The following is a 57,671-nucleotide window of genomic DNA, read 5'->3' as shown; positions in this document are numbered from 1 at the left end:
TAACATTTGCTATTCTTGCTAAAAACCAATCCCACTTACTAATTTTCTCAAAGTCTTCTTCTGAAAATCTTTTTGATTTATGAAAGTCTTCTTTTAATCGGTTCCATACGTCAGCAACAACTGTTGTATCATATATGATACAGTTAGATTCACAATTTAAATAAAAACTTCTATTATCAAAATTCGCTGTACCTATATCAACAATTTCTCCATCAATGATTGTTACTTTCCCGTGAAAAAAACCATTCCGATATTGATAAATCTCCGCTCCAGCATGGTTCATCTCTCTCAAATACGGATAGGCAGCTTGTTTTAACAATACTGCGTCGCTTTTAAATGGTACGAGAATTTTCACATTGACACCTCGGTTTAATGCACCTTTTAACTCTTTCATCATTTCTTTACTTGGTACAAAATATGGCGTAGCAATAATTAAAGACTTTTTAGCCTGCTTTAAAAGCGCTCCATATTTTTCCCATAACCCTTTTCCATCTGAAAATAAATATTGATATTTTACATGCCCAATTGCAGGTAGACTTTTATGTATAAGCATTTTTTCTCCCGTATCTTCTTTCCAGTCAGCAGCAAACTTTCTTTCCATATCCGTGGCGCCATTCCCCTTAACTCGTACATGATAATCACGCCACGGGCCAAATTTCGAATCTTGTCCAAGGTACTCCTTTCCAATGTTAAAGCCGCCGATATATGATACTTTTCCGTCAATCGTAACAATGCGTCTATGGTTTCGTTGATGCAACGAATAGAATAAATGTTTCAATTTAGGTTTTTTACTAAACGTAAACTGGACACCATTGCTTTTTAGTTGACGAATTATCTTTTTCTTCAGCTTATATCCACCTATTCGATCAACTGACAATTTTACTTCTACTCCACTCGATGCCTTTTTCTCAAGCAACTGCAAAAATTCTTTGCTTATTTCATCTTTACCTACAATATAAAAATGGATATATATGTACTTTTCTGCATTGCGTATATCCTCAAACAATTTCGTATATAACTCTTCACCGTTCGTATATAGTTGAAATTCACCTAATTGAACTTGTCCTAATTCATATTCACTAGCCATTTTTTTCCCCATTTCCACATCGATGTTCATCCAAATGAATACACATATTAAACAAAGGATCACAACGAAAAAGTGTTTCATGGATATTTTCCTTCCTCCACTTACTGTTATTTCTATATCTTCCCTTTTTTAATACAATATCATTCAAGAAAATATGTCATTACATGATATATGTCCATATCAAACGATAGCTCATTTGCATATTGTATGTTGTATCTTAAAATAAAAGGAGGAAATAACAATGGGCTTCGCACATGGTAATGGATTCGCGCTATTAGTCGTATTATTTATCCTCTTAATCATCGTCGGTGCTGCTTGCTTCTGCTAAGTAGTTATCGTCATATGATATGTGGATGAAAAAACTATAAAAGCGGACACCTATTTTTAGGTGTCCGCTTTTCATATGAAAAACATTTCCGTTTGTTATTGTACCTTTAACGACTACATATTCAACTCAAAAAGTTAATAATGTAGCTACTTTCTTACTCTCCGCCTTACGTATATGACGTTGTTCTGCACGTAACACTGCAATGCGATGTAATTCTTTCTCTTCTTCTGTTTCAGGGATAACTCGCGGCACAGGAACCGGATTATTTTCCTTACTAAGCGCAACAAAAGTAACAAATGACGTTGCTGCTATACGTTTCTCACCTGAAATTAAATCTTCTGCTACTACCTTCACAAATACTTCCATAGAAGTTCTACCCGTCCAAATTACAAAAGATTCATAACTAACACAATCTGAAGAGCGAACAGGATGTAAGAAGTCTACCCAATCCATAGATGCTGTGACACATTCTTTTCTTGCGTGCCTTGTTGCCGAAATAGAAGCAACCATATCCATCTCGGCTAATATCTTCCCACCAAATAGCGTATTATGATCGTTTAAATCTGTTGGAAATACTCGGCTCGTTTTAAACACTCTAGACTCATTAGCTGTTTTCCCTTTTACTTCAGTCATTGTTATCACCTCTTTGATTATTTAACCCGCTATTTGCAGACATTAAGACTCCCACCACAAAATTCGGCTGGAGCAAAGAAGTTCGGTAAGAGTTCCATTTCCCATTAACACTAGAACGGTATGAGCTTACTATCACTACACGTTTAATATTAACAACATTCAGAACTCTTAGTCCACAAAAAAGAACCGATGTTATCAATCGGCTCCTCTAAATACATATTGTTCTTTTGGCGGTTCAACCTTATTCCATTTCGTTACTTCTAATACAGGGATATTCGCATGGAATGGCTGATAAAATTCCGTTGATATTTCTCCTTCAACTTGAATCCAATCATCATTTTTCCATTCTATCCCTTCTGGTTTTTTCACTAACATACCATATACACCAGAATCCGCTACACAATGTATAATCCCGAAACGGAATAAGAAATATTGTTCTTTTTGAGAAGAGTCATCTTTGAAAACAAACCCTTTAAAAGATAATTTTTTCCCAGTAAACTCGCCAGGATAATTATAAATTGTTTCCATTCCTTTAAGAAAATTTTCATCGTTTAAAGTAATATTATCTTTCGTAACAAACTCTTTCTTCCCTTTTTCCATTACACCACGGTATCCTTCTTTTCCGTAATAAATACTTGTGTCTGGTCTTAGGAATTGCCTTGTCATAAACGGATCTTTACTTTCTGCTTGCGCAACTGGAAAGTGAAATCCTTTCGCTTTAACGATATCTGAATCTAACGTTGCAATTGGGAAAAATAATCCTGAGACTATCGGAAAACAAAACAATAAGTACGAAAATGCTTTTTTCCACCATGTATTCTCATCTTTTGAATGATCATGCCCGCAATGGCTATGATCACAACTACAATCTTGTTTTTCTTGTTCTTTCTGATGTTCTTTTTGGAATACGATAATAATTTGAACGACCGTTAAAAACCCTAAAATAATAGCTGCTGTTGTTGATAAATAAGCATACTTCATATTGATATACTTCGTAATATTACCGGAAATATGAAGCTGCGCGATTAAGATTGTAAAACCTAATAATATATATGCTCGAAACATAACCTACCACCCCATCGCATAAATGAGTAGTGAGCTTGCATAAACAACAAGTGTAACTGTAACAGTAACGACAATTACAAATTTTGTTTTAAATGTCGCAAGCATCATAAACATATTTTTAATATCCACCATCGGTCCATATACGAGGAACGCGACAAGTGATGCTGTTGAAAATGTACTTTGGAATGACGAAGCAATAAATGCATCCGCTTCTGAACAAAGTGATAAAATGTAAGCTAGTCCCATCATAACAGCTGGTGAAGAAAACGGTCCTTGTCCTATAGCAAGAAGTGTTGAAGTTTGTACGAACGTTTGAACTGCAGCTGCAATTAACGCACCTAACACTAAATATTTTCCCATCGAGAAAAATTCCTCAACAGCATGCGTACATACATCCCACATTTTTTTACGTAATGGGCGCTTATGATTTACTTCTGGGAAGTGATCATCTCTTAATTGATGTTCTTTAAACATAAATGATAATATAATTCCAACGATAATTGCTACGATAATCGCTACAATAGAACGATACCATACCATGTGCATACTACTTCCAAAGGCAACGTATGTTGCAAATAATACGACTGGATTAATGATTGGTCCAGTTAACATAAATGCAATCCCGGCATATGGCGGAACCCCTTTTCCGATTAATCGCCTTACAATCGGAACGATTCCACATTCACAGCCCGGAAACATCATCCCTAAAAAAGTAGCCATTAAAACAGACAGAAATCGATTTTTCGGCATCCATTTCGCTACCATATCTTCTGTTACAAACATTTGAATGAATCCTGAAATAAATACACCAATGAGCACAAAAGGAAGTGCTTCGATCAATATGGAGATAAAAATTGTATTCATTTGCAGGAATGCTTTCGGTAATTGAAACAATTCCATGATGTATTTCCTCCAACTTTTCATTAACAATATGTAATTTTAACCTCATTTTATGAATTGGACAAGACTTATACGGAATTCACCCCTTTCATATACATTACATTTTACAAGTTATATTCTATTCAAAATTTAGGATTTCATAGCAAAAAAGCTGCTCTAGCGCAGTTACACAACTATGCTAGAGCAGCTTTCTTCTCGTTAAAAGTAACGTTTCTTCCAAAAAACAAATGCTAATGTGAAAGATAGTGTTACACATATTATGAGTACAATTACAAAACCATGTGCTTCCCCTTCAAACGGAACCTTTACGTTCATTCCAAAGAAACTAGAAACCATCGTTGGTAACGATAAAATGATTGTGATAGACGTTAACAGTTTCATAACACTATTTAAATTATTTGATATAACGGAGCTAAAAGTATTCATCATTCCACTTAAAATGTGACTATATATTTCCGCCATTTCAATAGCCTGTTTATTTTCAATTAATACATCTTCTAATAAATCTTGATCGTCTTCATACATTTTTAAAAATGTACTGTTACGCATTAATTTTTGAATTACAATTTTATTCGCCTTTAATGATGTTGTAAAGTAAACTAAACTTTTTTCAAGGCCTAGCAATGTGAAAATCTCTTTATTTTTCATCGACTTATTTAATTGATGCTCTAAATCGATTGTTTTTCTATTAATTTGCTTTAAGTATCTTAAATAATAAGTAGAAATCGTATATAAGAGCTGCAGTGCAAAGCGTGTCTTTTTAAACGTATAAAATTCTTTAATACGTTGATTAATAAAACGTTCAAAAATTGGGTTTTCTTCTAAACAAATTGTCACAAAGCAATCTGGCATTACAATCATACCTATTGGAATCGTGTCATAAATCGAATTTCCTTCTTCATCATGTCTAACTGTTGGAATATCCACGATTATTAAAGTATTATTGTCTTCCTTTTCAATACGAGAGCGTTCTTCATCATCTAAAGGGTCTTTAATGAAATCTAAGTCTACATTTAAAGTTTGTACTAGATATTGAATTTCTTCTTCCGTTGGATGAAGTACATTAATCCAGCAACCCTTTTGCATTTCCTCAACCTCTTGTAGTTTTCCGTTTCGGTCTGTTAAATAAATATTTAACATACTATCACCCCGATTCTTTTTACATGTAGGAATCTACCTCTCTTACATAACAGTTTTTGAACCGCCATTCTCAGCATATGAAACATACGTTTAAATTTCAATAGAAAAATTATTTTGAAAACGTTTTTATAAGAAAAATATTCTAAACAAAGAAAAAGACAGAGTGCTCTCTGCCTTAAAAAGCTTATGTTGCCTTTATAACATATTTAGAAAGCATCCACAAGTTAAAGCCAACTGAAATCGTATAACCAGCGTATGTTGAAATAATAAAACTTACATAATCGAAATACGGAAGCAATACGATATTTAAAACTATCTTTACAATAATGCCAATTACTAATCCTAGCACTGTTTTCTGTTGCTGATTAATTCCTTGTAACATCGCAGCTGTTACTGTAAAAAGCGAAAATAGTATACAGGCAGGAGCATAATACTGTAAAATAACTCTCCCCATCTCCGGATCATTTCCGGCACCAAATAAAAGAGTATATACTGGTTTTGCTAACAACATCATTCCAATCGCCGCTGGTACCGTAATACCTACTACTAATACATTCGTTCTCGTAAAATGTTTGTACAGTAACTTCACATTCCCTGCTGTATAGGCTTTTGTCATCTCAGGTACGAGAGACATACTAAAAGCAGTCGCAACGGAAACTGGGATGAGTACAACCATCTGAACAAGACCAATTATTGCATTTATCTTCTCCGCTTCTCCTTGCATATACCCTATTTGTATAAGTAGTTTATTAATTGTAAATGTATCAATCGTCTGATACAACGGAATTGCTAAACCAACCACAACAAACGGTATTGAATATGTAAAGAGCTCCTTATACAGTGAGAAGAAAGATTTCGTTGTTTGTGGAATACTTGCCATTTCTTTTTTCTTTAAGTGCTTTCTCCTTCTTATGTAATACGCACTTAAAACAGTTAATCCACCTATCGCTCCCATAAAAGCACCGAACGTTGAAATACCAACAGCTAGCGAGACAGAAGCTTTTAAAATATATAAAACGACAAAGCTTCCTATTAAAATGGTTAAGACCCGAAAAAACTGCTCAACAACTACACTTAAAGCAGAAGGCCCCATCGATTGAAACCCTTGAAAGAATCCCCTTAATAAACTCATTACCGGTACAAGTATTAACGCAAAACTTACAATTTGGATATTAGTAGTGACCGCTGCTACACTATTCCCTGTTTGATCATTTCCATCGATTACAAGTTTAGCTAAATGTGGAGCCAATATATATAGCGTAAAACATGAGATTACTCCCATTATTAACATAAAAAAGATACCGCTCTTTAGCACTCTCTTAACCGTATGATAATCATTCAGTTGATCATATTTTGATACCATTTTTGAAACGGCAAGTGGTAGTCCCATCGTCGCAATGCTGAGCATAATCGTATATGGGCGATAAGCATACGTGTATAAAACGTACCCACTCGTACCGACCATTGCTGTAAACGGTATAACATATATAAATCCTAACATTTTAGATATCATCGTTGCCATCGTTAAAAATATCGTTCCACGTATAAACGGTGACCCTTTCATCACATTCCTCCGCTACGCTTTATTATTACACATTATGGACAACTCCTTTTTTTTAGAACCGAAACAAATAAAAAAGCCAATGAAAAATCATTGACTTTAACGCGCTGCTTTTTTCTTTTTTAAATACTTTAAACCGAAGTATAGAGCAACAAAGAGAACAGCTCCTATAATTATGTAATGTGTGTAATCAGATGCATACTCTTTAATGTGTCGCCAATTTCCACCAAGCTTTTCACCTAAGTATATAAATAGTATTGACCATGGAATAATCGCAACTACTGTATACAGTGTAAATAGTTTTAACGGCATTTTAGCTAATCCAGCTGGAATAGAGATTGCATGACGTACGACTGGGATAAAGCGTGCAGAAAAGATCACTCCTGCCCCGTAACGCTTAAACCAACCTTCTGCTATGTCTAAATGGTGTTTATTAATAAGTAGGTATTTCCCATATTTCTCTACAACCGGACGCCCTCCGTAATATCCAAGCCAGTATAAAAAGATTTGGGCTAAAGTACCACCAATAGTTCCGGCGATAACTGCACCAACAAAACTAATTTTACCATCCGCTACTAAAAATCCAGCATACGAAAGTACAATTTCACTCGGGATAATTTCAATCATTAAAGCTAGCGCTACTCCAAAGTAACCTAAGCTTGCAAAAAATTGTAATAACTGATCTATTATGCTTGCTAACATTTTATTTTCTATCTCCTTTTTTCTTCACATACCATCTCATTATTACATAAAGGTCGCATTATGCCAATATCTTCATTTCAACAATATTATCGGCATAAGCATAATTAATCTATTAATGTTTCTTTTTGAGGTTCTTTCATGTAGGCAAACATTTCTTTAATTTGCTCTTCTGTATTTCTAGCAATCGATAAATTAGGCAATTCATTCTCACCAAAAAACTCCACATCTTCTGTTTCAATACTAGTTTTCTTTTCGCCACCAATAATCTTGCAGCTAATAAAAATTTTATATACGTGTGTTGCTGAAGGTGATGGTTGATGTTTTTCTTTATCAAATATAGCGAGTAGCTTAAAATCATCTACTTCATAACCCGTCTCCTCTAAAACTTCTTTTGCTGCTACTTCTGTTGGCGTATAACCGATATCGGCCCATCCACCTGGCAATGCCCATTTCCCATCACTTTTTTCTTTCACAAATAATAGTTTTTCATTTTGAAAAATGACTGCTCTTATATCAACTTTGGGTGTTTGATAGCCTGTCTCACTTGCAAATAACTTCTCTACTATTTCCCAATCTGTCTTTGTGTAATGTGACATCATTGAAATGGAAATGTCCCGTAATTGTTGGAAACGCTCTATATCATACACATCTTTAGAATACGTTAAACCCGCTTGAGCTATAGCTTGTATTTGTTTTACCCAATCAATCCATTTTACCGTCATGTTTCCACATCCCCCATACTCTTTTAAATGAATAGTAAATCAGTTTTGTTGATACATCTTTATTATACAAAAAAAGAGATTGATAATGTTCCAATCTCTTTCAAAATTAATCCAATTCATGTAAGTTGTCTTGTATATACTTTCTTCTTTTATTTATATATTCATCGATCATATCAGCTTCTTGATCAAATGTTTCTAATTTTTCTTTCATATATGGATCTTGTATTAAATATGGACGAATCGATTCACACAAACTTTCAACTTTCGGCATCATAAACGAAACGGTAAATTGTTCTTCTAATATTTCTTCCAAAATACTTCGGTATTGCTTTCTAAATACAGGTATATCTAACAATCTTGCACTTAACGTGTTATAGCCTTGAATGCGAATATACTCATGATTAAGTGGTCTCCCTTGTACATCTCGCCCCCAAGTTGCATCATAATCCCACGGTATCACTTCAAATAAATTTGTTTCATCGTTATGATATAGTGCATAGTTATGAACGAAACCATCAAAGTTTTGTGTAAAAATAACGCCAGCTAACCATCGTAAATATTTATCAACATGCAAAAACTTTCCAATTTCTTTTTCATAAGCTTCCCTCGACAAAGCATTCGCTTGAAATACAAATTCACTCAGCTGTTCTTCACTATTTTTATTCGAATATTTAAATTCATAACCCGCAAAGAGCTCAGTCTTAACATCTTTATCTCTCTCACTCATTAAAGAAAAATTCGCATCATCATCTATCGCATAATAAATAGAACCACTCGGTAATCCTCTATTTTTCAAAAAGTTTTCATCAACTGATTCTAACTGTAAATATACACCTTGAATTTGACCATTAATTTTTATAAATACATGTTGTGATTTTGGTGAAAGTACACCAATATCATGAAAAAAATCTAAAGATAATTTATTTCGTATGAGAGACGGATCCATAAACTCAGAATTTAAATGAATCTCTTTCGCACCTTGAAATTTTTTCGGTTTATAAAACATAACATGATAAGACTTTTTCTCAAATTCACGAATATGAGCCCCCCGGTATACGATATCAATATCATACTTCTTTTTTCCATAAGTTAATTTTGCCGGCACTGGACTATCTGACCAAATGTCTTTTTTTAATTCCACTAAGTACATTGGATGAATAAAAAAATCATATGAAGGTAGCATATTTTCTCATCCCTTCTCAGTTCTCTTCATTCAATGTATGCACCTTGTCTTGTCCATACATCCGCTATCATCCATTTATATAAAATTACACTCTTGTCCTGTTCAGAAAGACGTCATATCTCATATCATGTTAAGGAAAAAGAATACCTTTTCAACTTAATACATGATAAGGAGGATTTCTATGAAACGTGATATTAGAAAAGCGGTTGAAGAAATCAAAAGTGCTGGGATGGAGGATTTCTTACATCAAGATCCAAGTACTTTTGAATGCGATGATGATAAATTCTCTCATCATAAATGTACAACTGGATGTAAATGTACAACTGGGGGTAAATGTCCAAGAACAAGATGTACTCGCGTAAAACATTGTACGTTCGTTACAAAATGTACGCACGTAAAAAAATGGACATTTGTTACGAAATGTACTCGTGTACGCGTTCAAAAATGGACGTTCGTTACGAAAGTAACACGTAGAAAAGAATGCGTTTTAGTTACAAAACGTACTCGCAGAAAGCATTGTACTTTCGTTACAAAATGCATACGCTTTGAAAAGAAATTTTTCTGGACAAAACGCAGTTTCTGTAAAAAATGCGAATTCTTCCCTCACGGACACGGTAGATCTTGCGATGATGATTGTGATCATGGTAAAGACTGTCACGATGACGGGCACAAATGGAATGATTGCAAAGGCGGACATAAATTCCCATCTTGCAAAAACAAGAAATTCGATCACTTCTGGTATAAAAAACGTAATTGCTAGTTTTTATGCCTACAAAAAAGGCCGTTTTGCGGCCTTTTTTACGTTCATTGAAAATGACTTATATCTGCAAATTGCTTCACTTCACCTTTATCTCCTTCAAATTCTATTATACTTAGACTAGCACTATGCATAAATGGATCATTCCACACATTTTCTATTTCAATACCCGCAAAATATCCTACAAGTAGTTTTGCCGCTGCCGCATGGGAAACAATTAATATACTTTCTCCTTTATGCTTTTCTAAAAGAAGTTGTATCCCATCCATTACCCTTTTATGAACAGCCTCAAAATTTTCTCCCGATGTTGACTGGAAAAGATGTGGCTCATACCAAAACAATTGTATTTCGTCTGGGTATTGCCTTTCTATATCATCGATTGTCAGTCCTTCCCATTCACCCATGTTAATTTCATAAAAATGTTCATCCGCTATTATCGGTATATCACGTTCGCCCTTTATTAACTCTGCAGTATGTAGGGTTCTTTCACTTGGACTACTATAGATCGTATGGATAGATAAATCTTTCATTCGCTCTCCTAATTGCTTAGCTTGTAACATACCATTTTCAGTTAAAGCAGAATTTTTCCGCCCTTGCATTCGTTTCGCTACATTCCATTCCGTCTCACCGTGCCTTGTTACATATACAGTTGTTTTCATTTCACATTCCCCCTTACCATGTTGGCCGCAATTCCCACGGTTCTACTCGTCCTACAATCCATTCATCACATTTACTCTCAATTCCTTTTATTACCCCATCCGATATTTCTTCATGGGTAAGCCATCTCCCGTATGTATCTTCTAAAATAAAACCTAATATTATTCTATGGTAGCTACATCGCGTACCACCTATTTTTTGTGCGGGTATACGCGACGCTTTACTACCTAAAATATGAAAAACGTTGTATGTTTCAGACGACACATCCACTTCTCTACAAATGAATGACAACGTATCCTTCGCACTTGCGTGTACCCATGCGACAACTAATGTTATTGGGCCATTCTGCACAATTGTGCTTTTAATAGCTAGCTTTACATCGTCGTCATTATGATAATCTAACGGAAGACATGTGATATTTTCTGGTATAGCACTCTCTCGCTTAACATTTTCTAATTTCACTTTATCTCGTCCAATAATAGAAACATGAAATCCTTGCTCACAAAGCCACATAGAAACTCTCTTTAGCATTCCTGTTCCACCAATTACTAGCGCATGCAACTTCTTATCCCCTTAGTAAAATGTCATATGAGGTTTATCTTCCCTATAATAATTAAGTCGGTCTTGCAATGTCCCTGAATGAAATTCAAACTTATGGCCGTCTGGATCAACAAAATATATAGACTCACAATCCCTTACATCTCGTTCTCTTCCTTGTAAAATATGAACATCGTTTTCTTCTAATCTCTGCAGTAGACGTTCAAAATCTTTCTGTTCAACTGAAAACGCAATATGCGTATAAGATTGATGAATCTCATTTCTCGGAATATGTGTTTCTTCATTAAGTGCTACCCATACCCCACATATATTAAAATATGCAAGTTTTTTCCCTTTAACTAATAATTCTCCTTCTAGTACTTTTTCGTAAAATGTAATAGATTTTTCTAAATTAGACACTGAAAAACAAAGATGATTGATTCCCTTTACCAACTCTAATTCCTCCTATACAAATAAAAGATGAGCGAAAATTCACTCATCTTTTATTATACTATTTCTTTGTAACATATGCCCATTTATAACTGAAGTCCCCACCAAACGTATGATTCGCAATACCTTTTACGTATGGTTTCTCTAAGTAAGCCGTACTTTGTTGGTACGTAGGAGAAATGGCAGCATCTTGACCAATTAAGATTTTTTCAGCTTCTGCAAGTGCATTCCAGCGTGCTTTATCATCTTTTAATAGCTCTCCTTTTGATTTCGCTACTAAATCATCATACTTCGGGTTAGAATACTCCATTTCATTAAATGAACTTCCAGTAACAAACATATCAATATAAGTCATTGGATCTGGATAGTCCGGACTCCATGCTGATAATGAGAATTCATATTCAAATTTCTTTTCTAACTCTAACTTCTGCTTATATGGTTGTTGTTTCAAATTCACTTTAATACCAGGTAAATTCTTCTCTAACTCTTCTTTAATAAAGTCGCCCACTTTTTTACGGCTACCGTTATCATCATTTAGAAATTCTACTGTAATTGTATCTTGGCCAAGTTCTTTCTTCGCTTCTTCCCATAATTTTTTTGCTTTTTCTGCATTGTCTTTACTATCACGGAAATTTTTATTTACAGAACGGAAATCTTTTCCATCTGGTCCTGTCGTAAATTTTTCAGGTACTAGGAAATATGCTGGTAATGATCCGTCATTTAAAATAACATTTGCAATTCCTTTTTTATCATATGCCAGATCAATCGCTTCACGAACTTTTTGGTTTTTAAACGTTGCATTTTTCTGGTTAAAGCGCAAGAAATACATACGTGGATCTAACTTCGTTTTAAATTCATCCGGCTTATTCTTTTTATACTTATCAACAAATTCAGAACTTAAAATAACACGATCCGCTTGATCACTATCATATAAGTTTACTCCCGTGCTCGTTTCCTTCACAATATTTACATTAATTTCTTCTAACTTCACAGTATCTTTATCCCAATAATTAGGGTTTTTCTTTAACTGATAACTTCGTTCATGTTTCCATTCACTCATCGTAAATGGTCCATTGTATAATAGTTTATCTGCTTCTAATGCATATTTATCCCCTTGTTCTTTCACATATTTTTCATTTAAAGGGAAAAATGTAGGGAATGAAGTAAGCTCAAGGAAATATGGTGCTGGCTGTTCTAATTCTACTACTAACGTTTTATCATCCTTCGCTTTCACTCCTAATTGATCTAGCGGTAATTCTCCTTTATTTACTTTCTGTGCATTTTTCACATCAAATAAAATAAATGCATACTCTGCAGCCGTTGCTTTATCTAATGCGCGTTGCCATGCATAAACAAAGTCTTGCGCTCGAACTGGATCACCATTAGACCACTTTGCGTCTCGTAATTCAAATGTATATGTCTTTTTATCCTCACTAACCTTCACATCTTTTGCCATACCTGGAGTTGGTTTATTATCCTTATCTAAACGATATAACCCTTCCATTGCATTTACAAAAGCACGGAATGATACAGAGTCTGTTGATTTTGACGTATCCATTGAAGGAATTTCTGCTGTTTCTAGTAAGTTTAATACTTGCTTCTCTGCTGCTCCCTTACCTGCTTCTTTCTTCGTTGTAGATGCCTTCTCCCCATTTCCGCAACCTGCAACTAATACACTAGTCGATAATGCAACTGCAGCAATCATTGTTCCTTTTCTCTTCATTCTTCCTTCCCCCAATCTATATGTATAAATGAAAGCCAGTATAATATATATTATTATACAAAAGATTCAGATTATTTCAAATATTTTTTTGTACAGTAAAAAAAGAAGCTGATAGAACACTCTTCTATCCACTTCTTTTTCTATTTCTTTTACTTGTAATCCATCCTCTATATCAAATGGGTTTTGAACTTTAAATATTTCGTCCATTATCTTCAAAAATTCTTCCTCATTTTTAGATTCGCCGTTAATCGTAAGTGAGTACGGCTCAATCTCACCCAATTTATAATCAACAACAAATTGGATTTTCACCTTCTTCCTTGGCATATCAGGACTAACCCCTTGGAATTCTACTAATTCTAACCCTTCCGTTCCACGATAATATATCCAACCTGGATTTCTAAAGTAACTTTCAAACGATTCACCAATGGAAAAGAACGGATATTCATAAAGCGAGCTTGTACGAACTTTTTGAATAATATCTCGATCTGTCGGGAAAAAGAAATGGCTGAAAAAGATACTAGCAACCGCTAAAATCGTAACGATCGTTGCTCCCATTTTACTCGTTCCACCACTATCACGGATAAGATAATTTTCAACCGATTCATCTTGAATTTCTCGTGCTTTTATTCGATATATACGCCTTTCTGCAAATTGATAATATAATCCATTCGCAAAAATCGCCATTCCAAATAAAATAAAAATGAGTAATAGAAACGTAAGAGGCACCATATTAATGATTGGTAATGCTACGTTGAAGCCCATATAATAAGAAAACGCATCACATGCTACTAATAACAGTAAAAATAATGCTGCAGGTACATAATACTTACGATATCCAAGCCAACCCACATTGAAAATAGCAGCCCAACCATTCCAGCTCCACCTAGCAATCCGCTTATCCTCAAGTTCCCATTTCCTTTTGTAATACCGATATTGTCTACCTACATATACTTCTAATTCCTTGTCTATTAGCGAGCATCCTTCACCTTGTTCAGTATGCAAAATCCGCTGGCAACTTTCACAATTCAACTGATCTCCCTCGCAAATTTGCCCACAATTTATACATTTCAAAACAATCCCTCTTCCCATCCATACGTCATTTCAAAATACCTTCGTGATTTAATAACCACTCTTTCCTCCATAAACCGCCCGCATACCCAACAAGCTTCCCGCTCTTTCCTATTACACGATGACACGGAACGATAATTGAAATTGGATTACGACTATTTGCTCCTCCTATCGCTCGTACAGCTTTCGTATTTCCGACCTTCTCTGCAATATCTAAATATGAAGCACTTACGCCATAAGGGATAGTATAGAGCGCATCCCATACATTTTTTTGAAATGCTGTTCCCTCAGCAGACAGTGGGACCGTAAACTCTCTTCTTTTCCCCTTAAAATATTCATCTAGCTCATTTATACATTGATCTATCATTTCATTTTTATGTTCTTCTTGTCTCTCATCAACAAATATAACAGACGTAATTCCTTTATCGTTCGCTGTAATTTCCAGCAAGCCTAATTCACTTTCATAATAAGCCTGGTACATATGTCATCCTCCAATTCAATTCATATTAATTATTGTAACACGAATAGACAAAATTTTTCGTATAAGCGTTTTATTAGGGAAACAAAAACAAGAATGATAAAATGTAAGAAAATTAAATCTAGGAGGCTATTGGATGAATTCTGAACTTTTTTCACCTTATACAATTAAGGACGTTACATTAAAAAACCGTATCGTTATGTCACCTATGTGCATGTATTCATCAGAAAACGAGGATGGCCAAGTAACTAATTTCCATCACGTTCATTACGGAACAAGAGCTGCTGGTCAAGTTGGTTTAGTTATGATCGAAGCAACAGCCGTGTTACCTGAAGGAAGAATTTCTAATAAGGACCTAGGTATATGGGATGATAGCCTAATTGAAGGCTTACATAAAACGACAACTTTTATACATGATAACGGCGCAAAAGCCGCCATTCAACTTGCTCACGCTGGAAGAAAAGCTGAATTAGAAACGGATGCTCTCGCTCCATCCGCAATTCCGTTTAATGAAACTATGAAAATCCCAGTAGAAATGAGTATACAGCAAATAAAAAAGACCATATTAGCTTTTCAAGAGGCTGCAATACGATCCAAACAAGCTGGATTTGACGTTATTGAAATACACGGCGCTCACGGTTATCTTATTAATGAATTTCTTTCTCCACTTTCTAATAAACGGACTGATGAATATGGAGGTTCACCTGAAAATCGCTATCGTTTCTTACGTGAAATCATTGACTCAATAAATGAAGTTTGGAACGGACCGTTATTTGTTCGTATTTCAGCAAACGATTATCATCCTGACGGTTTAACGGTTCAAGATTACGTTCCATATACAAACTGGATGAAAGAACAAGGAGTAGATTTAATTGATTGTAGTTCTGGAGCTGTTGTTCCGGCACACATCGATGTATATCCCGGGTATCAAGTGCAATATGCTAAACATATTAAAGAACATGCTAACATTGCAACTGGGGCTGTTGGTTTGATTACGACTGGAGTACAGGCAGAACAAATTTTAAATAATAACGAAGCAGATTTAATTTTTATCGGACGTGAGTTACTTCGCAATCCTTACTTCCCAAGAATAGCCGCCAATGAACTTAGCTTTGAGTTAGAAGAACCGTATCAATACAAACGAGCACCGGGGAAAATCCATACGAATAAATAAAACTGAGAATAATATGTACTACTGAATCTAGAGGAATAAAAAGTATACTATAAGATAACGTATGTTATTTCATAATATTGTTTTAAGGTGGATCAACATTTTGCTTGATACACCTATTTTTTTATGTATTTATCTCCCGTTCTGAATATGTGACAGGGTTAAAAATCGAATTCCACAATCGTGATTACGAAAAAAAACAATTTCTCAGATTAAGTGAGAAATTGTTTTTTGATATAGTAGTATTCTACATATTAATTCGTTTGTTTAGTTTGAAACTCCAACAATTTTAAGTATCATTTACAAATAAGAACGATGCGCTGGCCATGAACCTTGAAGCTTGCGAAGTTGTACAATTTGTCCTGTATGATAAGCATCGTGCAAAAGGATGTTCATATATTGTTGCCAAATTGGTAGAGAAGGAGTTAATTGATTTAGTTCTGCTTCTTGGAGGGATATTAATGCAGATTGTAAGACATCATGCACTTGAATTGTTCGCAACACTGTTTGTTGCCAAGCCCCCTCATCATTACGTCCACCTTGGACAAACGTTTCATCATTATTTTGTGGCGCCACAAATGTTTCATCTTGATGCAAGCGGGCAAGTAAGCGTTCTTTAAAGATAAGTAAATGGTTTACATTTTCCCAAATCGTATTACTAGCCTCTCCTTCTGGTTGCCAACATGCTTGCGCAGCAGTAAGGTCCTTTAACGCGTCTGATAAAGGTGGATACCATTCTTCTTCGTAAAACACTTGCTTAATTCCATTTTGCAACATTTCTTTTTTACTCACTCGTATATCCTCCTTTTGCAAATCCCCCAAAAATACGGAGTAGTACATATAGGACTTTTATATCTTCGGAACCCAATTCCCTTCAGATTTTACTCAAACAGATATAAAAACAGATTGTTTCCAAATAGAAAGTATATTCTATTTGATTTATTGGTATTACAAACAATGGATATATGATAGTAGTATATTTTCAAATGAAGTGAAACATTCTTATAAGACGAAATGATCCGTTAGTATAATACGACTCTAAAAATAGCATTGCAATAAACGAGGTCACTTGTCGTACAAGATCAAGAGTGTTGGAGACGTATAAAGTGAAACTTTAAACCACGGGGGTTTTGCTGTCCACAAATAGCGGGATAAAAATGCGATTTGCATAATAAATTATCGTAAAAAAGGAGTGGGCTCCCCACTCCTTTTTTACTTTCTTATAATTGCTAAACTACATGTATTTACTATTCATTCAAGATTCAAACTTGATTTGTAATACATGCCATTTTTCTCGTTTTTTATTCTATCGTTGTAATTTCATTTGAGTTATAAATATAAATACCCGTTTCTTCTCTCAATGCAGTGATATACATCCCTTTCGCCACATCTTTCGCTGAAATTGGTTTATACTTTTTGAAAGCCCCTTTAAATATAAAAGGAATGATACGAGATAACTTTTCAGCCATTCGTTCACCGAAACGAAATTCTTGTCGATTTCCTACTAATAAAGATGGCCTAAAAATATGAATACCACCAATGACTAACTTTTGTAATTCCTCTTCCATTCTCCCTTTAACTTGCGAATAAAAGAAAAACGATTTAGGTTTTGCTCCCATTGAAGACACAACAAGGAAATTTTGTACCCCTTGTTTTTCAGCTAAACAAGCAGCTCGTAACGTATATTCATAATCTACCTTTTTGAAATTTGCCTTTGTTTTTGCTTTTTTGATTGTTGTTCCTAGACAACTAAATACATCATCTACAGCAAAAAACTCTTTATATTCCTCTAACACCGAAAAATCTATTTGTTTTTGCTGTAACTTTTCATGTTGCCATTGCATTGGTTCCCTTACAAAAATAGTAACCGAATCGTAGTAATCTGATTCAAGTAATAGACGCGTTATCTCTTGTCCAACTAAACCACTTGCACCAAGTACTAACGCTGTTCGCTTATTCATATATGCATATACCTCTTATTTTACTTTTCTCTCCTTCAGTAAAATACAACTTTTAGGAGTTTCCTTCTCTCATTTTACCACAAGTAAAGCACTATGCGTACGCATAGTGCTTTACTCACTCTTTTTTCTCATCTTTCTCTCGCAATTTTGTTACTGTTGATGCATCTCCTAAATTACTTATTAATCTTCTTAAAAAAATTAAGACTAATGCTAATGGTAATACTACCGCTAATATCAATAAAATAGCTTCCATTAAGTAACCCAAACACTCATCCCCCTCTGCACCCTCCTTTCAAATATATGAACGTAGCGTTGTCACATATGCATGCATTCCTAAAAATAATACATCCAAATTTGACAACTTTATAACAAAAACAAATCGGAATGATTATTATTTATTGCAACTTTATAAAAGATGTATTATACTAAGTTCGCAAACTAAAACGTAATTATTCCGTTTTGTATTAAAATGATATTTTTCTTCTATAATTGGGGAAAATATATCCGTAAAAAAAGAAAAGAGGAGAACTTCATGCCTAAAAGATTGACTATATTTTCATTCTTACTTATTTTCACTTTAATTTTTACTGGCTGCTCAAATAAAAAAGAAGGTAATGCCAAGAAAGACGGAAAGCTAACTGTTTATACTACTATTTTTCCTCTTGCAGATTTTGCAAAAAAAATTGGTGGCGACTATGTAACTGTTGAAGCGATTTACCCACCTGGTGCAGATTCACATACATTTGAACCAAGTCAAAAACAAACAGTACAAGTTGCAAAAGCGGATTTATTCGTTTATAACGGTGCTGAATTAGAACCATTTGCTGAAAAAATGGAAAAAGCATTACAAAAAGAAAATGTTAAAATTGTAAATGCATCAAAAGGTATTGAACTGCGTACTTCTACTGAAGAAGAGCATCATGATCACGGAGACAGTCATAAAGAGGATGAACATCATCACGATAAAGACCCACACATTTGGTTAGACCCTACTCTAGCAATGAAACAGGCAGAAAAAATTAAAAATGCACTTGTAGAATTACAACCTGATCATAAACAAGAGTTCGAAAAAAACTTCGCAGCACTTCAAACAAAATTTACTGATTTAGATGATCAATTTAAAGCAGCTGTTGCGAATGCAAAAACGAAAGACATTTTAGTTTCTCATGCGGCTTATGGATACTGGGAACAACGCTATGGCCTGAAACAAATTGCTATCGCTGGTATTTCAGCTTCTGATGAACCATCTCAAAAACAGCTTGCTGACATTACAAAAACAGTAAAAGAACATAATCTACAATATATTTTATTTGAAACATTCTCTACACCAAAGGTAGCGTCCGTAATTCAAAAAGAGACGGGTACAAAAATTTTACGCTTAAATCATCTTGCTACTATTTCTGAAGATGATGCGAAGAGCAATAAAGATTATTTCACTTTAATGGAAGAAAACGTAAATACATTAAAAGAAGCTACTAACTAATCAAATTTTTAAAAGAAGCTGAATATGTCATTCAGCTTCTTTTTTATTTGTACTTACTTGACTTGACCAAAATAACAAGTAAAATTATCCATATTAGCTTTTAAGCTATATTAATTTAGAAGGTGAGTTGGAATTATGACTCTTCACATTTGTGAAGTAACAGCAAAAAATTGGCGTTCGGTAGCTGCTTTAAACGTCGCAAAAGACCAGCAGCAATTTATTGAAAGCAATGCGTTTTCTCTAGCAGAATCATTATATGAGGGAAACGGAACGTCAGTAGGTTTATATGATGGAGAAACACTTGTAGGGTACGCAATGTATGGATGGTATTGGGAAAAACGTAAAAGTGTGTGGTTAGATCGCTTTATGATTGACGAGCAATATCAAGGAAAAGGATATGCAAAACGTTTCCTTCGCATACTCATTCAATTCTTACAAGATAAATTTAAATGTAAAATAATTTATTTAAGTTTACATCCAGACAACAAACTCGCAATGGGATTATACGAGTCATTTGGTTTCCGTTTAAATGGTGATATTGATGACGAAGGTCCAGTTGTAGGTGTTGTAATGGAGTTACTATTAGATGAACATACAAGCCTGTGAAAACAGGCTTTTTATTATCCTTCGTTTTTTGTCTTAACTAAGCATTTTTCTACAAAATACTTAGTTAAGACAAAAAAATAAGCCTGCACTATATGCAGACTTATTTCACACACTCCCCGAAATGTTCTTGGAACCATTCTTTATTAATATCTTTTCCGATAAACACAACTTCACTTACTCGTTCTTCGCCCTCTTGCCACTCTCTATCATATGATGCAGCAAACAGTGTATGCACACCTTGGAAAACGATACGTTTATCTACTCCATCAATCGATAAAATTCCTTTGTAGCGATATAAATACTCCCCTAGCTCTTGAACGACAGCTGACATCCACTCATTTAGTTTTTGTAAATCTAACGGTCGCTCTTCGCGTAGTACAAACGACTTTACGCCTTCTAGATGATTATGCTCTTTATGAGGATAAATTTGTAACGTATCTTTCGTTTTAAACGTTTGAATTTGTAGTAACGATGGAATATCTACATCACAGTTAGTCGCCTCGATTAACTTTGCAGTAGGGTTAATACCTTGCAGTTCCTGCAATAGATTTTCCTTTTCACTTTCATCCACTAAATCTAATTTATTTACTAAAACGACATCAGCAAATGCAATTTGTTCCTTTGCTTCTAGTCCTTTTTCAAAATGTTTATGTATATGATAACTATCTACTACTGTTACAACGCCGTTAATTTGGTATGCAGATTGAATCACAGGATCTAAAAAGAATGTTTGAATAATCGGACCTGGATTTGCAAGACCAGTCGTTTCAATTACTAATCCATCAAATTCCATTTTACCTTCTGCTTTTACGTCCAGTAATTGTTTTAAAGCGACTAGTAAATCTTCACGTACAGTACAACATAAACATCCATTCGTCATCTCCATAATCTCTTCTTCGACATTCATAATCAGCTGATTATCAATACCAATTTGCCCTATTTCATTTACAATCACTGCTAATTTATGACCGTGATTTTCTGATAAAATGCGATTTAATAATGTCGTTTTCCCTGATCCAAGAAAACCAGTTAATATTGTTACTGGAATCATTTCGTACATCTCCTTATAGCTATATGTTTTTACATTATAGCATATAGAGAAAATCGTTTTTGTAGCAAAACATATTTATTGTATGTACGATACTGTAACTATATAATAATATGTAGCAAGAAAGCCTTTTCAAAAAATGATTCATTCATCAAGGAGGTACTTATAATGGAACGAGTTCAAATGGCCGAAACACTAGAATTTTCTCGTATTATTCAAGGTTTTTGGCGTTTAGCAGAATGGAATATGACAAAGCATGAGTTGCTTTCTTTTATGGAAGCTTGTATGGATATGGGAATTACTACTTTCGATCATGCTGATATTTATGGCGGCTATACGTGTGAAGGATTATTTGGAGAAGCGTTACAACTCAAGCCTTCCATACGCGAAGACATGCAAATTATCACAAAATGTGGAATCGCTCCCCCATCAGCAAAATTTCCAGAGCGATATGTTGCGCACTACAATACGAGTGCTGAACATATAATAAAAAGCGCGGAAGACTCATTACAAAACTTACATACAGATTATATTGATGTACTGCTCATTCATCGCCCTGATCCATTTATGGATCCAAATGAAGTAGCAGAAGCGTTCTCACGCTTAAAGCAAGAAGGAAAAGTCCGTCACTTCGGTGTATCTAACTTTTTACCTTCACAGTTTAATATGTTAAGTTCTTATTTAGATTTCCCGCTCATTACAAATCAAATTGAAGTATCTGCGATGCAGCTTGAACATTTCGAAAAAGGGACAATTGATTTATGCCAAGAAAAGCGAATCAATCCTATGATTTGGTCGCCTCTTGCTGGCGGAGAAATCTTTACTGGTCAATCAGAACGTGCCGTACGTGTACGTGAAACGTTACAAAAGGTTGCCACTGAACTAGATGTTACTAGCATCGATACAGTTATGTATGCATGGCTGCTTGCTCATCCAGCTAACATGATGCCAATCGTTGGATCTGGTAAACTAGATCGTGTTAAAACAGCCGCTCTTGCTACAAAAGTTAATTTAGATCGTCAACAATGGTTTACAATTTTCGAAAGCTCTAATGGACATCCTGTACCATAATACACAAAAAGAAGAGCTGTTTCTTTACAGCTCTTCTTTTTCATATGTATTTCTAGTCATGGCAAATACACACATATCCCTTAATCCCTTTCCATCTACCGCTATACTCGCACTTTCCAATGTACCTTCTAACTTAAATCCTAATTTCTCAGGTATCGCTCTACTCTTCTTATTTAAAGAATCACATCGAATTTCTACGCGGTTTGCTTTCAGCTCAGAAAAAGCATAATCCGTTATACCCTTTGCAGCCTCTACCATATAACCCTTTCCACTAAACCTTGAATCAATCCAATACCCAATTTCAAATTGAGGTATATCCCAATTAATACGATGCAATCCAGCTGATGCAATAAATTCACCTGTTTCTTTCGAAAAAACTAGTAATCTTAAATCCTCACGCTGCAAAAATTGAATATGCGATTTTCTAATGCTCACTTCTACTTCTTCCTCTGTTTGCTCTTTTTGTGCAAAAACCATCCAAGGTTTTAATTCTTTCATAGAAGCTTGAATTGCATCGTATACAGCTTTACCGTCACCCGGTTTCGGCATTCGAATAAATAGCCTATCAGTATAAAATTCAGAAGGAAAATCGAATAATAACGGATTCACTTTCAACACTCCTTTTAATTCTTTTATATATAATAATATCCATCTCAAACCATACAGTAAAGAAATTTCTGAATTTTACACATTTTAATCATTTACCTCTACCGCTACACGAACTCCAGATTCAATTGCACCTTGTATCCATCCGTGATATAACGTTGTATGATCACCTGCAAAGTATAATCTCCCCTCTGGTTTTATAATCGTTGGTTGTAGCTCAGATTCTTGCCCTGCCTGAAATAGCGCAAACCCTCCAAGTGCATATGGATCCAATGTCCAACTTTTTGATATGCCAGACATGAACTCATCATATACTTGACCGCCTAATATTGTCGCTAAATTTTGTAGTGTGTAATAAATACGATCACCTTTTGATAACCCATCCCATAACAACGCATCATAAGACCATGTATAGCTGCCTAACATCATAGCAGGTCCTTTTTCTCCAATTCCGTGACTTGGATAATAGGCGTAACGAATTGGTAAATCCGTTATAATCCTGCCACCTAACTGTCCTTGTTCTTCCCAAAATCGACTTTTAAATTGAATTCCTATTTTTGTCGCTGGCATATAATGCAATTCACGAATTGCTTTCCATTTTTCATGAGATATAGAATCAAATGGATCTACTTCCACAAAGCGCATTGTCGAAAATGGAATTGTAATAATAACTAAATCCCCTGTAATACTACTATATTCAAAAGTTTCCTCGTTTCGATAAAAAGCTGTCACACCATTATCGTGTTGATGTAGCTTCATTAATTTTTGATTATATATAATATTTTCTTCTAATTGTGGTAAGAAAGACTTTGGTAATCTATCATTTCCGCCTACTATTTCACAAAATCCACTCTCCTCCTGCATAATGTATAAAAAGCGTAGTGTCTCAACAAATGACCTTTCCAAAAAACCTTCCAAATCTAATAGAACACCGATCATCTCAATTGTTACTGGCGAGAAATACGTATTATATTGATAAGGATGATACTTTAAAAATTGTCCTGTAGAGTACCTCCCAAAATCCTTTACTACAACATCCCAGTTTTTCTCTGGGTTCTTTTTTATAAAATTTATAATGGGCTGTACCGCTAACAATAATAGCTCCTCAGACGTTTTTCCGACTTCATTCATTTCTACAGGATACTTTAATATATTTGGATCTTTTTCGTATTGTTTTAATGTCGTTTTCCGGCCATTTACGAAAATGATATCAGTCTCATTCCTATTAATAAACGGGCTCACCTGTAGCCCAAATTTTCTTATATATGCCATCGTTAATGTGTGCGAATATGGAATTCTCATTGCCCCAACATCTAAATATAATCCGGTATCTTCCATTCTAACCGTCTCTATGCGGCCACCTACCCGGTTGTTTGCTTCAAAAATCTTCACATCATGTCCTGCAGCCTTTAATAATGATGCCGAAACCAACCCAGCCATACCAGCCCCTACTACGATAATTTGCTTCGGGTTCGTCGTCTTCTTTAATCCTTTATTTATAACTTTTAACGTTTCATCCATGTCAGTGTTATACATTATATCTTTCTGCACAATTCCACCCCTTACTTCATAAAATGGGCATTAGTGGTTTAGTACATTTTATTCATAAATTCCTATAAACATAACAACATAGCAAGTGGAATATTCACTAAAAGTACATAAGAGTTAGCTTTCACACCTCATCACGCTTCGTATAATATAGCAACGGCAAAGAAGGAGTGGTTGAAAATGAAACAAACTTACGACTACAACGCTACAAAGAAGTATTTAGAAGGAAAGAAACAACAACTATGCAACAAACTTAGTAGTAAACAACTATCTAAAAAAGAGCGTGAACAACTAAAACTTGAGATCGATAACTACGAATATATATTAAATTTAGTTGAAATGAATCATTATGAACGAGGCTTTCCTCGTTAAAAGTGGATAGGTGGTTTATCCACTTTTTATTTTGAGCATTTTATTACGCATTTTTCGTAAGTAAATATATAATAGGATGTACATTAAGATTGCGAGGTATATTCTATGATCAAATTAAGTGTGTTAGACCAATCCCCTATTTCAGATGGTAGTACAGCAGCCCAAGCTTTTTCACATACAGTTACACTTGCACAAGAAGTTGAAAAATTAGGATTCACACGTTTTTGGGTATCTGAGCATCATAATTCCATCAGCCTTGCTGGTTCAAGCCCTGAAATACTTATTTCTCATATTGCAGCAAAAACGGATCGTATGAGAGTTGGTTCAGGTGGTGTTATGTTACCGCACTATAGCCCTTATAAAGTTGCTGAGAATTTCCGCGTTTTAGAAGCGCTTTATCCAAATCGTATTGATCTTGGTGTCGGTAGAGCACCTGGTGGTATGCCAATTGCAACTCGCGCACTTCAAGAAGGCAAAATGGTCTCACTTGATCAATACCCAGAACAAATTGCAGATGTTGCAATGTACTTACATGATCAAGTACCAGAAAACCATCATTATGCAAATTTAAAGGCTACTCCTGTCATTCCAACATCTCCCGAGATGTGGATGCTTGGTTCTAGCGGAGAGAGTGCAATGATTGCCGCAAAACAAGGTGCTTCTTTTGCATTCGCACAGTTCATTAACGGATACGGTGGCCCTGAAGTAATGAATGCTTATCAAGAACAGTTCCAACCTTCTTATTTAGGAGATAAACCAAAATCAATCGTCTCTATTTTTGTTATTTGCGGAGAAACGAATGAAGAGGCGGAAAAAATTGCTTCTAGTTTAGATTTATCAATCTTATTACTAGAACAAGGAAAGCGTACAACTGGTACTCCTTCTATCGAAACTGCACAAAATTATTCATACAGCGCTTATGATTTATTCCGTATAAAAGAAAACCGTCAACGTATGATCGTCGGTGATCCATCTTCTGTGAAAGAACAAATCGTAAACTTAAGCAAAGCGTACAATACTGATGAATTTATGATTGTCACAATTACTCATCGATTTGAAGATAAATTGAATTCTTATCGCTTACTAGCAAATGCTTTTCATTTATAATGACAAAAGGGAGATACATCAATTATGATGCATCTCCCTTTTTTACTACTTATTATTTTTTTCGTCTATATATTCAATAGCTTCTTTTAATAGTTCATCAAAATCCTTAGGATAATCATGATTTAAATTGGGTACAACTTTAAACTCATGTTCTATATTCTTATCTCTTAATAATTGTACAAATTGCTGCGTACATTCGAAACAATCTTCATCTTGATCCCCACACACTATATACCCCTTTATATTTTTATCTTGTAGCACTCCCAATAACTCATCCCATTCTTCAATCTCTGGAAGCCACGGCGCCACAAAAATAAAACCATCTACCTCTATATCTTTTTGTAAAATTGTATACAAAGCTACTCTTGCGCCAGCAGAAAAACCACCAATTATTACACTTTCTACTGTATGATTTTCTATAAACGTAACATAATGCTCTTTTAATTCTTCTTTCCCTTTATGTATATCATCCCAAACAAATCCATCTGAAAACTGAATTTGCGAAGATTGTGGTAAAGCTAACGTATAATCTTGTGTCAAAACAGATTTCCAATATGGTTCTATTATTTCTATATTTTCTTGATCCCCGTGCATTGCAATAAATAGTTTTCCTTCTTTATTGCTGTCTAAATATTTCACGTCTGCTCGTTCTGTTTTCTTTGCTAAATCTTCTCTTTCTTTACATAATTGAACCATTTTATGAAACTCTTCAAATTTATGTAGTGGTGTTAAATCATCGTCCGAAATTAAATACTCATTTCCGTACCAAAATCCATTGTCTATAATAGCTTCCTTCATTATCTGTAACGCTTCTTCTTCAAGCCCCGCTGCACTCGCTAGCGCATATTTAAAATTATATATTTGCGCTTTATTCCCCACTACACCTTTAGCATGCTCCATTATATAAGTGTACGCTTCAAAACTCCCTTTATTTGCGTAACAATGTAACGTTTCATTTAATAATTGAATGTAAGTCATACTATTTTTCATACACCCATTCCCCCGTAATCTTTTATAATATTTATTTCTCAAACCTTCATACCATTCTGTAATCACTGTATATAACTTACGCTAACAATACTTAATCATTACTTCTCTTCGTCCAATAAGTTTATTGTAAAGTTTAATAAACAGAAAAATCAATATTTTCAAAACCAAAAAAAGACAACAATATATTTATTGTTGTTCTCAATACATCTACCCACTCTTTTGTTTTTTTCTGTCCGGTTTACTTGAAACTAAATAATGTTTTTCTGAAATATATAGGTCTCTTTTTAATATACGCTTCAAATATGGTCCTAATTTTATCCCGCATATAAGACGCTCTTCACTACCTTCAACAAGTGGAAACATTTCTTTTTCTGTTACGTACTGATCTACTGCTTTTTGTACGATATCAATTTCTTTAACTAGGTTTAGATTTTCTTCTGTATGTTCAAATACCTCAAGCGTTTCCTTCGTAATAAGAAAACTATTTGTTGGAAATGCAAGTAAATACGGCTTTAACAAATCATAATTTACTGTATAATCATCATTTACTAATACTGTATAAACGATATTAGCATTCGTTTCTAGAAACTTAGCCATCGCTTGTTCTAATTCATCTTTCGTAATTTCACGCTCTTCTTTTCCAGTTCTGAAAAAGCGAAACATTGCATCGCCTCCTTTTTACTATATTATAGCATAAAAGAAAACTGAAAAATGACAAAAAAGCCATTGAACGAATTTTTCAACGACTTTTTTCTTAATATACTTATATTTATTTTAAGAACGCACTTAGCATCCATACATGTTGTTCTAATGTTGTATGAATCGCTAACAACATGTCTGCTGATGTTTCATCGCCAGCCTCGCCAGCAACTTCCATACCTTCTTTTAATTCTTGAATAAGTGCAGAGTAATCATTCACTAATGTTTGCACCATTTCTTCTGCAGATTCCTTGCTTGTCCCTTCATTCACACTAGATGTTGCAAGATATTCTTTCATTGTCGCTAGCGGTTTACCTTCCAACGCTAAAATACGTTCTGCTAATTCATCAATATTTGTTCCAGCTTCATTGTAAAACTCTTCAAATTTCTCATGTAACGTAAAGAAGTGTGGTCCTGTCACATACCAGTGATAATTATGTAGTTTCACATATAACACATTCCAGTTTGCTACCTGCTTGTTTAATACTTCAACAACATTTGTTTTCGTACTCATACAATCCACTCCTCTTATCATTTCATAATGTTTATCTTTTAATAACATAGTTACATGTTACCATACATTTCCTATTCTTTCGAATGCTTAGCTCATATGTAACAAAGTTTTAACACCTTTAATACTTCCCTAATATCTTTTAATTCATGTATGTTTTCAAACACTTCATAAGTCTAATTGTCCAAGCTCATACATATGCATAATAGTAAATCAAGCTCATCGTAGTAGAAAGAGGGATAACATGGACAATCAACAATGGCAAGTAGCAAAGAAAGTCGCTGCTACTTATATTGGAACAGTCGTTGGAGCTGGATTTGCTACTGGACGAGAAATTGTTGAATTTTTTACAGTGAACGGATTATATGGAACAATTGGCATATGTGTAAGTGGATTTTTTTTTATTTGGCTTGGCACAAAGATGATGTTACTTTCATCACAAATTGGTGCATTTTCAGCGCAAGAATTTAACAAATATTTATTTGGAGATGTAGTTGGCAATGTTGTAAATACACTATTATTACTCGTATTATTTGGTGTAACGAGCGTTATGTTATCAGGAGCTGGGGCGGTATTTGAAGAGCAACTTCGTTTACCAAGACAACTTGGTATTTTCATTATATTGATCGCCTGTCTCATTATAGGTAGTCGCGGGTTACAAGGGGTTTTTGAAGTTAATACACTTGTCGTACCTATTATGATGATTTTTATTATCGGACTTGCTATTACAACTTTTTTTCACGGTACAACTCCTATTAGTGACACTATTCCTGCAGAAAGCTGGAATATGAAGTGGATTACTAGTCCTATTACATATGTCGCCTTAAATCTTTCTCTCGCCCAAAGCGTTCTCGTCCCGTTAGCCAGTGAAGTAAAGGATCGAAAGGCCATTTTATGGGGCGGTATTTTAGGCGGTGCAGGACTTTCTTTAATTTTATTATGTAGCCATTTAGCTATCTTATCAGTCGATCAATTTTATCAATATAATATCCCAATGGCTGAAGTCATAAGAAAATTCAATGCAACTTTTCACTTTTTCTTTGTTCTTATCATTTTCGGTGAAGTGTTCACAACTTTAGTTGGTAATGTGTTCGGAATGACAAAACAAATGCAATCCATGACCGGATGGAAAAGTAACAATATTATTTTCTTCATTTTACTAATTAGTTATTGCTTTAGTTACATTGGTTACAGTGAATTACTCCACATTCTATATCCTATAATTGGATGGATCAGCATCATTTTACTGCCAATTATTGCTTTTAAACAACTTCAAAAAACATAAAAGAAGCATCCATTTTATTGGATGCTTCTTTTATGTTCATTCACAATCATCGCATACTTCCCAGTACGGCCCCATTTCGAGTGCTAAATATGGCTTTAATTGTAAGCGAATCATCCGACTAGGCATGCGTTCTAAAACGAATTGAATCCCTTCTTCCTCTTCGTCTAATTCAACTTTTGAAATCGCAATTCTTTGCATAGTAGAAATAGGCATTCCATCTTTATATAAAGTGATTTTCACCTCATCATATTCATTAAAATACAATTCAACACTCATTTGATTTTTCAATATTTCATCAACAATTTCATATTTATCATTTCGTTCCTGGATTATATATTTCCAGCCGCCTCTACCTTCTTCTTTCGGAGCTGCTTGAAATAATGTCATCAAATCCTCGTATAGCATAAGATAACCCCTCTCTTACTAAAAAACGATGAGTATTTTATATACCCTTTATCTCTATCACTATCCATATGTATTGTACCATATATCACCGTTCTTACCGTATTCATTTGCTCCATAACTGCATATAAAATAACTGATTTTCTTCATTACTATATGAATTGTCTCTCATTATATTTCTTAATATGCTTCTAACGCTTTCCAATCATATCAAACATAAGTAAATGCACTCTTTGTCCATCCTCCGCTTAGTATTTCCTTACAATAACAAAAAAGAAGAGTGACTTTTATCACTCCCCTTAAAAGAATTTCCCCGTAGCTACTAACGCTAATACTAGTATTAAAATTGTAAATAATAATGATACAATGAAACTAAAAATAGGTAATGCTTTCTTTTCATTCTTCTTAAAGAGTAACTTTAAACTAAGAAAGATGTTTACTGGTACAAGTATAAAATAAAAATATTTAACAATTTGCACCGAACTATTCGAAAGTGTTTTTAAAATAAACACTTCAATTAGAAAGACAATAAAAAATGAAATACTTAACCAAAATGAGACATAACTAAGCCAAGAATGTCTTTTGGGTACCCCAATAAACTCCCATAGTAATCTCCTTTATTTGCATTTTATACGATTATAATTATACACAAAGCAAACAAATACCTCTATTTTTCGACAAATATCATACAAAATATACCTTTAAATATTATAAAGATACTCTCAATCTCATTTCATTTTACATAATAAAAACAGACTACTCCAATAGCATACTGCTATTTTGGAGATAGTCTGTCCTCTGTTAAACTTTAAATCTTTCAATTAACCCTTGTAACTCTTCAGCCATTTGAGATAATGTACCAGCCGCCGAACTAATCTCCTCAATGGACGCTAATTGTTCTTCTGCTGATGCTGCAACGTTTTGAGTACTCGTCGCATTGTTCTGTGCTGTCATTGCAATTTGACCTACTGAAATAGACACTTCATTTGCACCTTTTGACATCCCATTGGCCGTTTCAACCATCGTTTTAATTTGATCTGCAATTTCATTTGTAGATAGTAAAATCTCAGTAAAGTTTTGCTTTGTTTCATTCGCAATAACAAGTCCAGATTGAACTTCTTCATTTACATGCCCCATAGATTTTACCGTCTTACTCATGTCATCTTGTATTTCACATATTAATTTACTAATTTCACTAGAAGATACACTAGACTTCTCCGCCAATTTACGTACTTCATCTGCAACAATTGCAAATCCTCTTCCGTGCTCTCCTGCTCTTGCAGCTTCAATTGCCGCATTCAAAGCTAGAAGATTCGTTTGATCTGCAATATTTTGAATGACTTCTAGTATGTCACCAATTTGTTTTGATTTATTATTTAGCAACTGTATAACTTCATCTGATTGTGAAACAGATTCTGCAATAGACTGCATTTGATTTACTGTTTTTCCGACTAGTTTCCCGCCATCTTCTGCTTTTTCACGAGTATGAGCAGAAGCCGTATTAATTGATGATGAACTTTTTGCTACATGCTGAATTCCTTCTGTTACATCAAATAATAACATTGCACCATTTTCTACGCTTGTTGTTTGCGTTGTTGCTCCGCTTGATATTTCATCCATTGCCATTGTAATTTGCTCAGTCGCTTCACTCGCTTGTCTTACACTTGCCGTTAGTTCTTCTGATGCTGCTGCAACATGTCCAGCCGAAGTATTAATTCTTCCAATTAACGTTCGCAATGCATCTGTCATCTCATTGAATCCTTTTGCAAGTTGGCCAATTTCATCATTAGAATGAATCTCGATTGTTTGCGTTAAATCTCCCTCACTTATTTCTTTAGAAGTGGCAACTAATCTTTTTAATGGCTTCGTTATAGAAAGTGTCACAAAATAAATAAGTGCTCCGCCTATAACTAATGAAATGAACATAACAATTAACATATTATAAAATACAGGCTGCGCAGCTTCAATTATTTCATTTGAGTACATCGTTCCACCGATTTTCCAACCTGTTTTTACATTTGTAGCAAATACCATTTGTTTTTCGCTGCCATCATACATATATGAAAAAGCACCGTGATTATCTTCATAAATTTTCTTGGCCCAAGAATCAGCTGCTTTTTCTCCTGATTTTTCTTGAGGATGTGCAATTATTTTTTGTTTTCCATCTAAAATGAAAGCATATCCTTTTTTACCGATATTGATTAACTTTGTTGTTTTTAATAAATTATCTAAACTTAAATCTATTGCTACAACACCGTTTTTATCTTCTGTTTGTTTTGCAATCGTTACGACAATATGTCCATTTCCTTTCGCCTTATACGGCTCAGTAATGACAATACCACCTTGTTTTGCCACTGCATCTTTATACCAAGAACGTTCTGTTGGATCATAGTCTGCTGCCATTTGTATATTTGGTTCTTGTACAAATTTCTTATCATTCCCGGCAACATAAACTTGTTCAACATCTTTATTCAAATTGATATATTGAGATAACATTTTTCTTAATTCATCTTGATTATCCCCTTGATACATATTACCTTGAATCACCCGTGCAAAATTATTTACATCATTAAATTTCGCCTCAATCATTTGATTGATTAAATTATCTAATATTTTTATATTGTCGTGAGCACTGCTCGTAATTTGTGATTCAAAATTCTTTTTAGCTGTTTGATAAGACATACCTCCAATAATAGAGACAGCCGCAATTAAAATGACAAAAAACGAAATTAGTAGTTTTTTTGCTACTTTCATATCACGAAACCAATTTAATAGTCTACCCATTACAAACCTCCTGCTTTTCAATTTCAATAGTTAAATCTAGCGAGTTGTAAACATTTCCCATCCCTAAATTATTATTTTCATAAGCTCTTACAATGAATACTTTGTAAAGTTTAAACAATTAAATTCCCTTTGTCTATATATTTGAATAATATTATTATAAAATTTACAATTGCAAAAAAAGCCAAAGGGAACCACCCTTTGGCTTTTCATATTTTTTTATGCTGTTTAGAAATCTTTTTCCACTTATCACGCTCTGCTCTCGCAAGAATAGCATCTTGTTTTCTCATAAAATACGCCAGTTCTCTTTGTAATTTTTTATAGCTTTGCAAACGATTTATCGTAATAATTCCGTTATCAATTGCATTATGCACTGCGCACCCTGGCTCATTTTCATGTTTACAATCCCTAAAACGGCACGTTTTTGCTAATTCTTCAATATCAGAAAATGTTGTTTGAATTGCATCGCTTCCTTCCCAAAGCTGTAGCTCCCTCATACCCGGAGTATCAATAACTAAACCACCACTCGGTAATCGGAACAATTCACGATGAGTTGTCGTATGCCTTCCTTTACTATCTTCCTCACGAATATCTCCCGTTTTTGCTACTTCAAGTCCTATGAGTGCATTTAACAAAGTGGATTTTCCAACCCCCGATGACCCGACTAAAGCAATTGTTTTTCCTGAAGAAACAAATTGCTGCAACGATTCAATACCAGTATGCTCTAAACTATCAACGACGAAGATCGGAACACCAATTGCCACAGCCTCCGTTTCAACAATTTTCTGTTCCACGTCTTCACATAAGCTACTCTTTGTTAAAACAATAACAGGCATTGCACCACTTTCATACGCTAATAGTAAATAACGTTCTATTCTTCTTACTTTAAAATCATGGTTAAGTGCATTTACTAAAAATAGATAATCTACATTTGCTGCTATTACTTGTTCTTCCGTTCGATTACCAGCCTCTTGTCTAGAAAAAGAGCTTCTTCTTTGAAAAATACGATGAATAATTGCTTTCTTTTCATTCTCTATTTTCTTTATATACACCCAATCACCAACCGCTGGATAATCTCCCTTCGTTACTGCTTCATACCGAAACTTTCCAGACAGCTCTGCCATATATTCACCATCATTACAAATAATTCGATATATATGTTTATGCTCTAGTAAAATACGCCCCACTTCAAAGTTCTCTACAGCTTGTTCTTTAAAATAAGAATCCCAGCCGAATGATTCTAAAATATTTTGATTCAAATTGATATCCTCCCTAGTTTAAGCTAAGCGGAAGGATCGTGCGCTCACTTATACAGTCGCGCCCTTTCCATCCACCTTTGTATTTGGTTTATTATTCATATACGTTATTTTCACCATAATACATCACCCCGTTCTCATTTTAATTACTCTCATTATATGGAATATTCATTTAAAAAGCTACCTTATTTAACGGAATTTTCAAACATTTTATTTTTCATCATTCTAATTTGTCCACGGTGACTAACCTCATCTTCTAGCACATGAAACCACAGATAGTGTTGGTTATACACTACACCGTTAGGCCACTTTCTTTCTGACATAAGCCATTGATCATTTTGTTCACTCAAATACTTCAGAGATTCTTCTCGAACACTTTGTAGAAGTTGTACATAATACTGTATGTCATTATCACGGATTGTTCTCCCCGCTTCCCCTAAATACAGTGCGTTTTCCCATACTTCTAATTCTTCTTTTGTAAAGTCGCGCTCTTGAAATGACATAAGTTGATGGGCTTTTTCTATAGCTGCTATATGCTTTAGTAACGCTCCGATTGAATTCCCTCCACTCGGCATAATTAAATCTACTTGCTCAACTGATAGATCTTTTATTTCCTGTAATGTTACAGCCCTCGTATGCTCCAGCATGCTTACTAATTACCCAATATTTTTTGTATAACCATCTACACTTCTTATTCGATAATCTACATTCATATTAAGGAATAATCGCTTCATATAATAGACTAAAAGATATCAGATTTTTCCGTTATAATTAAATTGAATACGTAATAAACCCAAACAAACTTTCTCAATATGCTTCTATGAAATATTAAAAGGAATCAATATAAAAGAATCGAATCTTATTCACTAAAAGGAGTGGATTCGATGGAAATGTATCAATGGCTAACTGCAGTTCTCGTTGGTGGCATTACTGGCTTCGTTTCCCATCTAATCAATAACCAAGGTAAGTTATTGCTTCCACGCCGTTTGAAAACTTTTTTTCACTTTGGGTTTTTGACTGATATTTTTACTGGTAGTCTAGCTGCACTTCTTGGACTCGTTTTATTCGATGTCACCTTAATAAAAGAAATTATTAAAGTATCCATTGTGACTGCTATTTCCGGTCAGACTTTCTTACTGCACCAAGCGCTTGGTGGTGAGCAGGCTAAAAATACACAAATTGGGAAAGCTGATGAGAAGATTCAAGAAATTGACAAATTATTACGACGTTAGTCTATACTTTTTTTAAAAATTATTGCTATAATAAACAATAAATATTTTCTATTGCGTCGTTTGTCAGAAGAAAGGGTGTTTCGTATGACAAAAAAGAAAATAGAAGATTTCTTAACAAACACTGAAAAAGAGGAACTGCTAGAAAACTATAAATGTTTACGAGAAGCCCGCACAAAAAGCGAAGCTAATTATTTTGGTGAAGCAGTAGACCATCTATTAAATAAAGCAAAACAACGAATTATTAAAGATGCAGGCATACATGATGAAAATGCAGCAACAGTTCAATCAAAAAGAAAAGCACTGTTTTAGTTACATTAGCTAAAACAGTGCTTTTTATTTAGAATTTTTTCTTCTTGCCATGCTATATTCTCTCTGTCTTTATTCTTCCCATTTTTACAGTTTCAAAAGTCATATAGGCCTAGAGATCAACTTAATAATATTAGCCCGTGCAAACCATTTTAATAATAGGTTTATTAAATCGCTTCTTTTAAATCTGAATGCGGATTTGGTCCGTATTGATTGTCATTTTCTTCACTTTCAATGATAAAAAATACAAGTAAAACAACGCTACCAAACGGTACGAAATTTAATAGTTGCCACCATCCTGTTTTCCCAATATCATGCAATCGTCGTGCACCAACCGAAAAACTTGGTATAATCATTACTAACATAAATAGCAACGCAATAATAGCAACTAACACCTCTGAAAATGATGATAAAAATAACAGTAACCAAAAAATTACGATATTCGATAAACTAAAAGTCCAGTACTCTTTTCGCGTAGCTCTACCACTAAAATTCCCATAATTCTTTAGAGCTTTCAAATACCATTGCATTTAAATCTCTCCCTTTTATCCCCAATAAAATTAAAACATGTAATTATTAACAGATAAGTAGAAATATAACACAGTATTTATGTAAAATCCATATCCTAATCTAAATTATCCTCTATTTAAATAGTTTTTTCTTTCAGCATTTTTCACATTACTTTCACATCTATTTCACAAATATAGGTAGTCCTATATGTTAAACTACATATATCCTTTTCCAAGGAACTATATGCCGATATATAAATCCCTATCTTTGTAGGGATTTTTTATTTTTGAATTCCTCATAAATTTGTTACAATACCTTTCTTCTACTATTTCTATACTTTTAGTAACCACTGTAATTAAAAGCACATTCATGTATTCACACTCTTATTAATTCTGATTTGCGAAATATTTATACAGGCTTTATGATGCAATTCCTGTTTCACTATCTTCATTAAGCTTTTCACTTTTTCTAAACAAAAATAAAGCTCCTATATATAGTAACGCAGTAAAACTACCTATAAGTATAAAATTGTGAGATGCTGCAAATAGCAGTCCTGCTATTGCCGCTCCAATCATTTGACCAATATACATAGAAGCATTAGCAAGCGCGGCTCCTGTTCCTCTTGCTACACTAGACATGTTTTGTAAGTGCCTCATCATTAATACAAACAAAATTCCTGTCACAAAAAACAAAACAAAGAACAATAACTCCACCAATATAATGTTCTTTACATGAGGAAGTAATACATATAGCACTGATGTAAATATAATTCCACCATAGAAAGAAAGGTTATAACCAATTTTATTTACGATTCTAGGGCCAAAAATATTACCAGTTAAATTCCCTAATCCTAATATAAGCATAGCTGTACCTGCTTCATGAACTTGTAAGCCAAATTGAATGGAAAGCCATACACCAAAAAATGAAAATGCAGCAAAATTACCAGTTTGAAAAACAAAATATGCAAAATAAGAAATTGAAACCTTTGAATCTGTAAGTAATTGTTTATAGCGCTTTAAGATGTTTGTTTTACTTCCACCTATATGAACCGGTTGTATTTCTGGTAATACTACATAGATAAGAATTACAAGTAGTGTTGATAATATACCAATGACGAAGAATGGTGTTGTATAGTGTATCATCGCCAAATACGATCCAACTGGCAACCCTAAAATTTGAGAGATTGCTAACCCTGCTGTTGCAATTCCAATTGCCTTTACAATTTGCTCCTTCTCTATAAGGAGCGGAATAGATGCCCACACTTGTGGAGATACAAAGGCTGCACTTACACCTGCTAAAAATCTAAATGCTAGCATCCATAGAAAACTCGGTGCCATTCCACATAAAAACGTACTTAACGCAAAAAAACTCATTCCTATTACCATCACTTTTTTTCTGTTTAAGCCATCTGATATAGGACCAGCAATAAGCGCAAATCCAGCGTATCCTAAAGCATATGAACTCACCATCCACCCTGACAGCTCAGTTGAAACATGATACACCTGTTGTAATGTCGGTAAAAGTGGTGAAATTAAGAAAGTATCTGTACCTATCATAAACATTATCGTAAAGAATACAGCTAGTACTCTTTTCATTTAAACCTTCTCCTTTTATATAAAAAGAGGGAAGTACCCCTCTTCTCAACTAATCTTCTAAAATGGATTCAATCTCTTTCATCACCTTCTGATTCAATGAAACTTCCACCGCTCTTACACTTTCTCTTATTTGCTCCGCTCGTTTCCCACCAGGAATAACAGTATCAATTCCTTTTTTGTTTAATAGCCATGCTAAAGCTAAATGCGATACTTCAAGATTCATTTCTTTAGCTAAGCCTTTTAACTTCTCAACTTTTTTAAAGTTACTCTTATATGTATTTTCTTCAAATAGATTTACACTTTGACGCCAATCACCTTCGTTTAATTTAAAATCTTCTGTATATTTTCCACCTAGTATCCCAAAAGCAAGAGGCCCATATGGTATAAATGAAATACCTGATTCTATACAATACGGCAAAAGTTCTTCCCCAGCAGCACGATCTAACATATTATACGGTGATTGTACAACATCTATTTGTCTGTGCTGATTCGCTTCTTTTAATTGCTCTATATTTACGTTAGATATTCCAATTGAACGAATTTTCCCTTCTTCTTTTAGGCGAGTAAGCTCACCAATTGAATCTATGTAACTTGTTTCTGGATTTGTAAAATGTAAATAATATAAATCAATATAATCAGTTTGTAATCTTCTTAAGCTATTTTCCACAGCATTTCTTAAATAGCTTCGTTCATTATTAATATAAACCTCTCCATTTAATAACGGTTGTATTCCACCTTTTGTAGCAAGTACAACTTCGTGGCGTTTTCCTTTCAATACTTCTCCTACCAATTCCTCTGATCTACCGAAACCGTATGAATCTGCTGTATCAAAAAATGTAATCCCTTGCTGGATAGCTTCTTCTATTAATCGTTTTCCTTCCTCCTCATTCACATCAGCATATAAATTATGTCCCCCTACAGCATTTGTTCCTAGCCCTAACTTTGAAATATTTAGTCCTGCCTTTTGCAATTTGGTATATTTCATTTTTTCTCCCCCTATATTTCTATTGTTCGATTATAATCGAACAATAGAAATATACCACTTTATATGTTATAGTGCAAACTATATTAACTTATACAAGCAGGTGAAAAAATGCGTACTCTCTATCATCCAAATCGAGAAGAAATTCAATTCTCTTCTGTTTTATACGCACTTAGCGATCAAATTCGTTTACAAATTGTAACGATGCTACTAGAGAAACATGAACAATCTTGTGGTGCGTTAAACATTCCAATTGCGAAATCAACTTTATCTCACCATTTCAAGGTTTTACGTGAATCCGGTGTTATGTATACACGCCTTGAAGGAACACAGCGTTTCATTTCAATTCGTGAAGATGACTTACATGCTAGATTTCCCGGTTTATTAGACGTCGTATTACATGCGACAGAACCATACTAAAAAACATCTCATATTCATATGAGATGTTTTTTAGTATGGTTCTATTCTTTTAATAAAATGCAACTTTAATCAGAAGGAACTTTGTTCATCACACACTAGAAATATATACGCTTCATTCTTTTTCACTTTATTTTTGTACTGGATCCTTTGGACACTTTAATTATTTGATTACATTTTATACACATCATTAATATAGGGCCGCCTATCTGTTTCAATTCCTGTAGTTGCTTATGCTCACACTCCTCCATATTATTACCTCCCTTATCATATAATTAGGTCATTTTATAATTACTATAACTACTAAGTCCATTCCTAATTTAAGGTCTGAATAAAACGTTTAAATGCCGATATCCCTTCGTCATCTCGTTTAAAAACACCAGCATCTTCAAGCGCCTGTATAAATTTCCGTCCCACTTCTTCTCTTATAATCTCCTGTACATTGTGTTCATGTATCTGATTGTCATATTTGATTTTTAATTGTTCTGCCCATCGTATATGAGGCGGTGGAATATCACTTGGAATGTTAAGTAAGAATTTTTCCACTTCCTGAAGTTCTGTTTTTAAACGCGCCGGAAGTACAGCTAACCCCATTACTTCAATCAGTCCGATATTTTCCTTTTTAATATGTTGTATTTCCGCATGAGGGTGGAAAATACCTAGCGGATGTTCTTCACTTGTACGATTGTTTCGCAAAACAAGGTCCAATTCGTACATACCATTCCGGTAACGGGCAATCGGCGTAATCGTATTATGTGGAACATCATTCGTAAATGCAAATGTATGAACAGACGGATCACTGTATCCCTTCCACCTCTCTAATATGTAATCCCCTGCATTTACTATTTGTTCAATGTCGTTACTTCTTAAGCGAATAACTGACATTGGCCATTTAATAATAGAACATTGCATTTCTGGAAAGTTAGTGAGTTCAAAAATTAATTCGTTTGATGCATTTGCCATAGCAAATTCATAATTTCCACCTTGATAATGGTCATGTGTTAGAATAGATCCTCCTACAATAGGTAAATCTGCATTAGAACCAAGGAAATAATGCGGGAATTTTTCTACAAATTTTAACAAACGTAAAAATGTTTGACGGTCAATCTTCATATCACGGTGTTCTGAAGACAATACAATACAGTGTTCATTGAAGTATATATATGGAGAATACTGTAGAAACCAGCTTTCATCTGTAAGATTCATACGAATCATACGATGATTCGAGCGTGCTGGATGTCCAATTCTGCCTCTATATCCTTCATTCTCCATACAGAGTAAACATTTTGGATAATTTGTACTTTCCAATACTCTCTCTCTAGCAATTTGTTTCGGGTCTTTTTCCGGTTTTGATAAGTTAATCGTTATATCAATGGGTCCATATTCCGTATTTACTTTATAATTTATATTTTTGGCAATTTGCTTCATTTGGATATAGTTGCTGTTTTTACTTAACTCATAGAAGTAATTTGTCGCAGCCTTCGGATTTTGTTCATATTTTTCATAAAATAGAGAATTGATAACGGACGGTTTGGACATAAATACATCCATAATTGCACTTGCTAAAACCTCCTTCTCGTCCATTACTGCCTCAATGACTTTATGCATACAAGCATATTCAATTAACTCTTCCAATAACTCCGAAATTGCTTTCTTTGCGGGCGCTGACGCTTCCACTACAAAGTCATCTAAACGAAGTAAGAAAAGGATTTGATTCCTTGTATATATTTCATCTTCTTTTTCAATCAGTTGAACTTCAATAGCACGATCAATTAACTGCTGGATAGCTTGATATATCATCAGTATATACCTCCTCTAGCCTTATAGCGGTTTTCATTGTTACGATGCAAGTTCTATGTACCTTTTATAATTTTATGAACAGACGTATGGGATAACCACCGTTCTAATATACCTTTTGCTTTCTCCGAAGAAGCTATTAGCATACTTGAATCGCCCGTTTAGTAAGCTATTTTGTTACATTATACGTACGTAAAAGCACTTCTACAATCAACATCTTGTCGTATTTTTTAGACATCTTGCTTTTCACTTTTAACATCTCACTAAAAACATAAAAAGGTACATTTTTTGAAGAACGATTTCTGACGATTTAATAAACACAATAATACACAGAATATAAAACTACCTTTATCTTTAACCCTGATCTGTATCTCTGTGTCCCTCTCCTGAAGGTAGCTTTTCAATAATAAACGCATCTGCTCCAGTATCGCCGCCGTTTAACTTTTAATGAGCTTCTCAAATAAAATAATCCTAGCTTTATAAGCCAGAATTATTTTTTATTTATCTTATTTTCAACATTACAAAAAACAATATTTCTAAAAAACAGAGCAATATCTCTCTTGTGTAAGCGTTTCACAAAAAGTAATCTATGGGTACAGATAGATACTAGAAACTACTTCTGGTTTTAATAGATTCTCAACTACTATACAAGCTTTACATTCTATCAAAATATTAAGTTTAAAAGGCCAAAAAGTGATCTATACCTGTGAAGAACCATCAATATCAAAAGTGCCAAAATTGAAAACGAGGGGGTACATATGAAAAAATCAAAAAAGAAATTCAGGAGGACGATCGCAACACTTGTATCAGGTTGTGTCGTAGGTTCTACTTGTTTTACAAATGGTTACCTAATCCAAGCTGAGGGCACCACGGATACTAAACAAGCTGAAAATCAAATCATTTTTCGTAACTACTCAGCTTCCTCAGACAAAAAAGCATGCTAAATACATGTTTCCAATTCGAAAACATGAAAAAAAATATGCCCATAAGAGAAAGAATCTAGATCGAATCGAGAATTTCTCTTATGAAATCGTGCAATTCCAAGGAACCGTTCCGGTTTCTATAACCTGACCTATCGCTTGTAAGACAGATTGTTTTTGTTTTTTCATGGTGCTTATAAAGCTTCGTATCTGACAAAAAGATTCTGCGCCTTTCTTACTTCGAAACGTTCCAGACACTTTCTGTTTGACTTTCGTCATTCGAATATCCCGTTCTGCTTGATTGTTATCAAATGGAATGTCTGGATGTTCTAAAAATGCTAGAATTCTGTCAGCATATTTGACGAAGCGATTCCATAAATTTTGAGCAGGCGTCTGTTTTCCTTTCTTTTTTGGTTCTGAAGAAAATACTTGTTTTTCTTTTAATATAGCTTGATAGGCAGTCGACAGATTCTCTTGCTCTGCTTTTGGCAGGAGTCCTTTGTATTGTTTTTTTAGCGTTAAGGCTTGCGTTAAAAACTCCTGCATCTGTTGTGCCCATTTTTCTCCGGTACTATCTATAATTCCTTGTAAATCTCGTAAGAGGTGGGCATTACATAATACGTGACGACAATCTGTATACGCATCATATGATTTCCAACCATCATGCATCGCGATTCCAGAAAAAGACGGCAAGATTTCTCCAGCATCCATTGCTTCTTTTCCGCGTTTTTGATGAATATGTTGCAATGTCACCTCCGGTGTACTGGCAGTATGTAACCATTGTGTTTTATTTTCTACACGCATACCGGTTTCATCAAAATGGACAACAGAAGACTGAAGGATCTGGTCTTTTACTTCTTGGAGAAAAGGCTGCAATTGAGCCGAAAAACTGTTTGTATGATTGACTAACGTTCCTTCACTGATAGAATGTCCAAAACAATCTTGAAAGAATTCTTTTGTTCTTTTTAAAGAAAGACACTGATAATGCGTTAAATAGGGGATTAGTCTTTTTATATTTGGACCATATTGAACAGGACGAGAGACAGTAGAAGGAAACTGGGATTCTTGAATAGAATGGCAATGTGGGCACTCTTTTTGTTCCACTTTATGTTCTGTTACTTCTATCTGGATAGGTGGTAAATCATACACTTGGCGAATGCGGTATCCTTTTACAGGCTCATGGTCTAAAGAAGTATAGCAACAAGTACAATAGGTAGGAGAATATGTAATTGTATGGTCTGGAGTCGCTGTCAAACCAAGAGTATGTCCTTTGTGGCCCAACTGGCCACCGGTTTGACGCTGGGATGATTTTCGCAAACTTTTTGTAATAGGCTTACGAAAACCATCTGTAGAGGGTGGTTTATGACTATTTGTAGAGTTTTTTTTTGAACGATTTTCTAATTCTTCTATACGCTCTTTTAAATTCTGTATTTGACTTTCTAATTGATGAACAAAATCGCAAATAGCTTGAGGTCCCTTTTGATAGACAGCTAGAATTTCTTGTTTTTTCAACATAAATACCACCTCCTTGTATGATATATCTAGTATTCACACAAAAAGTACATATCAGACTAGTAAATGAAAAAAGCCTCCGTGAGGAAGCTGAGTAGTTACATTTAACTTTTATAGATGTTTCAGTATGGTTTTTAAAAACGATAAAACCGACTTGATTTTCAGCTAAAACCCATTCACCAACGTTCATAATTACCCCTCCATTTTTATACAAAATTCAAATTGTAATACGTTATCAGTCAAACTTTCATCAGTGGAGGTTTGACTGATTAACTATCTAAAATATGCAATTGCTTTTAGAAAACATCTTCTCCATCAATCCAAGTTTCATAGCCTTCAAAGTCAACTCTTAGATCACATCCGTTCTTGCTATATTTTTTATCTAATATTTTACCTGTGGCTCCGAGAGGAATATCTGGCTCATAAGAAGATGAACTTAATTCTATTCGCTGACCGATTTCAAATTTATCAAATATATCCTTATACTTTTTTTCTTGTTTTTTATGAAGTTCTTCAATACTCAAATTAACTACCGTATTCATAATTCATTCCCCCATTTTATATAAAATTCAAATTGTATAAAGATTTCTCAAGCTTCTCTTCTATGCTGACGTTGTACCTTTGATATCTTCATGGTCTTCTTTTTCGATTTTTGAATTTGTTCTTCCATATATTGAAGAACACGAGCTGTAATCTTTTCTGGAAAGAATTCTTGACGTTCTAAGAGAATATTCTCAATTACCCATGCTTTTCTTGTGTAATACTCATACTCTCCACCCGTTTCATTTGCAGTAACCTTTAATTTTTTTTCTGTTTTAGATGCTTTATTGAGCAATTGCAAACCATAATACGTTTGACTGCGTGCTTCTCTGACTTCTTTTAGCAACAAATACAAATCGTACGTGTGATACTGTTTCAATTCACCTACAGACTGATTAATATGCTCTAAGAAGATATGCTGTTGCATTGTTGTAAATTCAAAACGCTCACCATTTTGACAAATCTGTAGCATACCTGTTTGTTGTTCCCGCATATGACCACCACAGAATTCACAAATCTCTTGTACTACACCATTCTTATCAATTTGTATGGAAGTTGCACAGTATGGACAGTTCACATTTACAGAAGCGGGCATACACGGTTTTCCATAAACCATAATGTTCCGGCAAGTCACGCCAGGGTGCACCGCTTCTGGCTATCCACAACATTGCATTGAACATTTCGCGATTACTCCTTTTAAGGGGACGTCCAGTCGTGTACGGTGGAAAGATGTCTTTGATTTGTTCCCATTGTTCATTTGTAAGTTCGTAGCGGCGTGATGTCATGGAAAATACCTCTCTTTGGATTGTTTGAGGTAATCGTATCATAAAAATAGTTTTTAGACACACCCTAATTCTTTTGCGAGTTCTTCTAAAAGAGAAGGGGTTAAATGACAGCACAGTTCTTCAGAAAATAGTTGTAATTCATCTTGAATCGAAAGATTCATAAGAAAACGCCATCCTTTCTATTTAGATTTTTAGAAAGAATAACGTTTTTTTTACACTTTGGGGTAGTAAAGATTCTTAAGTTGATGGGCATGCGGCTATACCCCAGTATGGAATGCAAGGTAGCATGAGCAGAAAAGGGAACTGTTATGATAACGCTTGTATCGAATCATTCCATGGTGTCTTGAAAAAAGAACTTATTTATCAGCAACAATATCCAACACGTGCGCAAGCACAGCAAGATATTTGGGAATACATTGAAATTTTCTATAATCGTAAAAGAATTCATTCAGCGAATGGTTATTTATCTCCGACAGAAAAAGAACGTACGTACGGGACAAGAGCTGCATAATTAAATTTATCTGTGTCTATTTTATTGACTTAATATCACCAGAACCAAGTAATTTATGGTATACAATACCATAAACATCGCATATTAAAAATATCATATCTTTATAAAACTTATGGTTATATAGTACACACAATTTCTTATAAAAAGGAGTTTATCTCATATATTCCCGAATACACATTTTATTATTTATAAGCTTTTGGTTTTTTAAAATTTTATCCGAGATATGACATGCCCCCACATAAAAATTTCTATGTACAAAACAATACTTATCAAAGCTAAAGGAGAATCAAAAATGGAATGTAAATTTCATAAAACGAGCAGAGGCATCACATGTAAGAAAGAACAAAAGGGTGCTGGTAAAGGCATGAATCTTCTTCATTCAGATATAACAAAAAATCTTGACCATATAAAACAAGAGTTTGGTAACAGCCCTGATATTAAATTTTGTAAAATAGAAATAGGAATATCCCTTAAAATAACCGTTGTGGTAATGTATATAGATGGATTAGTAAATAAGGGCGCAATGGATGATTGGATTTTGCAATCGTTGAAGGATGATCTGGATGAGACTAAAATCCATGACGTTTGTGAACTATATAACAGGATAAAACAAGATGTCTTGGTGGTGGGTGAACTACAAAGTATTTCACGTTGGGATGAATTATGCTTGTCGATGTTATCGGGAGACACGATCATTTTAATGGATGATTGGCCCGAAGCGCTTAGTGTTAACACAAGAGGGGGGGAAACCCGTTCTATTACAGAACCAACTTCCCAAGTAACGATACGTGGTCCGAAAGACTGCTTCACTGAATCCATCGCAACAAACATTTCTCTTGTTCGTCGGCGGATCAAGAGCTCGAAACTTTGGCTGGAAATAACGAAAGTAGGTAGCGTGACTCAAACCGACATTGGTATCCTGTATATAAAAGACATTGCCAGTGATAAACTCGTGCGAGAAATCAAACAACGTTTAAATTCCATTGAAATAGATGCAATTTTGGAATCAGGTTATATCGAGGAACTCATTCAAGATGAGACATTCACTCTTTTTCCAACTATCTATAGTACAGAACGTCCAGATAGTGTGGTAGGCAATTTACTAGAAGGGCGAGTTGCCATTCTGGTGGATGGAACACCTTTTGTTCTCCTTTCACCTACTGTATTTTTTCAATTTTTCCAATCACCCGAGGATTACTATCAAGGTTTCGTCATTAGTACATTTTTACGATTCTTACGTTTTTTTTCTTTTCTTGTTTGCCTATTGGGAACACCCGTATACATCGCCGCCCTTTCGTTTCACCAAGAGATGATTCCAACCTCTCTTCTCTTGAGTCTTGCTGCGCAAAGAGACGGTGCTCCTTTTCCATTATTAATCGAGGCGTTGTTAATGGAGGTAAGCTTTGAAGTAATACGTGAGGCTGGATTGAGAATGCCACGAGCGCTAGGTCAAGCGGTTTCAATCGTAGGCGCTTTAATATTGGGTCAAGCGGCTGTGCAAGCAGGTATTATATCAGCATCTATGGTCATTATCGTGGCAGCATCAGGGATCGCCAGTTTCACCATACCTTCTTTCAGTTTAGCCACTACTCGTATTTTGCGTTTTCCTTTCATGATAGTAGCGGGGATACTGGGTTTTTATGGTGTTATGCTCGGTACGATTATGATTATAGGTCATATGTCCAGTCTACGCTCTTTCGGTATTCCTTATCTGGCTCCTTTTGCACCATGGGTTTCATCAGATCAAAAGGATACCTTATTCCGTTTTCCATTATGGTCCTTTTTCACAAGACCTCGACTTATTAGTCGGCAGAATAGAACCAGGATGGCACGCGATCTTCAATCTTCTCCCAGTCAAAACATGAGTAAGGAGGATATGGATGAGAAATAGCAAGTGTATCATTGTCATGTTGGTTATAACTACGGTCCTACTTACCGGCTGTTGGGATAGCAAAGAAATAAAAAGTTTGGCGATTGTCATGGCACTTGGCATAGATAAGGATGCAGAAAACAAAGGATACCGAGTATCACTTCAAATTGCTAACGTAGGTGAAGCAGCGGGAAGTATCGAGGGGGGATCTGGATATTCCACTCCAATCACAGTTTATACAACAACGGGACGTACGTTATTAGAAGCCATTCGAAAAACATCAAAAAAGGTGCCCCGGGAATTATATTTCTCCCATTTACAGCTTGTCATTATCGGGGAATCGTTAGCAAAAAAAGGGATCTCAAATCTATTCGACTTTTTTGAGAGGACCCCTGAAACTCGCCTTACTTCTATGGTATTGATCGCAGAAAGAGATGAAGCCAAACAGATCCTTGAAACGCTCACACCTATTGAGAAACTCCCCTCCAACAGTCTTTCTACAAAAATGAAATTAACAGAAAAGTTGTGGTCAGAGAATACAAGGGTAGAAATCGATGATATCGTTAATGGATTGGGGAAACAAGGAAAACAGTTGGTGATAAGTGGTGTAAGACTGGATGGAGACTCGCTAGAAGGAGATGAGAAATCGAATGTCGAAAAAAGCAAACCTTCTGTTTCTGTTAATATCGGTAGATTGGCCCTCTTCAAGGATGGGAAACTCATGCGTTGGCTTCCGAACAGACAAGCAAGAGGAATTATATTGATTCAAAATAAGATGAAGGGGTCCACTATAAACCTCAATTGTCAAAAGAAAAAAAATGCCATTGGTATTGAAATACTCCGTTCCAAAACGAATGTGACAGCAAGCCTTCATCACGGGAAGCCAATGTTCCATGTCAATATACATGAGGAAGGAATTATAAGCGAGGTACAATGCGCTCTCGATCTGAATCAGACAGTTATCATCAAAGAGTTGGAACGACAATGGAGAAATAAAACAGAGACAGATATCTTAGCAGCAGTCAAGTTAGCACAAAACGAGAAAAGTGATGTTTTAGGATTTGGAGAAGTACTCAATCTCTCGCATCCAAAAGTATGGAATAAATGGAAACATGATTGGAATCATACTTTTTCTGAAAGTAAAGTGGATGTGACTGTGAATGTAGTTATTCATCATTCAGGTATGCGAACCAAGACGTATCATACGAAAGAGACCAACGAATAAATATACAAAAAAGGATGTGAGGTCTTGGAAAAAATCAAAATAAACGCAGTACAATTATTCGCTTTAATTATTTTATTTGAATTTGGAAGTGCACTTGTAGTTGGCGTGGGGATGGAAGCAGAAAAAGATGCTTGGCTTGCTGTTCTACTCGGTTTGGCATGTGGAATGGCCATGTTTATTGTTCATGGTACGCTGCATCGCTTCTTTCCCAATCTGCTTTTTACAAGTTATATACAAAAAATTCTAGGGAAATATATTGGCTGGCCCATTGCTCTTTTGTATACGGCATATTTTATGAATGCGGCTGCTAGAAACTTACGAGATTGTAGTAATCTGCTAAACATCGCCTTATATGATCTAACTCCCCTATTTGTACTCAATCTTTCCATGACCCTGGTAGTCGCCTATTTGATTTATAAAGGAATTGAGGTGCTAGCTCGAACAGCTAGCATATACTTTATGATATTAATCATCATTGGAGTAATAGGGACTATTGTTTTATTTTCCTCTCGAATTATTCATGTCCCCAATCTTTTACCTATATTAGAAAAAGGTTACAAACCTGTATTACTAACAGTTCCGCAGACATATTTTTTCCCTTTCGCAGAGATGCTTGCTTTTTCAATGGTGCTTCCATATTTGAATAAACCTAAACAAGGGATTCCGATTGGGTTATGGGCGATGATGGTAAGCGGAGCCATCTTGAGTTATACAGTGGCACTTGATGTGGGGGTACTTGGTGTGAATATTGTTAGTAGAACGCCTATCCCTTTGTATACGGCATTAAGTAAAGTGGGCATTGGAGATTTTCTACAACGTATAGATGTAATTGTTATGTTCGCTTTAATTATCGGGAATTTTTTTAAGGTAGCGATTTATTATTATATATCCGTGATCGCAGCGGCAGATCTTTTTAAAGTGGAAAAGCATCATAAACTTGTATTTCCTTTTGGAGTGACGATTCTTTTTTCTTCCATCATCATTTCAAGCAATTTCTCAGAGCATATAACAGAGGGCTTACAAGTCATCCAGTTCGTATCCATTCCTTTTCAGACGGGTATTCCTATTCTTCTTTTAGTGGTGACGCTTTTTCGTAGGCGTCTTCGAAATACGGCTTCAGATCGGACACCGTCAAATTCAGACACGTAACAGGATGAGTTACCATTATTTAAGTTCCGTTTAATGTTTTAACATCGATAAAGGTGGATAGACACTGGCAAAATTATACGTAACCACAAATGATGTTAGACTAAAAAGTAGACACAAGTTAATATGATAAAAAATGAACTAAATGAGGTGTCTACATGGGGAAAGTAAAACAATATGAAGAAGAATTTAAACGCCAAAGCGTAAAACATATTTTACAAACAGGAAAGAATGTAGCTCAAGTTGCTCGAGAATTAGGGATTTCAGTAAATACCCTTCACGGTTGGGTAAAGAAATATAAAAAAGAGCCCAAATTTGTAAAGCAACGAACGTTCCGTTCTGAAGATCAAAAAACAAACGAGATGGAGCGACGTATTTTAGATTTAGAGGAAGAAAATGCAATCTTAAAAAAGGCGATGCACTTCTTCGCGAAAGACCATCGGTAAAATTTCAACTTATCCATCAACACCGCTTCACATACCGAGTGGAGAAGATGTGCCAAGTTCTACATGTATCCCGAAGCGGATATTACAAATGGAAAAATCATACTAAAAATCCCAGGCAAGTACAAAGAGAACAAGTCACTAAAGAAATACACTGTATTTTCTTAGAATCACGTTGTTTATATGGAAGCCCTAAAGTAACGTCCATCTTACGCCAAAAGGGCAGGCGTATCTCACAAAAAACAGTGGCAAGAATCATAAAAGAACAAGGGTTAAAATCAAGAACTGTAAAAAAATATAAAGCTACTACAAATTCCAAACATTCTTATCCGGTACATAACAATGTGTTAGATCGTCAATTCAAGGCAGAAAAGCCAAATCAAGTTTGGGTAGCCGATATTACCTATGTATCGACGAAAGAAGGCTGGTTGTATGTAGCAAGTCTGATGGACTTGTATTCTAGAAAAATTGTGGGCTGGCATGCTGATCGTACGATGACAAAAGAATTAGTATTGAAAGCTTTACAACAAGCCTATTTCCGACAGAAACCGGCAAGTTCTGTCTTGCATCATTCTGATCGGGGAAGTCAATATGTTTCCAACGATTATCAAAATCAATTACAACAGTATGGAATGACATGTAGCATGAGTAGAAAAGGAAACTGTTATGATAACGCTTGTATCGAATCGTTCCATAGTGTCTTAAAAAAAGAGCTCATTTATCAGCAACAATACGCAACACGTGCACAAGCACAGCAAGATAGTTGGGAATACATTGAAATTTTCTATAATCGTAAAAGAATCCATTCAGCGAATGGTTATTTATCGCCGGTAGAAAAAGAACGTATGTACGAATCGCGGGCTGCATAATTTAAATTTTCTGTGTCTATTTTATTGACGTAATATCAGATTTGGAACACGCACGAAAAAGGACGCGTTCACGCACAGTTGATTTATATGAGGTATTCTGCGGTGTTCTGTACGTGCTTACCAACAGGCTGCCAATGGCGCAATCTACCAAGTGACTTCCCAAACTGGCAAACGGTGTATTTCTACTATCAGATTTGGCGAAAAACAAACGAGAATGGTATAAGTCTTCTCGAAAAAGTGCATAAAAAAATTGGTTGAAACCTATCGTGAGCAAGATGGACGTAAGAATCAGACAAGATTCTGCATCGTAGATGCACAAAGCGTGAAAAACACATGGATAGCTGGTGAAAAGGGTTATGATGCTGGAAAGAAAGTGTTAGGAATCAAACGTCATATCGCTGTAGATACAAACGGTCTCATTCATACGATTGATGTAACAACTGCGAACATAACAGACCGAGAGGGTGCCATCCAAATGTGTGAAAGGCACAAGAAAACATTGGAAAAAGTGACAACTATACTTTGTGATGGCGGATATACGGGCTCATCCTTTGCACAATCCATAAAAGGAACGATTGATTGTTCGGTTGAAATCATCAAACGCTCTGAACTTCACAAATTTGTTGTGTTACCAAAACGCTGGATTGTGGAACGCACCTTTGCTTGGTTAGAAAATTACCGTAGAATGTGGAAGAATTGTGAACGAACACTTGAAAATAGTAGACAGAGTTGCTTATTGGCAGGTGTGGCAATTTTATTGAAAAGATTTTAAGCAGATTCTTAGGGATGTAAAAGGAGGAATGAAAGTCGTATCCAAAACGAAAAAATTCGAAGTCATCCATGAAATGACAAAAACAGGTTATACAATGACCATTCTATGCGATATTGTTGGTGTAACCAGAAGTGGCTACTACAAATGGATAAAACGGCATACGACGCCTTCAAAAAAACAATCCGAGGATATCGAAATTAAGAAAAAGATATTGGAGTGTCATAAAAAATTAAGAGGAATTTATGGATATAGAAGAATACAAGTGTGGCGGAAAGCCACATATAACCTTCATTTGAGTCATAAGCGCATCCAAAGATTGATGAGTGAACTAGGTATCAAAGCCATAATTAGGGAAAAAACGACCTTATTACGGAAAAAACGAAGCTTATGTGATTTCAGAGAACCATCTAAATAGGGAGTTTCAAGCTTCAAAACCCAATGAAAAATGGGTAACCGATATTACCTATTTGATTTTCAATGGACAGCGCTTGTACTTATCCGCTATTGCAGAGTGTTTTCATTTACGCTCCTTCCGTAAAGCGAATGAGGTCAAACTTGCCGTGCGTAAATATATGCACTTTTATAATCATCAAAGATTTCAAAAGAAATTAAATAACCTGAGTCCATATAAATATAGAACTCAGGTTGCTTAGTTGCTCTTTTTAAATACTGTCTACTTGACAGGGGGCACTGCATGGGAATCTTCGCTTTTTATTTAATTTATCAATTATTTGCATCAAAATAATTTTATCAGATTTTGTATCGTATATAAAAACATATTCTAGAATGAAAGGTCATCACTAAAGTTAATTTTCATTAAAAAACCTAGAACGGCCTAGTCTAAAAGTACCAGGAATACTGGAAATTCGAAATAGCGTAGATGAACATGCTAGTGGTTGATCTTGAATACCTGGAACATCTATTCGAATAGCCCCCGACCCTGAATTTCTAAATGATAATTTATCTCCTGCCTGAAGTGCAGCTAGAAATGTGAGTTGTGCGGCAATCGTTCCCGGTGCAGAGTTAGTATACAGCACTGTTCCTAACGGCGGAGTACCATTTACCAATAACTGCATGGTGTACTGTGTACTGGGATTATTATTATAAGGTGTATAAAAATATGAGATAAAATAGACCCCTGGGACACCTATTGTAATGATATTATCCGCTAATGTCATTCCATTTTGAACATTTATACCTAGTAAAGGGAATATTTCTCCACCGTTAACGATTATTGGAGTTCCATCCGCTGGGCTGAGTGTATAATAATCACCAAACGATTCGATTATACCCGTAGGTCCTTGAGGTCCCGTAGGTCCAGTTGCACCAGAAGAAACAAGAGACGTATAGTCTGGAGATTCCCCTGGAATCCCTTGAGGATCTGCCGTATTGACCACATATACTGCGCCTTCATATATGACAATGTCACCTGGTTGGTACAATCCTGTATTATTTGGATCAAAAGGCTGCGCACCTTCAAAGCTTCCAGTAGGCCCTTGAGGTCCCGTAGGTCCAGTTGCACCAGAAGAAACAAGAGACGTATAGTCTGGAGATTCCCCTGGAATCCCTTGAGGATCTGCCGTATTGACCACATATACTGCGCCTTCATATATGACAATGTCACCTGGTTGGTACAATCCTGTATTATTTGGATCAAAAGGCTGCGCACCTTCAAAGCTTCCAGTAGGCCCTTGAGGTCCCGTAGGTCCAGTTGCACCAGAAGAAACAAGAGACGTATAGTCTGGAGATTCCCCTGGAATCCCTTGAGGATCTGCCGTATTGACCACATATACTGCGCCTTCATATATGACAATGTCACCTGGTTGGTACAATCCTGTATTATTTGGATCAAAGGGCTGCGCACCTTCAAAGCTTCCAGTAGGCCCTTGAGGTCCCGTAGGTCCAGTTGCACCAGAAGAAACAAGAGACGTATAGTCTGGAGATTCCCCTGGAATCCCTTGAGGATCTGCCGTATTGACCACATATACTGCGCCTTCATATATGACAATGTCACCTGGTTGGTACAATCCTGTATTATTTGGATCAAAAGGCTGCGCACCTTCAAAGCTTCCAGTAGGCCCTTGAGGTCCCGTAGGTCCAGTTGCACCAGAAGAAACAAGAGACGTATAGTCTGGAGATTCCCCTGGAATCCCTTGAGGATCTGCCGTATTGACCACATATACTGCGCCTTCATATATGACAATGTCACCTGGTTGGTACAATCCTGTATTATTTGGATCAAAAGGCTGCGCACCTTCAAAGCTTCCAGTAGGCCCTTGAGGTCCCGTAGGTCCAGTTGCACCAGAAGAAACAAGAGACGTATAGTCTGGAGATTCCCCTGGAATCCCTTGAGGATCTGCCGTATTGACCACATATACTGCGCCTTCATATATGACAATGTCACCTGGTTGGTACAATCCTGTATTATTTGGATCAAAAGGCTGCGCACCTTCAAAGCTTCCAGTAGGCCCTTGAGGTCCCGTAGGTCCAGTTGCACCAGAAGAAACAAGAGACGTATAGTCTGGAGATTCCCCTGGAATCCCTTGAGGATCTGCCGTATTGACCACATATACTGCGCCTTCATATATGACAATGTCACCTGGTTGGTACAATCCTGTATTATTTGGATCAAAGGGCTGCGCACCTTCAAAGCTTCCAGTAGGCCCTTGAGGTCCCGTAGGTCCAGTTGCACCAGAAGAAACAAGAGACGTATAGTCTGGAGATTCCCCTGGAATCCCTTGAGGATCTGCCGTATTGACCACATATACTGCGCCTTCATATATGACAATGTCACCTGGTTGGTACAATCCTGTATTATTTGGATCAAAAGGCTGCGCACCTTCAAAGCTTCCAGTAGGCCCTTGAGGTCCCGTAGGTCCAGTTGCACCAGAAGAAACAAGAGACGTATAGTCTGGAGATTCCCCTGGAATCCCTTGAGGATCTGCCGTATTGACCACATATACTGCGCCTTCATATATGACAATGTCACCTGGTTGGTACAATCCTGTATTATTTGGATCAAAAGGCTGCGCACCTTCAAAGCTTCCAGTAGGCCCTTGAGATCCTGTAGGCCCTTGAGGTCCTGTTGGTCCTTGAGGTCCAGCACCAGATTCTCCTGCAGTTACGTTAAGAGCCTGTAATAATGCCGTTAAGAGTGTTTGTAAAGTAGTAGGATCGAGTATGAGCGTAGAAAAAAAGGAAGAAAGACCATTTAAAAATTGTTGGAGTAATTGTGAGATTTGAGAAGGAGAAGCATTTGGGTCCTGTAGTAATGTCACAATATTTTGTAGGAGTTGTTTTAAAAACTCCGTTTGTGGATTGGAAGGAAAGGTATTCAAAATCGCTAAAAATTGAGAAAGTACATTTTGTAACCCCGTTACATTTGCTGGATTCGTTGGATCTGTCAAATACACTTGTAATAGGGAAGTCAGTTGCTGTAATAATTGTTGGAGTTGTTGGGACTGTATTGGATCAACAGGAATACTTGGCGAAGGTCCTTGGGGAATGTTATTGGACGCCGCATCGATTAAGGATTGAATAAGGGCTTGCAAGGTCGCCGGATCTAAAAGTAATGTTCCGAAGAAAGAAGAAAGACCATTAAATAATTGAGAAATCAATTGGGAGATGAGACTCGTATTAAAGTCCGGGCCTTGTAATTGTGCAACGATATTTTGAATGAAAATTTTTAGGGATTCAGTTTGCGGGTTGGAAGGAAAGGTATTCAAAATCGCTAACAGTTGATTGAGCTGTTGTTGTAAATTAGCCGCTGTATTTGCATTTGGATTTCCAAAAAAGGCTGCAAGGGCATGGGCTAATTGCGCTAATACCGCCTCTAACCCTTGTATTTGTCCTGGCTCTACAGGCACCCCAGGTGTTGTACCTTGCGGTGTACTATTTATAATACCTTGTAAAATTAACTGATATAGTACTTGTAAGGACGTGGAAGGCAGATTTGAAGCGCTTCCTACTGCGGATAAAGATTGTAAAAAGAGCTGGGATAACTCTGAAATTATTTCTACTGGTAATGTGGGATCCTGTAATGCCGCTAGGAGCTGCTGCAGTGTTTGAATAGAGAATTGTGTTTGAGGTGTTTGTGGAATGAGACGTTGTAAAAATGTGAGTAATGGCCGCAAAGTAGCTTGTAATGCTGCACTCATTTGTGCGTTTGGATCTGTAAAAAATGCTTGGAGTGATGAGTTAACAGCTTGTAAAAGCTGAGGGAACTGTTGCTGCTGTTCTAGAGAAAAAAAGACCTGCGGCGGACAACAGTCTCCGGATGCTGCAGGAAAGGCATGAGGAAAAGGAAACTGACTACAGGGACCCGGTTTAAAAAAAGAATGATCCATACATTATAACCTCCTTATTGTATCGAATATAATATGATTCCAACTTGTTAGCATATGCCATGGAACCACAATAATTAGTATATTCTCAGTAAAGGAAAAATGTGTAGTGATGTGTGTGGAAAATGTTAAGTTTTGACTCTGTGATATTACGTCAATAAAATAGACACAGAAAATTTAAATTATGCAGCCCATGATTCGTACATACGTTCTTTTTCTGCCGGCGATAAATAACCATTCGCTGAATGGATTCTTTTACGATTATAGAAAATTTCAATGTATTCCCAACTATCTTGCTGTGCTTGTGCACGTGTTGCGTATTGTTGCTGATAAATGAGCCCTTTTTTTAAGACACTATGGAACGATTCGATACAAGCGTTATCATAACAGTTTCCTTTTCTATTCATGCTACATGTCATTCCATACTGTTGTAATTGATTTTGATAATCGTTGGAAGCATATTGACTTCCCCGATCAGAATGATGCAAGACAGAACTTGTCGGTTTCTGTCGGAAATAGGCTTGTTGTAAAGCTTTCAATACTAATTCTTTTGTCATCGTACGATCAGCATGCCAGCCCACAATTTTTCTAGAATACAAGTCCATCAGACTTGCTACATAAATCCAGTTTGATATTTTAACAATCTTTAAAATTGTCTATACTGCTTACCATACAAATAGGTAAAGGGGCGGTTAGATAATGGCAAAGTTACATGTATCAACGAAATATGGAATTACTGTACACGATTTATTACAAGAAGAGCGTAAAATGAAGAATTCATTTTTCAAACAACTTCTTATGTCCGTACGCCTGGTAATGGAAGGGCACTCTGCTACATCTGCAGCTCAAATTATAGGGATTTGTCGTCAATCTGTTTCTACTTATGTGCAAACATTCAATTCCGATGGAATTGAGGGCCTATTAGAACGTCGTTATCCACCCGGACGTACTCCTTATTTATCTCCCGGTGAAGAAACAGAAATTCGAAACATGCTAATAGAAAGTACACCGAATCAAGAAGGGATTGGACCTGAAACTCATTGGGATACTCGTGTCCTTCAATACTTGTTAGAGGAGCGTTACCATGTTTCTATGTCTAGAGGTGGAATTTGCGATATGCTACACCGTTGGGGATTTACTTATACAAGGCCTACTTATCGTTTGAAAAAAGCAGATCCTCTGAAACAACAAAAGTTCTTACAAGAGCTTAACTGGATAAAAAAAACTTATCCAAAGATATGATACTGTTCTATGAAGACGAAACGCATATACGTGATTATCAAGCTCTACATACTTCGTAACTACTCAGCTTCCTCACGGAGGCTTTTTTCATTTACTAGTCTGATATGTACTTTTTGTGTGAATACTAGATATATCATACAAGGAGGTGGTATTTATGTTGAAAAAACAAGAAATTCTAGCTGTCTATCAAAAGGGACCTCAAGCTATTTGCGATTTTGTTCATCAATTAGAAAGTCAAATACAGAATTTAAAAGAGCGTATAGAAGAATTAGAAAATCGTTCAAAAAAAAACTCTACAAATAGTCATAAACCACCCTCTACAGATGGTTTTCGTAAGCCTATTACAAAAAGTTTGCGAAAATCATCCCAGCGTCAAACCGGTGGCCAGTTGGGCCACAAAGGACATACTCTTGGTTTGACAGCGACTCCAGACCATACAATTACATATTCTCCTACCTATTGTACTTGTTGCTATACTTCTTTAGACCATGAGCCTGTAAAAGGATACCGCATTCGCCAAGTGTATGATTTACCACCTATCCAGATAGAAGTGACGGAACATAAAGTGGAACAAAAAGAATGCCCACATTGCCATTCTATTCAAGAATCCCAGTTTCCTTCTACTGTCTCTCGTCCTGTTCAATATGGTCCAAATATAAAAAGACTAATCCCCTATTTAACGCATTATCAGTGTCTTTCTTTAAAAAGAACAAAAGAATTCTTTCAAGATTGTTTTGGACATTCTATCAGTGAAGGAACGTTAGTC

Annotated in this window: 57 protein-coding genes and 6 pseudogenes (1 of these 63 running past the window's edge); 23 read left to right on the top strand and 40 right to left on the bottom strand. The window is 35.5% G+C overall.

The genetic code is table 11. The annotated features are described in order from the left end of the window. Positions 1 to 1,168 carry the 5' portion of a cardiolipin synthase gene (cls, locus tag QCI41_RS00320; RefSeq protein WP_353838755.1) on the bottom strand. 17 nt of this gene lie to the left of the window's left edge, so 1,168 of the gene's 1,185 nt are visible here — the first part of the coding sequence; the start codon lies at positions 1,166 to 1,168; its stop codon lies off the left edge, out of view. Between the two features lie 160 nt (positions 1,169 to 1,328). Here cls and QCI41_RS00315 point away from each other — a divergent pair, with 160 nt between their 5' ends. Continuing rightward, a complete protein-coding gene (locus tag QCI41_RS00315; protein ID WP_000505094.1) occupies positions 1,329 to 1,415 on the top strand; it encodes a YjcZ family sporulation protein in 87 nt (28 codons plus the stop codon). 126 nt (positions 1,416 to 1,541) lie between these two features. Here QCI41_RS00315 and QCI41_RS00310 read toward each other — a convergent pair whose 3' ends face one another. The 8 genes from QCI41_RS00310 to cotH form a co-directional block, all read right to left on the bottom strand. Beyond that, complete coding sequence (locus QCI41_RS00310; RefSeq protein WP_000141167.1) at positions 1,542 to 2,048, bottom strand: acyl-CoA thioesterase; 507 nt, start codon at positions 2,046 to 2,048, stop codon at positions 1,542 to 1,544. A gap of 195 nt (positions 2,049 to 2,243) precedes the next feature. Then, positions 2,244 to 3,113 (bottom strand): TIGR03943 family putative permease subunit, encoded by an 870-nt coding sequence (locus QCI41_RS00305; RefSeq protein ID WP_097858503.1) that lies wholly within the window; start codon positions 3,111 to 3,113, stop codon positions 2,244 to 2,246. A gap of 3 nt (positions 3,114 to 3,116) precedes the next feature. Continuing rightward, positions 3,117 to 4,013, bottom strand: a complete 897-nt coding sequence (locus tag QCI41_RS00300) for a permease (protein WP_000418724.1) — start codon at positions 4,011 to 4,013, stop codon at positions 3,117 to 3,119. Positions 4,014 to 4,211: 198 nt separating this feature from the next. Further along, positions 4,212 to 5,153, bottom strand: a complete 942-nt coding sequence (locus tag QCI41_RS00295; protein ID WP_000932392.1) for a magnesium transporter CorA family protein — start codon at positions 5,151 to 5,153, stop codon at positions 4,212 to 4,214. A 184-nt stretch (positions 5,154 to 5,337) separates the two neighbouring features. Beyond that, positions 5,338 to 6,717 (bottom strand): putative polysaccharide biosynthesis protein, encoded by a 1,380-nt coding sequence (locus tag QCI41_RS00290; protein WP_046954954.1) that lies wholly within the window; start codon positions 6,715 to 6,717, stop codon positions 5,338 to 5,340. 96 nt (positions 6,718 to 6,813) lie between these two features. Next, entirely contained in the window at positions 6,814 to 7,416 is a 603-nt protein-coding gene (gene uptA, locus QCI41_RS00285; RefSeq protein WP_000881203.1) for an undecaprenyl phosphate transporter UptA, read from the bottom strand. 104 nt (positions 7,417 to 7,520) lie between these two features. Further along, positions 7,521 to 8,138: an NUDIX hydrolase N-terminal domain-containing protein gene (locus QCI41_RS00280; protein WP_046959209.1), complete on the bottom strand. Its 618-nt coding sequence runs from the start codon at positions 8,136 to 8,138 to the stop codon at positions 7,521 to 7,523. Between the two features lie 106 nt (positions 8,139 to 8,244). After that, positions 8,245 to 9,321 carry a spore coat protein CotH gene (cotH, locus tag QCI41_RS00275; RefSeq protein ID WP_353838757.1) on the bottom strand — a complete coding sequence of 359 codons (1,077 nt, stop codon included), beginning with the start codon at positions 9,319 to 9,321 and terminating at the stop codon, positions 8,245 to 8,247. Positions 9,322 to 9,502: 181 nt separating this feature from the next. Here cotH and exsB point away from each other — a divergent pair, with 181 nt between their 5' ends. Then, the gene (exsB, locus tag QCI41_RS00270) at positions 9,503 to 10,081 is read left to right on the top strand and encodes an exosporium protein ExsB (RefSeq protein ID WP_046959207.1); all 579 of its coding nucleotides are present in this window, start codon (positions 9,503 to 9,505) and stop codon (positions 10,079 to 10,081) included. Positions 10,082 to 10,125: 44 nt separating this feature from the next. Here exsB and QCI41_RS00265 read toward each other — a convergent pair whose 3' ends face one another. The 6 genes from QCI41_RS00265 to QCI41_RS00240 form a co-directional block, all read right to left on the bottom strand. Beyond that, positions 10,126 to 10,737, bottom strand: coding sequence for a phosphoserine phosphatase 1 (locus QCI41_RS00265; RefSeq protein ID WP_353838758.1), 612 nt, complete (start codon positions 10,735 to 10,737; stop codon positions 10,126 to 10,128). Between the two features lie 13 nt (positions 10,738 to 10,750). Then, complete coding sequence (locus QCI41_RS00260) at positions 10,751 to 11,296, bottom strand: short-chain dehydrogenase (RefSeq protein WP_353838759.1); 546 nt, start codon at positions 11,294 to 11,296, stop codon at positions 10,751 to 10,753. A gap of 12 nt (positions 11,297 to 11,308) precedes the next feature. Further along, positions 11,309 to 11,725 carry a FosBx1 family fosfomycin resistance bacillithiol transferase gene (gene fosB / locus QCI41_RS00255; RefSeq protein WP_088080719.1) on the bottom strand — a complete coding sequence of 139 codons (417 nt, stop codon included), beginning with the start codon at positions 11,723 to 11,725 and terminating at the stop codon, positions 11,309 to 11,311. A 58-nt stretch (positions 11,726 to 11,783) separates the two neighbouring features. Continuing rightward, a complete protein-coding gene (locus QCI41_RS00250; protein ID WP_353838760.1) occupies positions 11,784 to 13,445 on the bottom strand; it encodes a peptide ABC transporter substrate-binding protein in 1,662 nt (553 codons plus the stop codon). Between the two features lie 66 nt (positions 13,446 to 13,511). Beyond that, positions 13,512 to 14,534 carry a DUF2628 domain-containing protein gene (locus tag QCI41_RS00245; protein ID WP_353838761.1) on the bottom strand — a complete coding sequence of 341 codons (1,023 nt, stop codon included), beginning with the start codon at positions 14,532 to 14,534 and terminating at the stop codon, positions 13,512 to 13,514. Between the two features lie 7 nt (positions 14,535 to 14,541). Beyond that, positions 14,542 to 14,994 carry a methylated-DNA--[protein]-cysteine S-methyltransferase gene (locus QCI41_RS00240; protein ID WP_000283888.1) on the bottom strand — a complete coding sequence of 151 codons (453 nt, stop codon included), beginning with the start codon at positions 14,992 to 14,994 and terminating at the stop codon, positions 14,542 to 14,544. A gap of 133 nt (positions 14,995 to 15,127) precedes the next feature. Here QCI41_RS00240 and namA point away from each other — a divergent pair, with 133 nt between their 5' ends. Continuing rightward, complete coding sequence (gene namA, locus QCI41_RS00235) at positions 15,128 to 16,165, top strand: NADPH dehydrogenase NamA (protein WP_001083629.1); 1,038 nt, start codon at positions 15,128 to 15,130, stop codon at positions 16,163 to 16,165. 297 nt (positions 16,166 to 16,462) lie between these two features. Here namA and QCI41_RS00230 read toward each other — a convergent pair whose 3' ends face one another. The 3 genes from QCI41_RS00230 to QCI41_RS00220 form a co-directional block, all read right to left on the bottom strand. Beyond that, on the bottom strand, positions 16,463 to 16,954 hold the full coding sequence (locus QCI41_RS00230) for a DinB family protein (protein WP_353838763.1): 492 nt from the start codon (positions 16,952 to 16,954) through the stop codon (positions 16,463 to 16,465). A 509-nt stretch (positions 16,955 to 17,463) separates the two neighbouring features. Then, positions 17,464 to 18,123 (bottom strand): oxidoreductase, encoded by a 660-nt coding sequence (locus QCI41_RS00225; RefSeq protein ID WP_001042750.1) that lies wholly within the window; start codon positions 18,121 to 18,123, stop codon positions 17,464 to 17,466. Positions 18,124 to 18,238: 115 nt separating this feature from the next. Further along, the gene (locus tag QCI41_RS00220; RefSeq protein WP_000540925.1) at positions 18,239 to 18,388 is read right to left on the bottom strand and encodes a hypothetical protein; all 150 of its coding nucleotides are present in this window, start codon (positions 18,386 to 18,388) and stop codon (positions 18,239 to 18,241) included. A gap of 267 nt (positions 18,389 to 18,655) precedes the next feature. On the opposite strand from QCI41_RS00220, the gene QCI41_RS00215 reads away from it, so the two are divergent. Further along, entirely contained in the window at positions 18,656 to 19,606 is a 951-nt protein-coding gene (locus QCI41_RS00215) for a metal ABC transporter substrate-binding protein (RefSeq protein ID WP_353838765.1), read from the top strand. Between the two features lie 135 nt (positions 19,607 to 19,741). Continuing rightward, the gene (locus QCI41_RS00210) at positions 19,742 to 20,212 is read left to right on the top strand and encodes a GNAT family N-acetyltransferase (RefSeq protein ID WP_353838766.1); all 471 of its coding nucleotides are present in this window, start codon (positions 19,742 to 19,744) and stop codon (positions 20,210 to 20,212) included. 100 nt (positions 20,213 to 20,312) lie between these two features. On the opposite strand, the gene QCI41_RS00205 is transcribed toward QCI41_RS00210, so the two are convergent. Then, entirely contained in the window at positions 20,313 to 21,263 is a 951-nt protein-coding gene (locus tag QCI41_RS00205; RefSeq protein WP_000613417.1) for a CobW family GTP-binding protein, read from the bottom strand. A 165-nt stretch (positions 21,264 to 21,428) separates the two neighbouring features. Here QCI41_RS00205 and QCI41_RS00200 point away from each other — a divergent pair, with 165 nt between their 5' ends. Then, on the top strand, positions 21,429 to 22,331 hold the full coding sequence (locus tag QCI41_RS00200; protein WP_353838767.1) for an aldo/keto reductase: 903 nt from the start codon (positions 21,429 to 21,431) through the stop codon (positions 22,329 to 22,331). 24 nt (positions 22,332 to 22,355) lie between these two features. Here QCI41_RS00200 and QCI41_RS00195 read toward each other — a convergent pair whose 3' ends face one another. Together QCI41_RS00195 and QCI41_RS00190 are read right to left on the bottom strand one after the other, a co-directional pair. Next, positions 22,356 to 22,940 carry a GNAT family N-acetyltransferase gene (locus QCI41_RS00195; RefSeq protein WP_353838768.1) on the bottom strand — a complete coding sequence of 195 codons (585 nt, stop codon included), beginning with the start codon at positions 22,938 to 22,940 and terminating at the stop codon, positions 22,356 to 22,358. A gap of 84 nt (positions 22,941 to 23,024) precedes the next feature. Beyond that, complete coding sequence (locus QCI41_RS00190) at positions 23,025 to 24,488, bottom strand: flavin monoamine oxidase family protein (RefSeq protein ID WP_353838769.1); 1,464 nt, start codon at positions 24,486 to 24,488, stop codon at positions 23,025 to 23,027. Positions 24,489 to 24,665: 177 nt separating this feature from the next. Between QCI41_RS00190 and QCI41_RS00185 the strand changes: the two genes are divergently transcribed. Beyond that, positions 24,666 to 24,857, top strand: a complete 192-nt coding sequence (locus QCI41_RS00185; protein WP_000815502.1) for a DUF3896 family protein — start codon at positions 24,666 to 24,668, stop codon at positions 24,855 to 24,857. A gap of 105 nt (positions 24,858 to 24,962) precedes the next feature. Beyond that, positions 24,963 to 25,964 (top strand): LLM class flavin-dependent oxidoreductase, encoded by a 1,002-nt coding sequence (locus tag QCI41_RS00180; protein ID WP_000594033.1) that lies wholly within the window; start codon positions 24,963 to 24,965, stop codon positions 25,962 to 25,964. 45 nt (positions 25,965 to 26,009) lie between these two features. On the opposite strand, the gene QCI41_RS00175 is transcribed toward QCI41_RS00180, so the two are convergent. From QCI41_RS00175 to QCI41_RS00165, 3 genes are all read right to left on the bottom strand, one after another. Further along, entirely contained in the window at positions 26,010 to 26,954 is a 945-nt protein-coding gene (locus tag QCI41_RS00175; RefSeq protein ID WP_353838770.1) for an alpha/beta hydrolase, read from the bottom strand. Between the two features lie 207 nt (positions 26,955 to 27,161). Further along, positions 27,162 to 27,617: a DUF3939 domain-containing protein gene (locus QCI41_RS00170; protein WP_000488201.1), complete on the bottom strand. Its 456-nt coding sequence runs from the start codon at positions 27,615 to 27,617 to the stop codon at positions 27,162 to 27,164. A gap of 106 nt (positions 27,618 to 27,723) precedes the next feature. Then, positions 27,724 to 28,167, bottom strand: coding sequence for a Dps family protein (locus QCI41_RS00165; RefSeq protein WP_000105194.1), 444 nt, complete (start codon positions 28,165 to 28,167; stop codon positions 27,724 to 27,726). Positions 28,168 to 28,408: 241 nt separating this feature from the next. On the opposite strand from QCI41_RS00165, the gene QCI41_RS00160 reads away from it, so the two are divergent. Beyond that, positions 28,409 to 29,449, top strand: a complete 1,041-nt coding sequence (locus QCI41_RS00160; RefSeq protein ID WP_060490080.1) for a YkvI family membrane protein — start codon at positions 28,409 to 28,411, stop codon at positions 29,447 to 29,449. A 36-nt stretch (positions 29,450 to 29,485) separates the two neighbouring features. Here the strand turns inward: QCI41_RS00160 and QCI41_RS00155 are convergent, their stop codons facing one another. The 5 genes and pseudogenes from QCI41_RS00155 to QCI41_RS00135 all read right to left on the bottom strand — a co-directional run bounded on the left by QCI41_RS00155 (position 29,486) and on the right by QCI41_RS00135 (position 34,535). Next, positions 29,486 to 29,854: a DUF3979 family protein gene (locus QCI41_RS00155; protein ID WP_060490079.1), complete on the bottom strand. Its 369-nt coding sequence runs from the start codon at positions 29,852 to 29,854 to the stop codon at positions 29,486 to 29,488. A 296-nt stretch (positions 29,855 to 30,150) separates the two neighbouring features. Then, positions 30,151 to 30,457 (bottom strand): annotated as a pseudogene (locus tag QCI41_RS00150) (hypothetical protein). A 195-nt stretch (positions 30,458 to 30,652) separates the two neighbouring features. Continuing rightward, the gene (locus QCI41_RS00145) at positions 30,653 to 32,635 is read right to left on the bottom strand and encodes a HAMP domain-containing methyl-accepting chemotaxis protein (RefSeq protein WP_353838771.1); all 1,983 of its coding nucleotides are present in this window, start codon (positions 32,633 to 32,635) and stop codon (positions 30,653 to 30,655) included. Between the two features lie 206 nt (positions 32,636 to 32,841). Then, entirely contained in the window at positions 32,842 to 33,891 is a 1,050-nt protein-coding gene (rsgA, locus tag QCI41_RS00140; protein ID WP_353838772.1) for a ribosome small subunit-dependent GTPase A, read from the bottom strand. Between the two features lie 182 nt (positions 33,892 to 34,073). Further along, entirely contained in the window at positions 34,074 to 34,535 is a 462-nt protein-coding gene (locus QCI41_RS00135) for a DinB family protein (protein ID WP_353838773.1), read from the bottom strand. 237 nt (positions 34,536 to 34,772) lie between these two features. Here QCI41_RS00135 and QCI41_RS00130 point away from each other — a divergent pair, with 237 nt between their 5' ends. Beyond that, entirely contained in the window at positions 34,773 to 35,120 is a 348-nt protein-coding gene (locus QCI41_RS00130; RefSeq protein WP_000426320.1) for a DUF4257 domain-containing protein, read from the top strand. Positions 35,121 to 35,204: 84 nt separating this feature from the next. Continuing rightward, positions 35,205 to 35,429, top strand: a complete 225-nt coding sequence (locus tag QCI41_RS00125) for a hypothetical protein (protein ID WP_000162604.1) — start codon at positions 35,205 to 35,207, stop codon at positions 35,427 to 35,429. A 164-nt stretch (positions 35,430 to 35,593) separates the two neighbouring features. Here the strand turns inward: QCI41_RS00125 and QCI41_RS00120 are convergent, their stop codons facing one another. The 4 genes and pseudogenes from QCI41_RS00120 to QCI41_RS00105 form a co-directional block, all read right to left on the bottom strand. Next, positions 35,594 to 35,956, bottom strand: a complete 363-nt coding sequence (locus QCI41_RS00120; RefSeq protein WP_001198797.1) for a DUF805 domain-containing protein — start codon at positions 35,954 to 35,956, stop codon at positions 35,594 to 35,596. A gap of 143 nt (positions 35,957 to 36,099) precedes the next feature. Continuing rightward, positions 36,100 to 36,307 (bottom strand): annotated as a pseudogene (locus tag QCI41_RS00115) (hypothetical protein). A 48-nt stretch (positions 36,308 to 36,355) separates the two neighbouring features. Further along, entirely contained in the window at positions 36,356 to 37,531 is a 1,176-nt protein-coding gene (locus QCI41_RS00110; RefSeq protein ID WP_353838776.1) for an MFS transporter, read from the bottom strand. Between the two features lie 49 nt (positions 37,532 to 37,580). Further along, positions 37,581 to 38,516, bottom strand: a complete 936-nt coding sequence (locus tag QCI41_RS00105; protein ID WP_353838779.1) for an aldo/keto reductase — start codon at positions 38,514 to 38,516, stop codon at positions 37,581 to 37,583. Positions 38,517 to 38,624: 108 nt separating this feature from the next. Here QCI41_RS00105 and QCI41_RS00100 point away from each other — a divergent pair, with 108 nt between their 5' ends. Beyond that, positions 38,625 to 38,933: an ArsR/SmtB family transcription factor gene (locus QCI41_RS00100; protein WP_001259913.1), complete on the top strand. Its 309-nt coding sequence runs from the start codon at positions 38,625 to 38,627 to the stop codon at positions 38,931 to 38,933. 312 nt (positions 38,934 to 39,245) lie between these two features. Here the strand turns inward: QCI41_RS00100 and galT are convergent, their stop codons facing one another. Beyond that, positions 39,246 to 40,730 (bottom strand): UDP-glucose--hexose-1-phosphate uridylyltransferase, encoded by a 1,485-nt coding sequence (gene galT, locus QCI41_RS00095; RefSeq protein ID WP_353838781.1) that lies wholly within the window; start codon positions 40,728 to 40,730, stop codon positions 39,246 to 39,248. Between the two features lie 755 nt (positions 40,731 to 41,485). Here galT and QCI41_RS00090 point away from each other — a divergent pair. Then, entirely contained in the window at positions 41,486 to 41,671 is a 186-nt protein-coding gene (locus tag QCI41_RS00090; protein ID WP_353838782.1) for a hypothetical protein, read from the top strand. A 78-nt stretch (positions 41,672 to 41,749) separates the two neighbouring features. On the opposite strand, the gene tnpC is transcribed toward QCI41_RS00090, so the two are convergent. The 4 genes and pseudogenes from tnpC to QCI41_RS00070 form a co-directional block, all read right to left on the bottom strand. Then, a complete protein-coding gene (gene tnpC / locus QCI41_RS00085) occupies positions 41,750 to 43,162 on the bottom strand; it encodes an IS66 family transposase (RefSeq protein ID WP_353836078.1) in 1,413 nt (470 codons plus the stop codon). Positions 43,163 to 43,455: 293 nt separating this feature from the next. Then, positions 43,456 to 43,701 (bottom strand): hypothetical protein, encoded by a 246-nt coding sequence (locus QCI41_RS00080; RefSeq protein WP_029440397.1) that lies wholly within the window; start codon positions 43,699 to 43,701, stop codon positions 43,456 to 43,458. A 47-nt stretch (positions 43,702 to 43,748) separates the two neighbouring features. Further along, on the bottom strand, positions 43,749 to 44,294 hold the full coding sequence (locus QCI41_RS00075; RefSeq protein ID WP_353838783.1) for a hypothetical protein: 546 nt from the start codon (positions 44,292 to 44,294) through the stop codon (positions 43,749 to 43,751). Next, positions 44,278 to 44,484 (bottom strand): annotated as a pseudogene (locus tag QCI41_RS00070) (transposase); the annotation flags it as partial. The pseudogene QCI41_RS00070 and the gene QCI41_RS00075, both read right to left, overlap by 17 nt. A gap of 271 nt (positions 44,485 to 44,755) precedes the next feature. Between QCI41_RS00070 and QCI41_RS00065 the strand changes: the two are divergent. The 8 genes and pseudogenes from QCI41_RS00065 to QCI41_RS00025 all read left to right on the top strand — a co-directional run. Beyond that, positions 44,756 to 44,995, top strand: a pseudogene (locus QCI41_RS00065) (transposase); the annotation flags it as partial. Between the two features lie 292 nt (positions 44,996 to 45,287). Then, positions 45,288 to 46,886: a spore germination protein gene (locus QCI41_RS00060; protein WP_353838784.1), complete on the top strand. Its 1,599-nt coding sequence runs from the start codon at positions 45,288 to 45,290 to the stop codon at positions 46,884 to 46,886. Then, positions 46,876 to 48,090 carry a Ger(x)C family spore germination protein gene (locus QCI41_RS00055; RefSeq protein ID WP_353838785.1) on the top strand — a complete coding sequence of 405 codons (1,215 nt, stop codon included), beginning with the start codon at positions 46,876 to 46,878 and terminating at the stop codon, positions 48,088 to 48,090. The genes QCI41_RS00060 and QCI41_RS00055 overlap by 11 nt, the downstream gene beginning before the upstream one ends. 24 nt (positions 48,091 to 48,114) lie before the next feature. After that, the gene (locus QCI41_RS00050; RefSeq protein ID WP_353838786.1) at positions 48,115 to 49,239 is read left to right on the top strand and encodes a GerAB/ArcD/ProY family transporter; all 1,125 of its coding nucleotides are present in this window, start codon (positions 48,115 to 48,117) and stop codon (positions 49,237 to 49,239) included. A gap of 155 nt (positions 49,240 to 49,394) precedes the next feature. After that, positions 49,395 to 50,548 (top strand): annotated as a pseudogene (locus QCI41_RS00040) (IS3 family transposase). Positions 50,549 to 50,553: 5 nt separating this feature from the next. Then, positions 50,554 to 51,320: pseudogene (locus QCI41_RS00035) on the top strand (IS5 family transposase). A 28-nt stretch (positions 51,321 to 51,348) separates the two neighbouring features. Continuing rightward, positions 51,349 to 51,735, top strand: coding sequence for an IS3 family transposase (locus tag QCI41_RS00030; protein WP_353838788.1), 387 nt, complete (start codon positions 51,349 to 51,351; stop codon positions 51,733 to 51,735). After that, positions 51,710 to 51,973 carry an IS3 family transposase gene (locus QCI41_RS00025; RefSeq protein ID WP_353838987.1) on the top strand — a complete coding sequence of 88 codons (264 nt, stop codon included), beginning with the start codon at positions 51,710 to 51,712 and terminating at the stop codon, positions 51,971 to 51,973. Before QCI41_RS00030 ends, QCI41_RS00025 begins: the two co-directional genes overlap by 26 nt. Positions 51,974 to 52,126: 153 nt before the next feature. On the opposite strand, the gene QCI41_RS00020 is transcribed toward QCI41_RS00025, so the two are convergent. Both QCI41_RS00020 and QCI41_RS00015 read right to left on the bottom strand, forming a co-directional pair. Continuing rightward, positions 52,127 to 55,666 (bottom strand): collagen-like repeat preface domain-containing protein, encoded by a 3,540-nt coding sequence (locus QCI41_RS00020; protein WP_353839236.1) that lies wholly within the window; start codon positions 55,664 to 55,666, stop codon positions 52,127 to 52,129. Between the two features lie 179 nt (positions 55,667 to 55,845). Beyond that, positions 55,846 to 56,316 (bottom strand): IS3 family transposase, encoded by a 471-nt coding sequence (locus QCI41_RS00015; RefSeq protein WP_353838790.1) that lies wholly within the window; start codon positions 56,314 to 56,316, stop codon positions 55,846 to 55,848. A gap of 46 nt (positions 56,317 to 56,362) precedes the next feature. Here QCI41_RS00015 and QCI41_RS00010 point away from each other — a divergent pair, with 46 nt between their 5' ends. Continuing rightward, positions 56,363 to 56,905 (top strand): helix-turn-helix domain-containing protein, encoded by a 543-nt coding sequence (locus tag QCI41_RS00010; RefSeq protein WP_353836035.1) that lies wholly within the window; start codon positions 56,363 to 56,365, stop codon positions 56,903 to 56,905. A 154-nt stretch (positions 56,906 to 57,059) separates the two neighbouring features. Next, positions 57,060 to 57,671 (top strand): DUF6444 domain-containing protein (locus tag QCI41_RS00005; RefSeq protein WP_353839235.1); only part of this gene is annotated, 612 nt, incomplete at its 3' end.

It is taken from the genome of Bacillus cereus group sp. MG4 (genome assembly GCF_040460055.1).
Lineage (GTDB): Bacteria > Bacillota > Bacilli > Bacillales > Bacillaceae_G > Bacillus_A > Bacillus_A wiedmannii.
The sequence above is the reverse complement of the archived record's forward strand: the minus strand, read 5'-3'. Positions and strand labels throughout refer to the sequence as shown.

What these genes read in the sequence shown, in the direction of transcription:
- QCI41_RS00315 (WP_000505094.1), top strand. Translation starts at nt 1,329, where the DNA reads ATGGGCTTCGCACATGGTAATGGATTCGCGCTATTAGTCGTATTATTT.
- QCI41_RS00310 (WP_000141167.1), bottom strand. Translation starts at nt 2,048, where the DNA reads ATGACTGAAGTAAAAGGGAAAACAGCTAATGAGTCTAGAGTGTTTAAA.
- QCI41_RS00305 (WP_097858503.1), bottom strand. Translation starts at nt 3,113, where the DNA reads ATGTTTCGAGCATATATATTATTAGGTTTTACAATCTTAATCGCGCAG.
- QCI41_RS00300 (WP_000418724.1), bottom strand. Translation starts at nt 4,013, where the DNA reads ATGGAATTGTTTCAATTACCGAAAGCATTCCTGCAAATGAATACAATT.
- QCI41_RS00295 (WP_000932392.1), bottom strand. Translation starts at nt 5,153, where the DNA reads ATGTTAAATATTTATTTAACAGACCGAAACGGAAAACTACAAGAGGTT.
- QCI41_RS00290 (WP_046954954.1), bottom strand. Translation starts at nt 6,717, where the DNA reads ATGAAAGGGTCACCGTTTATACGTGGAACGATATTTTTAACGATGGCA.
- uptA (WP_000881203.1), bottom strand. Translation starts at nt 7,416, where the DNA reads ATGTTAGCAAGCATAATAGATCAGTTATTACAATTTTTTGCAAGCTTA.
- QCI41_RS00280 (WP_046959209.1), bottom strand. Translation starts at nt 8,138, where the DNA reads ATGACGGTAAAATGGATTGATTGGGTAAAACAAATACAAGCTATAGCT.
- cotH (WP_353838757.1), bottom strand. Translation starts at nt 9,321, where the DNA reads ATGCTACCTTCATATGATTTTTTTATTCATCCAATGTACTTAGTGGAA.
- exsB (WP_046959207.1), top strand. Translation starts at nt 9,503, where the DNA reads ATGAAACGTGATATTAGAAAAGCGGTTGAAGAAATCAAAAGTGCTGGG.
- QCI41_RS00265 (WP_353838758.1), bottom strand. Translation starts at nt 10,737, where the DNA reads ATGAAAACAACTGTATATGTAACAAGGCACGGTGAGACGGAATGGAAT.
- QCI41_RS00250 (WP_353838760.1), bottom strand. Translation starts at nt 13,445, where the DNA reads ATGAAGAGAAAAGGAACAATGATTGCTGCAGTTGCATTATCGACTAGT.
- QCI41_RS00245 (WP_353838761.1), bottom strand. Translation starts at nt 14,534, where the DNA reads ATGGGAAGAGGGATTGTTTTGAAATGTATAAATTGTGGGCAAATTTGC.
- QCI41_RS00240 (WP_000283888.1), bottom strand. Translation starts at nt 14,994, where the DNA reads ATGTACCAGGCTTATTATGAAAGTGAATTAGGCTTGCTGGAAATTACA.
- namA (WP_001083629.1), top strand. Translation starts at nt 15,128, where the DNA reads ATGAATTCTGAACTTTTTTCACCTTATACAATTAAGGACGTTACATTA.
- QCI41_RS00225 (WP_001042750.1), bottom strand. Translation starts at nt 18,123, where the DNA reads ATGAATAAGCGAACAGCGTTAGTACTTGGTGCAAGTGGTTTAGTTGGA.
- QCI41_RS00215 (WP_353838765.1), top strand. Translation starts at nt 18,656, where the DNA reads ATGCCTAAAAGATTGACTATATTTTCATTCTTACTTATTTTCACTTTA.
- QCI41_RS00210 (WP_353838766.1), top strand. Translation starts at nt 19,742, where the DNA reads ATGACTCTTCACATTTGTGAAGTAACAGCAAAAAATTGGCGTTCGGTA.
- QCI41_RS00205 (WP_000613417.1), bottom strand. Translation starts at nt 21,263, where the DNA reads ATGATTCCAGTAACAATATTAACTGGTTTTCTTGGATCAGGGAAAACG.
- QCI41_RS00200 (WP_353838767.1), top strand. Translation starts at nt 21,429, where the DNA reads ATGGAACGAGTTCAAATGGCCGAAACACTAGAATTTTCTCGTATTATT.
- QCI41_RS00185 (WP_000815502.1), top strand. Translation starts at nt 24,666, where the DNA reads ATGAAACAAACTTACGACTACAACGCTACAAAGAAGTATTTAGAAGGA.
- QCI41_RS00180 (WP_000594033.1), top strand. Translation starts at nt 24,963, where the DNA reads ATGATCAAATTAAGTGTGTTAGACCAATCCCCTATTTCAGATGGTAGT.
- QCI41_RS00175 (WP_353838770.1), bottom strand. Translation starts at nt 26,954, where the DNA reads ATGAAAAATAGTATGACTTACATTCAATTATTAAATGAAACGTTACAT.
- QCI41_RS00170 (WP_000488201.1), bottom strand. Translation starts at nt 27,617, where the DNA reads ATGTTTCGCTTTTTCAGAACTGGAAAAGAAGAGCGTGAAATTACGAAA.
- QCI41_RS00165 (WP_000105194.1), bottom strand. Translation starts at nt 28,167, where the DNA reads ATGAGTACGAAAACAAATGTTGTTGAAGTATTAAACAAGCAGGTAGCA.
- QCI41_RS00160 (WP_060490080.1), top strand. Translation starts at nt 28,409, where the DNA reads ATGGACAATCAACAATGGCAAGTAGCAAAGAAAGTCGCTGCTACTTAT.
- QCI41_RS00155 (WP_060490079.1), bottom strand. Translation starts at nt 29,854, where the DNA reads ATGCTATACGAGGATTTGATGACATTATTTCAAGCAGCTCCGAAAGAA.
- QCI41_RS00145 (WP_353838771.1), bottom strand. Translation starts at nt 32,635, where the DNA reads ATGGGTAGACTATTAAATTGGTTTCGTGATATGAAAGTAGCAAAAAAA.
- QCI41_RS00135 (WP_353838773.1), bottom strand. Translation starts at nt 34,535, where the DNA reads ATGCTGGAGCATACGAGGGCTGTAACATTACAGGAAATAAAAGATCTA.
- QCI41_RS00130 (WP_000426320.1), top strand. Translation starts at nt 34,773, where the DNA reads ATGGAAATGTATCAATGGCTAACTGCAGTTCTCGTTGGTGGCATTACT.
- QCI41_RS00125 (WP_000162604.1), top strand. Translation starts at nt 35,205, where the DNA reads ATGACAAAAAAGAAAATAGAAGATTTCTTAACAAACACTGAAAAAGAG.
- QCI41_RS00120 (WP_001198797.1), bottom strand. Translation starts at nt 35,956, where the DNA reads ATGCAATGGTATTTGAAAGCTCTAAAGAATTATGGGAATTTTAGTGGT.
- QCI41_RS00110 (WP_353838776.1), bottom strand. Translation starts at nt 37,531, where the DNA reads ATGAAAAGAGTACTAGCTGTATTCTTTACGATAATGTTTATGATAGGT.
- QCI41_RS00105 (WP_353838779.1), bottom strand. Translation starts at nt 38,516, where the DNA reads ATGAAATATACCAAATTGCAAAAGGCAGGACTAAATATTTCAAAGTTA.
- QCI41_RS00100 (WP_001259913.1), top strand. Translation starts at nt 38,625, where the DNA reads ATGCGTACTCTCTATCATCCAAATCGAGAAGAAATTCAATTCTCTTCT.
- galT (WP_353838781.1), bottom strand. Translation starts at nt 40,730, where the DNA reads ATGATATATCAAGCTATCCAGCAGTTAATTGATCGTGCTATTGAAGTT.
- QCI41_RS00090 (WP_353838782.1), top strand. Translation starts at nt 41,486, where the DNA reads ATGAAAAAATCAAAAAAGAAATTCAGGAGGACGATCGCAACACTTGTA.
- tnpC (WP_353836078.1), bottom strand. Translation starts at nt 43,162, where the DNA reads ATGTTGAAAAAACAAGAAATTCTAGCTGTCTATCAAAAGGGACCTCAA.
- QCI41_RS00080 (WP_029440397.1), bottom strand. Translation starts at nt 43,701, where the DNA reads ATGAATACGGTAGTTAATTTGAGTATTGAAGAACTTCATAAAAAACAA.
- QCI41_RS00075 (WP_353838783.1), bottom strand. Translation starts at nt 44,294, where the DNA reads ATGCCCGCTTCTGTAAATGTGAACTGTCCATACTGTGCAACTTCCATA.
- QCI41_RS00060 (WP_353838784.1), top strand. Translation starts at nt 45,288, where the DNA reads ATGGAATGTAAATTTCATAAAACGAGCAGAGGCATCACATGTAAGAAA.
- QCI41_RS00055 (WP_353838785.1), top strand. Translation starts at nt 46,876, where the DNA reads ATGAGAAATAGCAAGTGTATCATTGTCATGTTGGTTATAACTACGGTC.
- QCI41_RS00030 (WP_353838788.1), top strand. Translation starts at nt 51,349, where the DNA reads ATGAAAGTCGTATCCAAAACGAAAAAATTCGAAGTCATCCATGAAATG.
- QCI41_RS00020 (WP_353839236.1), bottom strand. Translation starts at nt 55,666, where the DNA reads ATGGATCATTCTTTTTTTAAACCGGGTCCCTGTAGTCAGTTTCCTTTT.
- QCI41_RS00010 (WP_353836035.1), top strand. Translation starts at nt 56,363, where the DNA reads ATGGCAAAGTTACATGTATCAACGAAATATGGAATTACTGTACACGAT.